This is a genomic window from Glycomyces harbinensis (assembly GCF_900101745.1).
GTDB lineage: Bacteria > Actinomycetota > Actinomycetes > Mycobacteriales > Micromonosporaceae > Glycomyces > Glycomyces harbinensis.
In genome coordinates, this window is the sequence record NZ_FNAD01000014.1 from 56,604 (window position 1) to 112,276 (window position 55,673).

The 55,673-nt window shown below is 70.8% G+C and carries 54 protein-coding genes (2 of these 54 cut by a window edge); 39 read left to right on the forward strand and 15 right to left on the reverse strand.

Annotation, left to right across the window (positions count from 1 at the left end):
* On the forward strand, positions 1-956 hold the 3' portion of the coding sequence (rox, locus tag BLQ63_RS20170; RefSeq protein ID WP_091039327.1) for a rifampin monooxygenase. Its footprint begins 478 nt before the window's first position; only the last 956 of its 1,434 coding nucleotides appear in the window; the start codon falls outside the window, past its left edge; the stop codon is at positions 954-956.
* 93 nt (positions 957-1,049) lie between these two features.
* On the opposite strand, the gene BLQ63_RS20175 is transcribed toward rox, so the two are convergent.
* Together BLQ63_RS20175 and BLQ63_RS20180 are read right to left on the reverse strand one after the other, a co-directional pair.
* Entirely contained in the window at positions 1,050-2,462 is a 1,413-nt protein-coding gene (locus BLQ63_RS20175; RefSeq protein ID WP_091039328.1) for a cellulase family glycosylhydrolase, read from the reverse strand.
* A gap of 202 nt (positions 2,463-2,664) precedes the next feature.
* Positions 2,665-3,873 (reverse strand): ROK family transcriptional regulator, encoded by a 1,209-nt coding sequence (locus tag BLQ63_RS20180; RefSeq protein ID WP_091039329.1) that lies wholly within the window; start codon positions 3,871-3,873, stop codon positions 2,665-2,667.
* 180 nt (positions 3,874-4,053) lie between these two features.
* Between BLQ63_RS20180 and BLQ63_RS20185 the strand changes: the two genes are divergently transcribed.
* The 3 genes from BLQ63_RS20185 (at position 4,054) to BLQ63_RS20195 (ending at position 7,474) form a co-directional block, all read left to right on the forward strand.
* A complete protein-coding gene (locus tag BLQ63_RS20185) occupies positions 4,054-6,090 on the forward strand; it encodes a glycoside hydrolase family 30 protein (protein ID WP_091039330.1) in 2,037 nt (678 codons plus the stop codon).
* 121 nt (positions 6,091-6,211) lie between these two features.
* Positions 6,212-6,658, forward strand: coding sequence for a DUF1801 domain-containing protein (locus tag BLQ63_RS20190; RefSeq protein ID WP_091039331.1), 447 nt, complete (start codon positions 6,212-6,214; stop codon positions 6,656-6,658).
* Positions 6,659-6,766: 108 nt separating this feature from the next.
* Positions 6,767-7,474 (forward strand): hypothetical protein, encoded by a 708-nt coding sequence (locus tag BLQ63_RS20195; protein ID WP_091039332.1) that lies wholly within the window; start codon positions 6,767-6,769, stop codon positions 7,472-7,474.
* Positions 7,475-7,571: 97 nt separating this feature from the next.
* On the opposite strand, the gene BLQ63_RS20200 is transcribed toward BLQ63_RS20195, so the two are convergent.
* Positions 7,572-8,081, reverse strand: a complete 510-nt coding sequence (locus BLQ63_RS20200) for an Lrp/AsnC family transcriptional regulator (protein ID WP_091039333.1) — start codon at positions 8,079-8,081, stop codon at positions 7,572-7,574.
* Between the two features lie 89 nt (positions 8,082-8,170).
* Here BLQ63_RS20200 and BLQ63_RS20205 point away from each other — a divergent pair, with 89 nt between their 5' ends.
* The 12 genes from BLQ63_RS20205 to BLQ63_RS20260 all read left to right on the forward strand — a co-directional run bounded on the left by BLQ63_RS20205 (position 8,171) and on the right by BLQ63_RS20260 (position 22,527).
* Positions 8,171-9,388: an MFS transporter gene (locus BLQ63_RS20205; RefSeq protein ID WP_143015007.1), complete on the forward strand. Its 1,218-nt coding sequence runs from the start codon at positions 8,171-8,173 to the stop codon at positions 9,386-9,388.
* Positions 9,389-9,747: 359 nt separating this feature from the next.
* Positions 9,748-10,416, forward strand: a complete 669-nt coding sequence (locus BLQ63_RS20210; protein WP_177155028.1) for a DUF624 domain-containing protein — start codon at positions 9,748-9,750, stop codon at positions 10,414-10,416.
* A 69-nt stretch (positions 10,417-10,485) separates the two neighbouring features.
* On the forward strand, positions 10,486-12,021 hold the full coding sequence (locus tag BLQ63_RS20215) for an extracellular solute-binding protein (protein WP_091039336.1): 1,536 nt from the start codon (positions 10,486-10,488) through the stop codon (positions 12,019-12,021).
* Between the two features lie 79 nt (positions 12,022-12,100).
* Positions 12,101-13,072 (forward strand): ABC transporter permease, encoded by a 972-nt coding sequence (locus tag BLQ63_RS20220; RefSeq protein WP_091039337.1) that lies wholly within the window; start codon positions 12,101-12,103, stop codon positions 13,070-13,072.
* Positions 13,072-13,971, forward strand: a complete 900-nt coding sequence (locus BLQ63_RS20225; RefSeq protein WP_091039338.1) for a carbohydrate ABC transporter permease — start codon at positions 13,072-13,074, stop codon at positions 13,969-13,971. The genes BLQ63_RS20220 and BLQ63_RS20225 overlap by 1 nt, the downstream gene beginning before the upstream one ends.
* Positions 13,971-14,675: a rhamnogalacturonan acetylesterase gene (locus BLQ63_RS20230; RefSeq protein WP_091039339.1), complete on the forward strand. Its 705-nt coding sequence runs from the start codon at positions 13,971-13,973 to the stop codon at positions 14,673-14,675. Before BLQ63_RS20225 ends, BLQ63_RS20230 begins: the two co-directional genes overlap by 1 nt.
* Positions 14,657-15,331, forward strand: a complete 675-nt coding sequence (locus tag BLQ63_RS20235) for a DUF1961 family protein (protein ID WP_091039340.1) — start codon at positions 14,657-14,659, stop codon at positions 15,329-15,331. The genes BLQ63_RS20230 and BLQ63_RS20235 overlap by 19 nt, the downstream gene beginning before the upstream one ends.
* A complete protein-coding gene (locus tag BLQ63_RS20240) occupies positions 15,328-17,967 on the forward strand; it encodes an exo-rhamnogalacturonan lyase family protein (RefSeq protein ID WP_218125376.1) in 2,640 nt (879 codons plus the stop codon). The genes BLQ63_RS20235 and BLQ63_RS20240 overlap by 4 nt, the downstream gene beginning before the upstream one ends.
* Before the next feature lie 75 nt (positions 17,968-18,042).
* On the forward strand, positions 18,043-19,884 hold the full coding sequence (locus BLQ63_RS20245; protein ID WP_143015008.1) for an RICIN domain-containing protein: 1,842 nt from the start codon (positions 18,043-18,045) through the stop codon (positions 19,882-19,884).
* A gap of 204 nt (positions 19,885-20,088) precedes the next feature.
* Positions 20,089-20,523, forward strand: a complete 435-nt coding sequence (locus BLQ63_RS20250) for a CBS domain-containing protein (RefSeq protein ID WP_091039342.1) — start codon at positions 20,089-20,091, stop codon at positions 20,521-20,523.
* A 387-nt stretch (positions 20,524-20,910) separates the two neighbouring features.
* Entirely contained in the window at positions 20,911-21,561 is a 651-nt protein-coding gene (locus BLQ63_RS20255; RefSeq protein ID WP_091039343.1) for a DUF4360 domain-containing protein, read from the forward strand.
* A 315-nt stretch (positions 21,562-21,876) separates the two neighbouring features.
* Positions 21,877-22,527: a DUF4360 domain-containing protein gene (locus tag BLQ63_RS20260; RefSeq protein WP_177155029.1), complete on the forward strand. Its 651-nt coding sequence runs from the start codon at positions 21,877-21,879 to the stop codon at positions 22,525-22,527.
* A 64-nt stretch (positions 22,528-22,591) separates the two neighbouring features.
* Here the strand turns inward: BLQ63_RS20260 and BLQ63_RS20265 are convergent, their stop codons facing one another.
* Both BLQ63_RS20265 and BLQ63_RS20270 read right to left on the reverse strand, forming a co-directional pair.
* Positions 22,592-23,242, reverse strand: coding sequence for a response regulator (locus BLQ63_RS20265; protein ID WP_091039344.1), 651 nt, complete (start codon positions 23,240-23,242; stop codon positions 22,592-22,594).
* Entirely contained in the window at positions 23,239-24,357 is a 1,119-nt protein-coding gene (locus BLQ63_RS20270; protein WP_091039345.1) for a sensor histidine kinase, read from the reverse strand. Before BLQ63_RS20270 ends, BLQ63_RS20265 begins: the two co-directional genes overlap by 4 nt.
* A 137-nt stretch (positions 24,358-24,494) precedes the next feature.
* On the opposite strand from BLQ63_RS20270, the gene BLQ63_RS20275 reads away from it, so the two are divergent.
* The 6 genes from BLQ63_RS20275 (at position 24,495) to BLQ63_RS20300 (ending at position 28,807) form a co-directional block, all read left to right on the forward strand.
* On the forward strand, positions 24,495-25,409 hold the full coding sequence (locus BLQ63_RS20275) for an ABC transporter ATP-binding protein (protein WP_091039346.1): 915 nt from the start codon (positions 24,495-24,497) through the stop codon (positions 25,407-25,409).
* 2 nt (positions 25,410-25,411) lie between these two features.
* A complete protein-coding gene (locus BLQ63_RS20280) occupies positions 25,412-26,185 on the forward strand; it encodes an ABC transporter permease (protein WP_091039347.1) in 774 nt (257 codons plus the stop codon).
* 91 nt (positions 26,186-26,276) lie between these two features.
* Positions 26,277-27,194 (forward strand): DMT family transporter, encoded by a 918-nt coding sequence (locus BLQ63_RS20285; protein WP_091039348.1) that lies wholly within the window; start codon positions 26,277-26,279, stop codon positions 27,192-27,194.
* 30 nt (positions 27,195-27,224) lie between these two features.
* Positions 27,225-27,761 (forward strand): hemerythrin domain-containing protein, encoded by a 537-nt coding sequence (locus tag BLQ63_RS20290; protein WP_281188050.1) that lies wholly within the window; start codon positions 27,225-27,227, stop codon positions 27,759-27,761.
* A 237-nt stretch (positions 27,762-27,998) separates the two neighbouring features.
* Positions 27,999-28,409, forward strand: coding sequence for a YbaB/EbfC family nucleoid-associated protein (locus tag BLQ63_RS20295; protein WP_091039350.1), 411 nt, complete (start codon positions 27,999-28,001; stop codon positions 28,407-28,409).
* Positions 28,409-28,807: a hypothetical protein gene (locus tag BLQ63_RS20300; protein WP_091039351.1), complete on the forward strand. Its 399-nt coding sequence runs from the start codon at positions 28,409-28,411 to the stop codon at positions 28,805-28,807. Before BLQ63_RS20295 ends, BLQ63_RS20300 begins: the two co-directional genes overlap by 1 nt.
* A 36-nt stretch (positions 28,808-28,843) precedes the next feature.
* Here the strand turns inward: BLQ63_RS20300 and BLQ63_RS20305 are convergent, their stop codons facing one another.
* The gene (locus tag BLQ63_RS20305) at positions 28,844-29,179 is read right to left on the reverse strand and encodes an ArsR/SmtB family transcription factor (RefSeq protein ID WP_091039352.1); all 336 of its coding nucleotides are present in this window, start codon (positions 29,177-29,179) and stop codon (positions 28,844-28,846) included.
* Between the two features lie 57 nt (positions 29,180-29,236).
* On the opposite strand from BLQ63_RS20305, the gene BLQ63_RS20310 reads away from it, so the two are divergent.
* Entirely contained in the window at positions 29,237-31,111 is a 1,875-nt protein-coding gene (locus tag BLQ63_RS20310) for a heavy metal translocating P-type ATPase (protein ID WP_091039353.1), read from the forward strand.
* On the opposite strand, the gene BLQ63_RS20315 is transcribed toward BLQ63_RS20310, so the two are convergent.
* The 3 genes from BLQ63_RS20315 to BLQ63_RS20325 all read right to left on the reverse strand — a co-directional run bounded on the left by BLQ63_RS20315 (position 31,112) and on the right by BLQ63_RS20325 (position 33,649).
* Positions 31,112-32,509: an MFS transporter gene (locus tag BLQ63_RS20315; RefSeq protein ID WP_091039354.1), complete on the reverse strand. Its 1,398-nt coding sequence runs from the start codon at positions 32,507-32,509 to the stop codon at positions 31,112-31,114.
* 83 nt (positions 32,510-32,592) lie between these two features.
* Positions 32,593-32,952, reverse strand: coding sequence for an ArsR/SmtB family transcription factor (locus tag BLQ63_RS20320; protein WP_091039355.1), 360 nt, complete (start codon positions 32,950-32,952; stop codon positions 32,593-32,595).
* Positions 32,953-33,007: 55 nt separating this feature from the next.
* Positions 33,008-33,649: an arsenate reductase ArsC gene (locus BLQ63_RS20325; protein ID WP_091039356.1), complete on the reverse strand. Its 642-nt coding sequence runs from the start codon at positions 33,647-33,649 to the stop codon at positions 33,008-33,010.
* Positions 33,650-33,869: 220 nt separating this feature from the next.
* Between BLQ63_RS20325 and BLQ63_RS20330 the strand changes: the two genes are divergently transcribed.
* Genes BLQ63_RS20330 through BLQ63_RS20340 form a run of 3 tightly spaced genes read left to right on the forward strand, consistent with a single transcriptional unit; the run spans position 33,870 to position 35,753 of the window.
* Positions 33,870-34,241 (forward strand): ArsR/SmtB family transcription factor, encoded by a 372-nt coding sequence (locus BLQ63_RS20330; RefSeq protein WP_091039357.1) that lies wholly within the window; start codon positions 33,870-33,872, stop codon positions 34,239-34,241.
* Entirely contained in the window at positions 34,238-35,344 is a 1,107-nt protein-coding gene (gene arsB, locus BLQ63_RS20335) for an ACR3 family arsenite efflux transporter (protein WP_091039358.1), read from the forward strand. Before BLQ63_RS20330 ends, arsB begins: the two co-directional genes overlap by 4 nt.
* A complete protein-coding gene (locus BLQ63_RS20340) occupies positions 35,337-35,753 on the forward strand; it encodes an arsenate reductase ArsC (RefSeq protein WP_091039359.1) in 417 nt (138 codons plus the stop codon). Before arsB ends, BLQ63_RS20340 begins: the two co-directional genes overlap by 8 nt.
* A 19-nt stretch (positions 35,754-35,772) precedes the next feature.
* Here the strand turns inward: BLQ63_RS20340 and BLQ63_RS20345 are convergent, their stop codons facing one another.
* Positions 35,773-36,201 carry a DUF6223 family protein gene (locus tag BLQ63_RS20345; protein WP_143015009.1) on the reverse strand — a complete coding sequence of 143 codons (429 nt, stop codon included), beginning with the start codon at positions 36,199-36,201 and terminating at the stop codon, positions 35,773-35,775.
* A 232-nt stretch (positions 36,202-36,433) separates the two neighbouring features.
* Here BLQ63_RS20345 and BLQ63_RS20350 point away from each other — a divergent pair, with 232 nt between their 5' ends.
* From BLQ63_RS20350 to BLQ63_RS20360, 3 genes are all read left to right on the forward strand, one after another.
* Positions 36,434-37,561: a sensor histidine kinase gene (locus BLQ63_RS20350; RefSeq protein ID WP_091039361.1), complete on the forward strand. Its 1,128-nt coding sequence runs from the start codon at positions 36,434-36,436 to the stop codon at positions 37,559-37,561.
* Positions 37,558-38,217 (forward strand): response regulator, encoded by a 660-nt coding sequence (locus tag BLQ63_RS20355; protein ID WP_091039362.1) that lies wholly within the window; start codon positions 37,558-37,560, stop codon positions 38,215-38,217. The genes BLQ63_RS20350 and BLQ63_RS20355 overlap by 4 nt, the downstream gene beginning before the upstream one ends.
* A 162-nt stretch (positions 38,218-38,379) precedes the next feature.
* Positions 38,380-40,065, forward strand: a complete 1,686-nt coding sequence (locus BLQ63_RS20360; RefSeq protein WP_091039363.1) for an AAA family ATPase — start codon at positions 38,380-38,382, stop codon at positions 40,063-40,065.
* 24 nt (positions 40,066-40,089) lie between these two features.
* Here BLQ63_RS20360 and BLQ63_RS20365 read toward each other — a convergent pair whose 3' ends face one another.
* Complete coding sequence (locus BLQ63_RS20365; RefSeq protein WP_091039364.1) at positions 40,090-40,845, reverse strand: SDR family NAD(P)-dependent oxidoreductase; 756 nt, start codon at positions 40,843-40,845, stop codon at positions 40,090-40,092.
* 85 nt (positions 40,846-40,930) lie between these two features.
* Between BLQ63_RS20365 and BLQ63_RS20370 the strand changes: the two genes are divergently transcribed.
* Positions 40,931-41,524, forward strand: a complete 594-nt coding sequence (locus BLQ63_RS20370) for a TetR/AcrR family transcriptional regulator (RefSeq protein WP_245681028.1) — start codon at positions 40,931-40,933, stop codon at positions 41,522-41,524.
* Positions 41,525-41,667: 143 nt separating this feature from the next.
* On the opposite strand, the gene BLQ63_RS20375 is transcribed toward BLQ63_RS20370, so the two are convergent.
* Together BLQ63_RS20375 and BLQ63_RS20380 are read right to left on the reverse strand one after the other, a co-directional pair.
* Positions 41,668-42,081 carry a VOC family protein gene (locus BLQ63_RS20375; protein WP_091039366.1) on the reverse strand — a complete coding sequence of 138 codons (414 nt, stop codon included), beginning with the start codon at positions 42,079-42,081 and terminating at the stop codon, positions 41,668-41,670.
* Positions 42,078-43,169: an isocitrate/isopropylmalate dehydrogenase family protein gene (locus tag BLQ63_RS20380; protein ID WP_091039367.1), complete on the reverse strand. Its 1,092-nt coding sequence runs from the start codon at positions 43,167-43,169 to the stop codon at positions 42,078-42,080. The genes BLQ63_RS20375 and BLQ63_RS20380 overlap by 4 nt, the downstream gene beginning before the upstream one ends.
* A 153-nt stretch (positions 43,170-43,322) precedes the next feature.
* Between BLQ63_RS20380 and BLQ63_RS20385 the strand changes: the two genes are divergently transcribed.
* From BLQ63_RS20385 to BLQ63_RS20400, 4 genes are all read left to right on the forward strand, one after another.
* The gene (locus tag BLQ63_RS20385) at positions 43,323-44,918 is read left to right on the forward strand and encodes an SLC13 family permease (RefSeq protein ID WP_091039368.1); all 1,596 of its coding nucleotides are present in this window, start codon (positions 43,323-43,325) and stop codon (positions 44,916-44,918) included.
* A gap of 50 nt (positions 44,919-44,968) precedes the next feature.
* The gene (locus BLQ63_RS20390) at positions 44,969-45,667 is read left to right on the forward strand and encodes a FadR/GntR family transcriptional regulator (protein WP_091039369.1); all 699 of its coding nucleotides are present in this window, start codon (positions 44,969-44,971) and stop codon (positions 45,665-45,667) included.
* Between the two features lie 61 nt (positions 45,668-45,728).
* The gene (locus tag BLQ63_RS20395; protein WP_091039370.1) at positions 45,729-47,090 is read left to right on the forward strand and encodes a hypothetical protein; all 1,362 of its coding nucleotides are present in this window, start codon (positions 45,729-45,731) and stop codon (positions 47,088-47,090) included.
* Entirely contained in the window at positions 47,080-47,769 is a 690-nt protein-coding gene (locus BLQ63_RS20400; RefSeq protein ID WP_091039371.1) for an NUDIX hydrolase, read from the forward strand. The genes BLQ63_RS20395 and BLQ63_RS20400 overlap by 11 nt, the downstream gene beginning before the upstream one ends.
* Before the next feature lie 4 nt (positions 47,770-47,773).
* Here the strand turns inward: BLQ63_RS20400 and BLQ63_RS20405 are convergent, their stop codons facing one another.
* Positions 47,774-49,093 (reverse strand): hypothetical protein, encoded by a 1,320-nt coding sequence (locus BLQ63_RS20405; RefSeq protein ID WP_091039372.1) that lies wholly within the window; start codon positions 49,091-49,093, stop codon positions 47,774-47,776.
* A 90-nt stretch (positions 49,094-49,183) separates the two neighbouring features.
* Positions 49,184-50,182: a LacI family DNA-binding transcriptional regulator gene (locus BLQ63_RS20410; RefSeq protein WP_091039373.1), complete on the reverse strand. Its 999-nt coding sequence runs from the start codon at positions 50,180-50,182 to the stop codon at positions 49,184-49,186.
* Between the two features lie 101 nt (positions 50,183-50,283).
* Between BLQ63_RS20410 and BLQ63_RS20415 the strand changes: the two genes are divergently transcribed.
* The 5 genes from BLQ63_RS20415 to BLQ63_RS20435 form a co-directional block, all read left to right on the forward strand.
* On the forward strand, positions 50,284-52,152 hold the full coding sequence (locus tag BLQ63_RS20415; RefSeq protein WP_091039374.1) for a glycoside hydrolase family 2 protein: 1,869 nt from the start codon (positions 50,284-50,286) through the stop codon (positions 52,150-52,152).
* 129 nt (positions 52,153-52,281) lie between these two features.
* Positions 52,282-53,574, forward strand: a complete 1,293-nt coding sequence (locus tag BLQ63_RS20420; protein WP_091039375.1) for an ABC transporter substrate-binding protein — start codon at positions 52,282-52,284, stop codon at positions 53,572-53,574.
* A 68-nt stretch (positions 53,575-53,642) separates the two neighbouring features.
* Entirely contained in the window at positions 53,643-54,590 is a 948-nt protein-coding gene (locus tag BLQ63_RS20425; RefSeq protein WP_091039376.1) for a carbohydrate ABC transporter permease, read from the forward strand.
* Entirely contained in the window at positions 54,587-55,495 is a 909-nt protein-coding gene (locus tag BLQ63_RS20430; protein WP_091039377.1) for a carbohydrate ABC transporter permease, read from the forward strand. Before BLQ63_RS20425 ends, BLQ63_RS20430 begins: the two co-directional genes overlap by 4 nt.
* Positions 55,492-55,673 carry the 5' end (the start) of a hypothetical protein gene (locus tag BLQ63_RS20435; RefSeq protein WP_091039378.1) on the forward strand. 454 nt of this gene lie beyond the right edge of the window, so only the first 182 of its 636 coding nucleotides appear in the window; its start codon is at positions 55,492-55,494; its stop codon lies off the right edge, out of view. Before BLQ63_RS20430 ends, BLQ63_RS20435 begins: the two co-directional genes overlap by 4 nt.

Consider the following 55,673-nt stretch of genomic DNA (forward strand, 5'->3'; position numbering starts at 1 on the left):
TGCGCAAACGGCTCGGCGTCGGCTTCCCCGGCGAACCCTCGCGGACCGAGACCCTGATGGGGGAGTTGGAGGTCGCCGCGCCGCAGGAGGAGATCGCCGCCAAGGTCGCCGAGGTCCAGGAGACCGACAGGAGTTTCAGCCTCACGCCCTTCGGCGGAGGGGCCTACCGCGTCGTCGTCTCCGCCGCGGGCGTCGGCGACCGCGCGCAGCCGCCCACCCTCGAGGACTTCAAGCGGCGGCTCCGCGCCGTCGCCGGAACCGATTTCGGCGTGCACTCCCCGCGCTGGCTGTCGCGCTTCGGGGACGCGACCAGGCTGGCCGAACGCTACCGGGTCGGGCGGGTGCTGCTGGCCGGCGATGCGGCGCACCTCCATCCGCCCATCGGCGGGCAGGGCCTGAACCTGGGCGTTCAGGACGCCTTCAACCTCGGCTGGAAGCTGGCCGCGCAGATCCGCGGCTGGGCGCCCGACACGCTGCTGGACTCCTATGAGTCCGAACGCCATCCGGTTGCCGAGGAGGTGCTGGACAACACCCGCGCGCAGATGGAGCTGCTGTCCGCCGGGCCGGGTCCGCGGGCGGTGCGCCGGCTGCTCACCGAGTTGATCGCCTTCGAGGAGGTGAACCGGCGCCTGATCGAGAAGATCACCGCGATCGGCATCCGCTACGACTTCGGGGAGGGCCCCGACCTGCTCGGCCGCCGCATGCGCGACATCGACGTGGACGAGGGCCGCCTCTACGACCGCATGTACCGCGGCCGCGGTCTGCTGCTGGACCGCACCGGGCGCCTGACCGTCGGCGGCTGGTCGGACCGGGTCGATCTCCTCGCGGATGCCGCTGCGGCACTGGAGGTCCCGTGCGTCCTGCTGCGCCCCGACGGCCACGTCGCCTGGATCGGCGACGATCAGCGGGACCTGGACGAGCACCTCTCCCGATGGTTCGGCGAGCCCGCCCGCTGATTCGGCCCGGCTCCCACCGGCGGAAGCCGACCGCCGCCGGTCCTCTTTGGGAGCGGCGGCGGACGGTCCGGCTCGGACCGTCCGCCGCCTCGATCACGGCCGGTCGGCCAGGAGTTCCCTGATGCCTTCGCCGTAGCCCGAAGGCGTGCCGTCCCAGTCGGTGATCAGGCCCGGCATGTCGCAGCTGGGGTACCAGCTCCAGGCCGTCCAGCCGATCCCCCGGGAGTCGGCCCAGGTCGCGAGGGCGTCGCTGAAGTCGTGATCGCAGTCGTCCTCGCCGAACTCGGCGAACATCGTCGGCACCTGCGCGGCGATCGGCGCGACGTCGGCGTCCCAGCAGGCCTGCGTGTTGCAGCCGGTGGTCTCGTAGACGTGGACGCTGGCGACGATGTTCCCCTCGGGGTCGGTCGGCATGTGGTCGAGGTAGCCCCCGCAGCCGTTGCCCCACCCGTTGCAGGTGACGACCACCGGCTGGGTCGCGCCGGTCGAGCGGACGGCGTCGACGAGGTCCTGCATGCCGGCGGCCTCCCAGCCGTCCACCGTGCAGCCGTCCCTCCAGCATTCGTCGGTGATGTCGTGCGGTTCGTTGTACAGGTCGTACAGGACCGCCGGGTTGTCCTTGAACTGCCCGGCCACCGACTCCCAGAAGTCGACGGAGTGGTCCATGTTGGCCATCTTCTGCTGGCCTTCGGCCTGCTCGGTGCCGTGCGCGCTCCAGTGCAGGTCGAGGATGACGTAGACCCCGGCCTCGGTCAGGCGCGTGACCCAGTCGCCGATGAAGTCGCGGTAGGCCTGCCCGCCCCACTCCTCGGAGACCCCGTTGATGCCGAGCCAGCACTGCTCGTTCATCGGCACTCGGACCGTGTTGGGGTTCCAGGAGACGATGGCCTCGATCGCGGCGTCGTCGACCGGACCGTCCACGAAGCCCCAGCCGTGGATGCACGGCCACTCGGTGCCGGTGCGGTTGAAGCCGTTGAGCACCACCGTCTCGCCTTCGGCGTTGACGAGCGTGTCGCCGTCGACGCTGAGGGCGCTCGGCGTGCCGCCGGGCGGTTCGGGGTCGGTGGGCGTCTCGGTGGGTTCACCCTGCTCGCCGCAGGCGACGCCGTTGACGGTGACCGCGGTCGGGCTTTCGGTGGGGCCCGAGCCGATGAAGCCGAAGACCTCGCGGGTCTGCCCGGCGGCGATGGAGCCGTTCCAGCCGACGTCGGTGCCGGAGAAGGCGCCGCCGGTCTGGCTCCAGTCGACGTTCCAGGCGCTGGTGACGGTGGTGCCTTCGGGGAAGGTCCACTCGACGTCCCAGCCCTCGATCGCCTCGTCCGAGGTGATGGCCACGCTCGCTTGGAATCCCGAGCCCCAGGAGCCGACCACGCGGTAGTCGACCTCGCAGCCTTCCGCGGCCGCGGCCTGATTCGCCGTGGCGACGCCGAGCGCCGCGGCGACCATGGCGGTCGTCGCGGCCGCCGTGAACGCCAGGCGTCTTCGATTGCTTCTCGTGATCGGCATGTTTCGCGTCCTTTCTAACCTCGAAAAGGAAGCGCTCCCAACGCGTTTCGGTCACGGTGCCCACCTGCGTCCCACCGAACTGCGGAAGCGATCCTATGGCTAACTTTACTGGATAAATTTACTACTGCAATCGACACATGTCGATAGATCTACAACGACGATCTTCCAAGCCGCCTCCGGCGACCTGCGGCTTGCGCGCGGTTCAGATCGCGGCCCAGTCGCCCACGGTGGGGGACTCGAGCCGGTTGCGGAGCACGACCACGGCGCCGCCGATGGCGGCCGCCTCGGTGAGGTTGTCGGCCAGCTCCACCCGCGTGCCGTGGACGTGGCGCATGAACACCGATTCGTCCAGCACCTGCTGGACCGCGTCCCGGTAGACCGCCCCGGTCTCGGCGAAGGCGCTCCCGGCGAGGACGACCCGCCCGATGTCGAACAGGTTCACCAGCGAGACCGTCGCGATCGACAGTCGCTGCGCCGAAAGGAGGATGAGCGCGGCGGCGTCGGGGTCGCCGGCGATCGCGGCCCGCCCGACGCTCGAGAAGTCGCTGAGCGGATCCCTGCCGAGCCCGAGCCGCGCGACCAGCTCCGGGTTCGCCGCCGCCTGCCGCGCGATGGCGGTCGGACTGGCGACGTTGTCGACGCATCCCCTGTTGCCGCAGTCGCATCGGGGCCCGGTCGCGTCGACGGAGATGTGCCCCAGTTCGAGGCCGTTCGAGGTCGATCCGCGGTACGGATGTCCGTCGATGATGAGTCCGGAACCGATGCCGCCCGACATGAAGACGACGGCGAAGCTCGACGCCGAGTCCCCCCGCGCCTGCAGCCCGATGCCCGCGGCGGTGGCGTCGTTCTCGATGACGACGGGCAGGCCCGTCAGGTCAGCCAGCGTCGCCGCGACCGGAAACCGGAGCCACTCCGGCGTCGGCTGCGGCGTGAGCAGGACGCCCGCTTCGCGATCCTGCGGTCCGTGCGTGGCCAGGCCGATGCCGAGCACGTTCGAGCGGTCGATGGACGCGGCGTCCAGCATGGACCGCACCGTCTCGGCGAACTCGGCGAGCACCTCGCGGGGCCGCCGCTCGCCCGGTCCCGGCATCTCCCGCCGCGCCACGATGCGCCCGGCCAGGTCGACCACGACCCCCACCGAGGCGAACCGGTCGAACTGGATGCCGACCTGGTAGTGGGCCTCGGGCTGCAGTTCGAGGAGCCGCCGCGGCTTGCCGCCGTTGGAGCGCGCGGTCCCGACCTCGTGCACGAATCCCATCGCCAGCAGCTTGCGGACCGCGCGCGTCATGGTGGCCTGCGTCAGCCCCGTCGCCTCGGCCAGCTCCACACGGCTGACCGTCGTGCGCTCCCGGATGATGTCGAGCACCGCGGCCAGCGTCGGTACGCGAGTGCCCGAACCGAACGATCGCAATGCGGCCTCCTTGCGGGACGCCCCCGTCGGGCGGCGGTGGTTGCGGATCACAGTACTTGAGGCGCTCGAGATGATCGAGCGCGATCATCTCCGGGCCCACCGACCTGAGACGCCGCTTGCGATCCATTACTTACTTAGCTAAATTTAGTACGTTAAGAATTTAGCGTCGAAGGGGAAGACATGGATGCGTTCGCGTCGGTTCGGGTCATCGAGCTGCGGTCGGGGTCGCGTGACGCGCGGTTCGACGGCATCGGGGCGGTGAACGGCGGCGGGGCGACCTCGGTGCTGTTCAAGGACTATCCCGAGCCGCAGCGCGGCCAGATCCTCGATCTGGTGTTCGCGCCGAAGTTCGGCGCGTCGGTGAGCGCCATGCTCGTCGAGGTCCCCGGCGACGGCAACGCGACCCAGGGGTCCATGCCCAGCCACATGCACGCCCGCGACGACCTCGAGTCCCACCGCGGCTACACCTGGTGGATCATGCGGGAGGCCAAGCGCCGCAACCCGGACCTCAGCCTCGACGCCGTGGCGTGGAGCGCGCCGGGCTGGATCGGCGACGGCGAGTTCTGGTCGCAGGACATGGCCGACTACTACGTCTCCTGGCTTCGCCTCCTGCGCGACGTCCACGGCCTCGAACTCGACGCCATCGGCTGCCGCAACGAGAAGGGCGTGAGCATCGAGTTCGCCAAGCGGCTCAAGGCGACCCTCGACCAGGCCGGGTTCGGATCGGTGGCCCTGCACGCCTTCGACAACTGGCCCGACGACAAGTTCGACTTCATCGAGGACCTCAAGCGGGACCCGGAGGCGGCCGAGGCGATCGACGTCGTCGGCGTCCACGTCATGTACGGCGGCGAAGGCTCGGGCTCCACGCCCGAGGCGCGCGCCTGGGCCGCCGAGGCCGGCAAGCCCATCTGGAACACCGAGGACCACGTCTACCGCCCCGGCTTCGACTGCCTCATCGGCATCGTCGAGTGCTTCAACGAGAACTACCTGGTCCACGGCGCCACGAAGGTCGTGCTCTGGTACGACGTCGCCGGCGTCTACCCGGTCGAGCCCTATTCGGAAGAGCCGGCGATGGTCCTCGCCCGCGAACCCTGGAGCGGCCACTACGCGATCCGCGAGGCGCTGTGGGGCTACGCCCACTACGGACAGTTCACCGAACTCGGCTGGACCTACCTCCACGACGCCTCGACGCTCCTGGACGGCGGCGGCAGCGTCGTCGCGCTCCGCTCGCCCGAAGGCGACTTCAGCCTCATCGCCGAGACCAAGGACGCCGCGGGGCCGCAGCGGGTGCGCCTGCGCATCGGCGACGGCCTCTCCTCGGCGCCGCTGACCGTGTGGCGCAGCGACGCGACCGAGCAGTTCGTCCACGACGGCCACCTCGAAGCGGTCGGCGGCGAGATCGAGATCGAACTCGCCCCCGACTCGGTCTACTCGCTGTCGACCACGACCGGCCAGCGCAAGGGCGGCTTCGACGACGTGCCCGCCAGCGAGCCGTTCCCCTTCCCATACAGGGACACCTTCGCCGGCTACGCCGATCCCGCGTCGCGCGGCTTCCTGCCCCGCTACACCGCCGACATCGCCGGCGCCTTCGAACTCGTCCCCGCGCCCGACGGCGACGGCGCCTGCCTCCGGCAGGTCGTCCCGGCCCCGACCCTGTCCTGGGCCCCCGATTGGCGGCCCTACACGATCCTCGGCGACGAGGATTGGACCGACTACGAGGTCGGCGTCCGGGTCCGGCTCGAGGCGGGGGAGCGCGCCGCGGTCATGGGCCGCGTCAACCACGTCGGCACCGGCTACGGGTTCATCCCCAAGTGCTACCTGTTCGAACTCGGCGGGGACGGCTCCTGCCGGCTGGTGAGCGTCAACGGCAAGGAGGACAAGGCCGAACCGGTCGGCGACGCCGAGCAGCAGGCCATCATCGCCGCCGCGAACGAGCGGGACCCGGGCGGCGAGCACATCCTCGCCCAGGCCGTCGTCGCGCCGTCCCGGCAGTGGCGCCGCATCGCCCTCCGCTTCGAGGGCACCCGCATCACCGCCCTCGTGGACGGCGAGGCGGTCCTGACCGCCGACGATCCCACCCATGCGAACGGCATGGCGGGCCTGCTGGCCGCCACCGAACCCTCCTACAGCACACCCCACTTCGCGGATCTGATCGTCAAGGCCGTCGGCACCGAGGACCCCGAGCCCATCACCGACACGGCGGTCCCCTTGTACTGATGCGGCCGGACCGCTCGCAACGAGCTCCCAGCCCGGATCGATCAGGAATCGAGAAGTCCCCGCGCCGTGCCGCCGATATCGTGAATCCGGTATCACCGCAGACAGCGACCGAGGAGGACGCATGAGCGACACGGCGACCGGGGGGTTCTCGCCCGAAGAGCGCGCCGCGATGAAGGCGCGCGCCAAGGAGGTCAAGGCCGAGGCGAAGGGGGGCCGGGGCGCCGAGAAGGCCGCCGCCGACGAGGCCGCGGTCCTGACGGCCATCGCCGAGATGGCCGCGCCGGACGACGCCCTCGCGGCGCGCGTGCACGAGCTCGTCACGACCGCGGCCCCGTCCCTGTCCCCGAAGCTGTGGTACGGCCAGCCCGCCTACGCCAAGGACGGGAAGGTCGTCTGCTTCTTCCGCTCGGGCCTGAAGGACAAGGAACGCTACTCGTCGCTCGGGTTCAGCGCCGAGGCGCGGCTGGACGACGACAGCGGCCTGTGGCCGACGGCCTATGCCGTGACCGAGCTGACCGCGAAGGCCGAGGCGCAGATCAGCGCCCTGGTCAAGAAGGCCGCGGGCTGAAGCGGTCTCGAGAGGCCCCGGACGGACGGTACCGTCCGTCCGCGACCCGGAACCGGCTCTGAGGCGATAATCGGAGTCCCCGACCGCCTATCGCCTGGAGGGCCGCCCATGACGCCCGTCTCCGACGCCGGCGAGGTCGCCGTGATCGAGCGCGTGCGGCCGCGCGACGTGGTCCTGTTCGCGATCACCGCGGCGGCGCTCGCGGCCGCGCCGTGGATGCTGATCAGCGCGGGATCCGATCCGGTCGCCTACCGCAATGCGACCGGAGGCGACAGCGAGGCGCCGATCTGGTTGGGAGTGGTGGTCCCGCTCGTCCCGCTGCTGGTCTGGTCGGGGATCAAGGCCTACCACCTGACGCGGCGTCCGGTCGCGGCGATCGCGGGCCCGGGCGGTATTCGCCTGTTCTCCGAGGACTCGGGCGGGATGTACGCGCGGTTCCGCGAGCCCGACGTCGACCTCCCCTGGGAGGAGGTCGAGCGGGTGGTGGTGTGGCGGCTGCGAACCAGGCCGGCGTGGCTGTTCCCGGCCTGGGAGTCCCGTGTGGGCGTGGAGAAGACGACCGACCGGTACGGTGTCACGCAGCGAGGGCCCACTGAGGCTCAGCGCCGGAGCAGGGAGGCCCGGCCGGACGGCTCTCCGGTGCGTCTGGGGTCCATGCTCAACTCGCGCAGCGTCCGCCTCTCGCCGCGCGGGGCGGTTCGGATCGCCGAGGCCGCCGCGCGTTTCGCGCCGGGCGTCGAGGTCGCCGACGAGCGCTTCCACGGCAGGTCGGAGACCCTCGGCCCGAAGCCCTCCCGCGACCGCAGGACGTACTGAGACCCGCCGAAGCCATCGAGGCCCGTGCGGATCGAGCAGGTCGTTCATCGCAGCGGAGGAGGCGTCGTCGATGAACCGGGCGAACGCCGCATCCGCGTCACCGGCCGGTGCCCGTCCAGCCGTCCGCGCCGCTCACGTCCCGGTCGGCGGTGACGGGGGTGAGCGGCCGGTCCTCGTACGGCGTGGACAGCACGATGTGGGTGCGCATCTCGCCGTGCTCGCCGAGCTGCTCGATGAGCCCTTCGAGATGGACCAGGGACGCGGCGCGGACCTTGAGCATCGTGCAGTGCTCGCCGCTGAGCTTGTGAACCTCGGTGATCTCGGGAAAGTCGTCGGCGGCGGCGGTCTTGAGCAGGCACCGGCTGAGCTTGCAGCGCAACTGGATGAACGCCATCATCGGCTGGCCGGCCTTGGCGGGGGCGACGCGCGCCGCGTACCCGGCGATGACCCCGGACTCCTCGAGCCGCCGCACCCGCTCGGCGACCGCCGGCGCCGAGAGGTGGATCCGGCGGCTCAGCTCGTTGAACGACAAGCGGGCGTCGGCCTGGAGTTCGGCGAGGATCTTCCAGTCCACATCGTCGAGTTCCGGTGATCGAGAGGTGTTCATCGAAAATGCCTTTCGCTCGCTAAGCGGATGGGCCGCATACCGTGCCATCGCCCATTCAAATCGGCGCTCCAGGCTTCTAACCTCGGCCTATGCAAAAATACGGTACCGCTGCGACGCTGGACGAGTCCGATCGCGCGGACATGCGGAGCCCCGCGATGCGGACGCTGCGGGCGGCGTGCGCGGTGGGCGGCCTCGCACAGTCGCTGACCGGCGCGGCCGGGGCGCTGCTCGCCCTCGAGATGACCGGATCCGCGTCCTCCGCCGGACTGCCGCAGACCGTACTGGTCGCGGGATCGGCCCTGGCGGCGGCGATCGCGTCGCGCCTGGCGGTGCCGTTCGGGCGACGGCGGACGCTCGCGTCCGGTGCGGCGGCCGCGACGGCGGGCTCGGCCGTCGTCGCAACCGGCGCCCTGGTCTCGTCGCTCGCGCTCGTCCTCGGCGGCTGCGCGCTGCTCGGCGCGGGGACCGCGGTCGTGATGCTGATCCGGTACGCGGCCGCGGAGCAGGTACCGGAGTCCCTGCGACCCAAGGCCATGGCCTCGGTGCTGACCGCGACCACGATCGGGGCGGTCGCGGGGCCGAACCTGCTCGCCCCCGCGAGCCGCGCCGCCGAGCACTTCGACCTGCCGGGCCTCGCCGGGCCGTTCCTGCTCGGCGGGTCGGCCTTCGCGCTCACGGTCGCCATGCTGCTCGCCGGCCTGCGTTCCGCGCCGCCGCCGGTCCTCGAACCGGCGCCGAAGACCGAGCCGGGCCGCTTTCATTCGGCCACAACGGGACTGGCCGTCCTCACGCTCTCCAATCTGGTCATGGTCGGCGTGATGACGATGGCGCCGGTGCAGATGAGCGGGCACGGCGGCGGACTCGGACTGATCGGCCTCGTCATCAGCGTCCACATCATCGGCATGTTCGCGCCGTCGGCGCTGAGCGCGCTGCTCGTGCAGCGCATCGGGGCGGCCCCGACCGCGGCGCTGGCCGGCTGCGCGATGGCCGCGGCCTGCGCGTTCGCGGCGGCCGCCGCGTCCTCGCACTGGGCGCTCGGGATCGCGATGGCGGCCTTGGGCGTCGGCTGGAATCTCGGACTGGTCTCCGGCAGCGCGATGCTGACCGCGTCGGTGCCGCGGGAGGTGCGCGTCAAACGGGAGGGGCTCGGCGAAGTGGGCATGGGCGCGGCCGCGGCGGCGGGAGGCCTGGCGTGCGGCCCCCTGGTGGCCTCCGGCGGATACGTCGCGCTCGCCATGGCCGGCGCCGTCGCGGCGGCCCTCATCCCGACCCTGGCCGTCTCGGCGACGCCGAAGCGGCCCGATTGAACCGATTCAACTCGGGCGGCTCCTCCGCACACCGCATCCCGACCCTCCATCCGGTGTCTTGACGAGAGAATCCCCTTGTCGCACAGCAATAGTCACCCGGATCGATGGTCGGTCGACAGTGGAGGCCCTCCGGGTGCCGATCACGAGCCCAGATCGGTCGGTGACAGCCCGTTCGATGGTTTTTCACGTGGCACCGGGCCCACCGTTGACGAACGGGTGATCGTTAACTATTGTGTCAATCACATTTGAATCCTTTCAAATACTTGGATCCTTCGTGCCGTCCCTCAACGGCACCGCAACCGACCGCCGGTCGACCTGTTGTCGACCCGAACGCATCGACGAAGATGTGGGGAGCACGCATGACGACGCTGGACACCCCTCGCGGCCCGGCGGCACCCGACCGCCCCGTCCGCGACGGCTCACGAGTGGAGCGCTGGTACGGCCGACTCGACGCGATCGCGTACGTCGGCCTGCTGAACCTGCTGGTGATCGCCTTCTCCCTGGCGGGCGGGATCGTCCTCGGCTGGGCCCCCGCGCTGTCCGCCGCGACCTCGTGCAGCCGCGCCCGCCTGCGGGGCGAGGCCCAGAAACCGCTGCGCGCCTTCGCGACGCAGTGGCGCCGCCGCTTCCTCCACGCCAACCTCCTCGCCGCGCCGTCCGCCGCCGCGCTCGCCTGCCTCGGGGTGAGCCTCGCGGCCCTGTCAGGGCGGCCCGGCACGGGCGGCCTCCAGATCGCGCTCGCGGCCGCGGCCGCCGTCTGCCTCGCGCACCTCGTGCTCGCGTTGACGATGGACGCCCACTACGACCTGCGGCGCGCGCAGTGCATCCGCCTGGCCTGGGCGTTCCTCGTCAGGTTCCCCGGAGCGCCGCTCCTGCTCATCGCGACCACCGCGCTCGTCGCCGCGATCACCGGATTCGTGCCCGGGCTGCTGCCCGTGCTCTCCATCGGCGTGTGGGTGCACCTGTGCACCGCGCTCTGCCTCTCCTTCTACGCCGCGAACGACCGGAACCTCCCGGGCGCGGACTGACCGCGCCGGCGGCGACGCCGACGCGAACACACCGGTAACCGAGAAAATCCCCTTCCGAAAGGACCCCCGATGCCAGTACTCCCCACGACGGTGAGCAAGCGCATACCACTTGCCGTCCTCGCCGCCGGCAGCCTCGTGCTCGGCGCCTGCTCCGACGGCGGCGCCAGCCAAGAGCCGCTGGAATCGCTGACCATCATGGCCCCGTTCTTCTCCCCGACGCCGCCCGGCGAGGACGACCCGATCGACGAGGCGCTCAGCGAGATCGCCGGCCTCGACCTCAGCGTCCAATGGGTGCCCAACAGCGACTACGGCGCCAAGACCAACACCGTCCTCGCCGGCGACGACATCCCCGACGTCATGGTCATCCAGGGCAAGGACCAGGCCTTCGTCCAGACCGCCGAGGCCGGCGGGTTCTGGGACCTCACCGAGCACCTCGCCTCCGGCGACTACCCGAACCTCGTCACCGAGAACCCCGAGGTCCAGGAGGCCTCCAGCGTCAACGGCAAGGTCTACGGCGTCTACCGCGCCCGCGACGTCATCCGCGCCAGCGTGATCGTCCGCCAGGACTGGCTCGACAACCTGGGCCTGGCGCTGCCGGAGACCACCGACGACCTCTACGAGCTCGCGCGCGCCTTCACCGAGGACGACCCCGACGGCAACGGCGAGGACGACACCTACGGCATGATCAACCCCGCCTGGGGCGGGCTCGGCAACGGCAGCCCCTACGACGCCATGGAGGTCTGGCACGGCTCGGGCAACCTGTGGCGCGACGAGGGCGGCGAACTCGTCCCCTCCTTCACCACCCCCGAGTGGAACCAGGCCCTCCAGTACGAGCGGGACCTCGTCCAGAACGGCTACGTCAACCCCGACTACGCCACGATGGACCCCGCCACCTGGAACGAGCCGTTCCTCAACGGCGAGGGCGGCATCATCCTCGACGTCCAGTCCCGGGCCATCGAACTGGTCAAGCTCTTCAAGGAGCAGGACCCCGAGAACTTCGACCAGTACGTCGCGCTCGGCGGCCAGCTCGACGGACCCAACGGCACCTTCGCGATGCCCACCGCCGGATACTCCGGCTTCCTCGCCGTACCCCGCTCCGGAGTGCAGAACGAGGACCAGCTCAAGCAGGTCCTCACGGCCCTCAACGAGCTGAACACCACCGAGGCGCAGAACCTCATGAACCACGGCATCGAAGGCGACAACTACACCCTCGAGGAGGGCGGCGTCGTCTTCGACCCCGCGAAGCAGGACTTCACCGACCAGGTGACCGGGGCCTGGGCCCAGCTCGGCACGAACGTCGCCGGTTACAACGCCCACCCGTTCCAGCGGGAGACCGAGTTCGAGACGGCGCTGGACCAGCTCCGCCTCGACCTCATGGCCGAGGACGTGGCGAACGCCGTCTACAACCCCGCCGCCGGGTTCGTCTCCCCGACGTACACGACCAGCGGCGCGCAACTCGACACGATCATCGTGGACGCCCGGATTCAGTACATCGCCGGGCAGATCGACGACGCCGGACTCCAGGCGGCCATCGAGACGTGGCGGTCCAGCGGCGGCGACGACGTGATCCAAGAGGTCAACGACCTCTACGCCGAACTGAACTGACCCGACGACGCGGGGCCGGCCTCGGTGAAGTCTGCGAGCCGTGGCCGGCCCCGCACCCCGACCCCCCAAGGAGACTGCGATGACGACCGCCCTCGAGGTCGACCGCGAACCACCGGGCGCGCGGACCCCGCGCACGCCCGCCCGCCGGCGGCGCTTCCGGGCCGACGCCGTCCGTTACCGGTGGCTGTTCTTCCTGATGCTGCCGGGCATCCTCTACTTCGTCCTGTTCCGGTTCTGGCCCATGTACGGGGCCCGGATCGCGTTCAAGAACTACATCCCGTTCCTGGGCATCGAAGGCAGCGAGTGGGTCGGCCTGACCCACTTCCAGGAGTTCCTGTCCAACCCCGACTTCCCGCGGCTGCTCCAGAACACGCTGATCGTCGCCGGACTCAGCCTCTTCATCGCCTTCCCCCTCACCATCGTGCTGGCCCTGCTGCTCAACGAGCTGCGCCTCAACATCCTCAAGCGCACGGTGCAGACCCTCGTGTACATCCCGCACTTCCTGTCGTGGACCGTCGTCGTCTCGATCACCGCGCTGCTGTTCGCCATCGGCAACGGACCCTTGTGGACGTTCTTCGGCTGGCTGCTCGGCACGGACGCCAACATGCTCGCCGACCCCGACTGGTTCAGGCCGCTCATCCTCATGCAGGAGGTCTGGAAGAACACCGGCTGGGGCACGATCATCTTCCTCGCGGCGCTCGCCGGCGTCGACCAGGAGCAGTACGAGGCGGCCGTCATCGACGGCGCCGGGCGCTGGCAGCGCGTCTGGCACATCACGATCCCCTCGATCCTCCCCACGATCGTGGTGCTGCTCATCCTCCAGACGGGCCAGATCCTCAACACCGGGTTCGAGCAGATCTACCTGATGTCGAACTCGCTGAACCGCACCGTCGCCGACGTCTTCGACACCTACGTCTACTTCGCGGGCATCGAGCAGGGCGCCTACAGCTACGCCACGGCGGTGGGCCTGTTCAAGGCGATCGTCGGGCTCGTCCTCATCTTCGGCACCAACTGGCTCGCCAAGCGCTTCAACCAGCAGGGGATCTTCTGATGACACTGTTGAAAAAGGCCCAGTCGACCCACAAGCGGTTCAACACCCGCGCCGGACGCGCGTTCGACGTCCTCAACATCGTGCTGCTGACCGGGGTGGGACTGCTCGCCATCCTGCCGTTCGTGTACGTGCTCGCCGGCTCCTTCGCGACCGAACTCGAGATCACCACCCGGCCGTTCTTCGTGTGGCCCAACGAGTTCACCACCGCCTCGTACGAGTCGATCCTGTCCTCGGACGTGATCGTGCGGGCGTTCGCCACCACCGTGGCCGTCACCTTCGTCGGCACGGCCGTCCAGCTGGCGCTCACGGTGCTCATGGCCTACCCGCTGGCGAAGCCGGACCTCCCCGGCCGCCGCACCATCCTCAGCCTCGTCGTCTTCACCATGGTCTTCAGCGCCGGCATGATCCCGACGTTCCTCGTGGTCAAGGACCTCGGCCTGCTCGACTCCTACTGGTCGCTGATCCTGCCCATGGCGATCAACCCGTTCAGCCTCATCATCATCAAGAACTTCTTCCAGCAGCTCCCGCACGAGCTGGAGGAGTCCGCCAAGATCGACGGCGCGAACGAGCTCCAAGTACTGCGGCACGTGGTCATCCCGCTGTCCAAACCCGTCCTTGCCACGTTCGCCCTGTTCTACGCCGTCGGCATCTGGAACGACTACCTCTCGCCCCTGCTGTACCTCAGCGACACCTCCAAATGGACGCTCCAGATGATCCTGCGCCAGGTCACGGCCGCCGCCTCGCTCTCGGCGGACGAGCTGAACTCCGACGTGCCGCCCCCGGCCCAGGGCATCAAGTTCGCCGTGGTCATCATCGCGACGATCCCGGTGCTCCTGGCCTACCCGTTCCTCCAGAAACACTTCGCGAAAGGCATGCTCATCGGGAGCGTGAAGGGCTGATGACGATCCACCTCGCCGGCGACTCCACCGTCGCCCCCACCGACAACGGCGCCACCTCCGGCCGCCCCGACCTGCCCCTCCTCGGATGGGGCGACGAACTCGCCCGGTTCACCGACGAGCCCGTGCACAACCGCGCCGTCGGCGGCGCCACCACGAAGTCCTTCCGCGACGAAGGGCACTGGGAGAAGGTCACCGCACGGCTCCGCCCCGGCGACACCGTCGTGATCCAGTTCGGCCACAACGACCAGAAGGAACCCGAGACACTGGCCGCCGACGACGGCTACCGCCTGCGGCTCACCGGGTTCGTCACCGAGGTCCGGCGGGCCGCGGCGCGGCCCGTCCTTGCCACGAGCGTCGAACGGCGCATGTTCGACGAGACCGGGAAGCTGCAGTACTCCCACGGCCCCTACCCGGCCGCCGTCCGCGCCCTCGGCCGCGAGCTCGACGTGCCGGTCGTCGACCTCAACGTGTTCACCCGCTGGCTCTACACCTGGCTCGGCGAATCGGCGTCGGCCGAGCTGTTCGTCCACGGCGCGGCCGCCGCACGCGGCATCGAAGTCGACGCGGCCCTTGCCAAGGACAACACCCACTTCACGACCGCGGGAGCCGCCGCCGTCGCGCGGTTCGTCGCCGAAGCGCTGCACGCCGTCGACGGCGTCGGCGACGACCAAGAGCCCCTCGGCAAATGGCTGGTCCGGCCTTGAACGTCTACCGCAACCCGCTCGCCGCACCCGCGGACCTCGACGGCTGGACGGCCGAGGGCCCCGTCGCGATCGAGCACTCCGACGGCGGCACGGTGCTGTCCAGCGCCGCGGACGAGGCCGCCCTCATCGCCGCCGGGCGCGGCGACCGAGCCCACTTCACCCTCTGGTGCCCCGAGGAGTTCGGCCCCGACATCGCGATCTCCTGGGACTTCCGGCCGCTGTCCGGCGACGGCCTCGCGATGCTCTTCTTCGCCGCGACCGGCACCGCCGGACGCGACCTGTTCGACCCCGCGCTCGCGCCGCGCACCGGCCGCTACCCGCAGTACCACTCGGGCGACGTGTCCGCGCTGCACGTCTCCTACCTGCGCCGCAAATGGCCCGACGAGCGCCGCTTCCACACCTGCAACCTGCGCAAGAGCCCCGGATTCCATCTGGTCGCGCAGGGCGCCGACCCGCTGCCCGGCCCCGAGGACGCCGACCGCCACTACCGCGTGAGCGTCGTCAAGCGCGGCCGCGAGGTGTCCTTCGCGATCGACGGCCTGCGGCTGTTCACGTTCCACGACCCAGAACCGCTGGGGGAGGGACGCATCGGCCTGCGCCAGATGTCCCCCCTCGTCGCCCTCTACCGCAACCTCGAGGTGACCGCACTCCCATGACGACCACGCGAACCGACACCGCTCCCATTGACGTCCCCCTGCGCTGGCTCGACGACACCGACCCCGACCTGTCGATCGGCGGTGTCACCTGCGGCGTCCCGCTCGCACCGGGCGCCGTCGCCGATGCGGCCGGCCTGGCCGTCGTCGACGCCTCCGGCACCCCTGTGCCCGCCCAGACCTGGCCGCTCGCCACCTGGCCCGACGGCACCGTCAAATGGGCCGGCGTCGCCCTCGGCGCGGGCGAACCCGCGGACGGCTACCGGGTCGTGACCGGCCCACCGACCTCTCCTGCGGTCCGTGTCACCGTGACCACAGTGGACGGCGGCATCGCGATCGACACCGGCGCATGCCGAGTGATCCTGTCCGACCACGGACCCGACCTCATCCGCTCCCTGCGCATCGGCGACACCGAGGCGGCCTCCTCGGGCCGCCTGATCTCCAGCCGCCAGGACCACCCTGAGTCCGACGTGCGCGGCCGCACCCACGCGGTCGGCCACGTCACCGGCTGCGTCGTCGAACAGGACGGACCGCTGCGCGCCGTCGTGCGCGTCACCGGCGTCCACCGCGACGAGGCCGGCGACCGCGCATGGCTGCCGTTCACGGTGCGGCTGGTGTTCGCCGCCGGAGCGGCGACGTTCCGGCTCGTCCACTCCTTCGTCTGGGACGGCGACCCCGAGCGCGACTTCCTCAGCTCGCTCGGCCTGCGCTTCACGGTGCCGCTGCGCGCCGCATGGCACGACCGGCACGTGCGCCTCGCGGGCGCCGACGGCGGGTTCCTGCGCGAGGCCGTGCGCGGGCTGACCGGCATGCGCCGCGACCCCGGCCCCGAGGTCCGCGCCGCGCAACTCGACGGGCGGGCCACGCCCCCGCCCGCCGAATGGGAGAACGACGTCGAGCGGCTCTCGCGCTGGATCCCGGGCTGGGCCGACTACTCGCTGCGCCAGCTCACCGCCAACGGCTTCACCGTCCACAAGCGCACCGCCGCCCCACGGCCGTGGATCGACGTCGCCCAGGGCACGCGCGCGGACGGCCTCGCCTACATCGGCGACGTCTCCGGCGGACTCGCCGTCGGGCTCACCGGGTTCTGGCAGTCACACCCCACGGGCCTCGACGTGCGCTCCGCCGACACCGACGCGGCGACGCTGACCGCCTGGCTGTGGTCGCCCGACGCCGCCCCGATGGACCTGCGGTTCTACCACGACGGCCTCGGCCAGGAGGACTACACCGACCAGCTCGACGCCCTCGAGATCACCTACGAGGACTACGAGCCCGGCTTCGGTACGGCCCACGGCATCGGCCGCACCCACGAGCTCACGATCACGCCGTTCGCGTCCACGCCACCCGTCACCGAGCTGGCGCGCCTCGCCCGCGGGACCGCCCTGCGCCCGCAGCTCGCGCCCACCCCACAGGCCCTCCACAGCGCCCGCGTCCTCGGGGACTGGGACCTCCCCGACCGCACCGATCCGCGGCGCGCCCCGCTCGAGGACCGGCTCGACTTCCTGCTCGACTTCTACGTCGGCCAGGTCGACCAGCGGTCCTGGTACGGATTCTGGAACTTCGGCGACGTCATGCACGCCTACGACACCGACCGGCACACCTGGCGCTACGACGTCGGCGGGTACGCGTGGGACAACTCCGAGCTGTCGCCCGACCTGTGGCTGTGGACCTCGTTCCTGCGCACGGGACGCGCCGACGTGTTCCGCCTCGCCGAGCGCATGACCCGCCACACCGGGGACGTGGACGTCTACCACGCCGGCCCCTGGCAGGGACTCGGCACCAGGCACAACGTCCAGCACTGGGGTTGCAGCGCAAAGCAGCTGCGCATCTCCACGCCCGCCTACCGCAGGATCCACCACTTCCTCACCGGCGACGAGCACACCCGCGACCTCATGCTGGAGCTGCGCGACTCCGACACGACCTTCCTCGCGATCGACCCCACCCGCAAGGTGCGGGCGGACGCCGCCACCTACCGGCCGGAGCGCCGGGCGCTCGCCGTCGGGCTCGGGACCGACTGGAGCGCGCTCGCGGCGACCTGGCTGGCGGACTGGGAGATCACCGGGAACGAGCGCTCGCGCGACCGCCTCCTCGGCACGATGCGCGACATCGGCGCGCTGCCGCACGGCTTCTTCACTGGTGAAGCCCTGTACGACCTGGACGCGGGCCGGTTCGACACCGCGCGCGAGCGCGTCTCCGTCTCGCACCTGTCGGCCGTGTTCGGCCTGGTCGAAGTGTGCAGCGAACTCGTGGCCCTGATCGACGCCGGGCTGGCCGAGGCCCCCGGCTTCAAGGAGGCCTGGCTCCAGTACTGCCGGCTCTACCTGGCCGCGCCCGACGACCAGCGCGCCGAACTGGGGGTCGCGCCGTCGGGCATCCACCTGGAGCAGGCGCACTCCCGACTGGCGGCGTTCGCGGCGAACCGCCTGGGCGACGACGCGCTCGCCGACCGCGCCTGGCGGGCGTACTTCGACGGCGGTGAGTTCATGGGGGAGGAGGCGTTCCAGGCGGTGCGCATCCTGCCTCCGGAGGTCCTGTCCCCAGTGGACGAGGCGCGCACGTTGTCCACCAACGACGCCGCGCAGTGCGGCCTCGCCACGATCCAGAACCTGGCGCTCATCGGAGGTCGACTCCCGCAGTAGCCCTCCTGAGCGAGTTTCGTTGCGTGACGCTATGAGTGGGTTTACACGGGCTCAGTAATATGTTACATATTACCAATGAACCCTCGAACCACAACGCTCAGAACGAGAGCGGGCGGCACGGCGGCCGCGACGCTCGTGCTCGCCTCCATGTTCATGGGCGCGAGTCCGGCCCTCGCGCAATCCCAAGCCCCGGTGGCGATCCCGGTCGACGAAGACGGGATCGTCGCCACCGACCCCGCGTTCGACGGACCGCAGGTCACCGAGGTCCGCGTCATCAACGAAGGCGAGTTCCTGGAGGTCTACTGGGACCGCTACGTCGACGAGGAGGCGGTCGTCAGCCCGGACAACCTCACGCTGACCAACGGCGACACGGAGATCGACCTTCAAGTGAAGCCGCCCACGGGCGCCACCGACACGATCTTCTTCGACAAGGACAACAAGCAGATCGCGGGCACCGAGGCGAACAGCATGGCCCGCCTGCCCGAAGACCTCCACCTGGCGAGCGTCGCCTACACGGGCGCCATCGACCTCGACGAGCCCCTGACGCTGACCGTCGACGGCTCGAACATCGCGGACGCGGAGGGCCGAGAGGCCAAGGACGCCACGTACACCGGCGTGCCGCTGCTCGACTACTACACCCAGTCGGTCACGACCGCGACCGGCATCGAGGTGAAGGCGAATCCGAACGTCGACCCCGCAACGCTCGACCTCGCCGCCGCCCAGATCGACGTACAGCTCGCCAAGGGCGACAACGGCATCGCCGATACCATGACCGACTACGGCTGCTCGCTCGCGGTGTACGCCGCGCGCGAGAACGCCTATCTCGTCCCCGAGCACCGGGGCGGGTACAACCCGGAGTCGTACGACGTCGAAGGCTTCGGCGGCAGCACCTGGAACGACTGCGTCTCCTCGATCTCCGAGCGGAACGTGCTCCGGACCCGCGACAACGAGAACCCGTTCCTCAACACCGCCTACCGCAACGAGAACATCCTGATCCACGAGTTCGGGCACGCGGTGCGCCTCGTCGGCATCGAGACGCACGACGACGCGTCCCTGTCCGACGAGCTCTACGCCGTCTACGAGAACGCCTACAACACCGGCCTGTGGCCCAACACGTACGCGATCTCCAACATCGACGAGTACTTCGCGACGCTCTCCTCGGTCTGGTTCGACGTCATGGCGGAGAAGCCCGACTGGTCCGACGGCGTGCGCAGCCCCATCAACACCAGGGCGGAACTCCAGGCGTACGACCCCGTGGCCTACGCGTTCTTCGCGAAGGTCTACCCCGCGGACCTGATCCTGCCGGCCCCATGGGACGAACCCGCCCCGGACGAGCACCACGGCGACTACACCGAGGAACCGCAGCTGCCGCCGCGCGAGACCGCCGAGGACGTCGACTTCGACGGCGACGTCTTCCGCATCCTCACCGACAGCATCGGCACCGAGTACCAGATCGACCGGTACGCGGGCGATGCCGAGCACCCCGACCGCGACATGGTCGTCTGGGCCAAGTGGGGCGACGGCGCGTGGAACCTCGCCTACGAGGACGGGCAGTACACGATCAGCGCCGCGGACGGCAGCGGCGCCCTCGCGGCCGTGTCCCGCACTGAGGTCGCCTATCTCGGCGTCGAACCGGACGCCGACGACCGGCGCCAGCGCTGGACCTTCGTCCCCGCCACCGAGACGGCGGCGAACCCGTACGACGGGACGCTCGTCAACGCGGCGAACAGAAGGGCGCTGACCGTAGACGGTCGCACGGAGTCGGGCACCTCGATGACCCTGACCGGCCCCGAGCACGGCACGAGATGGCTGCTCGAGGACACCACCCGGACCGAAGCCCAAGGGGTGGGCGCGTTCCTCCCGCCCGGCGAGGCGGTAGAGGACTGCGAGGCACCCGAACGCCCCGCCCACCTCTAGACCGCGGATTCGCTCGCGGCGGCACGGCGTCTTCGCGACGCCGCCGTGTCGCCGCGAGCGCTCGCGCCACCGAACCGTCCACGGCTGAGAGACAGGCTGAGCACGGCCGAGGCGACCTGACTTCGTAGCGGCGATGGACCTGTTCCGGGAGGCCTGTCTGGGGTATCCTTGAAAGCTACTCGTTGCCTCATTTAGGAGGTCTCTGTGCGGATTAGTGATGTTCTGCGATCCAAAGGGTCGGCCGTGGTCACCATCCGGCCAGAGGACCCGGTCCGCACCCTGCTGGCCATGCTGTCCGAGCACAATGTGGGCGCCCTGGTCGTGAGCGCGGACGGCTCCAACGTCGCCGGCATCGTCTCGGAACGCGACGTCGCCAGGGGGTTGCACGCGGACCCCGGCCTGCTCGACGCGCCCGTCTCGCAGATCATGACCGCGAACGTGCACACCCGCATGCCGGACGACTCGATCGAGGACCTGATGGTGCTGATGACCGAGCGGCGCATCCGGCACGTCCCCGTCGTCGCCGACAGCGGCGTCCTCGTGGGCATCGTCAGCATCGGCGACGTCGTGAAAGGCCGCATCGGCCAGCTCGAGTTCGAGAAGCAGCAGCTCGAGGGCTACATCACCGGCTCGGCCTGATCCCGGAGACCGGTCGGCGCGGGGCCTCGGCATCGCCCCGCCCGCCCTTCCGCGCGTCCCTCGCAGCGCCGGCAGGCTCTGACCGCTCTGGTCGCGCGTGTCCGTCGAATCGCTGATTGAACAACGCCCTCGCTCCGACCACTATGCACACTCTTGCCTCCCTTGCCAATCTAATATGACATTCCAATATGTCTTGACTAGTTCGTCCTTTATCTATATATCTAAATACACGGATTGGGCAGTCTCGACAAAATCGGTTCCCCCGATCTCTCCCTGTCGCTGATTGGAAGCGCTCCCGTAACTCTGGTTACGCGACGCGCCGGCTCCTTTCGCCACCCGCAGTGGAGCAGTCGACGTTGATTTCCCTTATCCCAGAAAGTATTCCAAATGAGAGCTCTCCGAAAGTTCCCGCTGCTCGCAGGAGTGGTCAGTCTCGCCGCCGTCATGCTGGCCGGGCCCGCGCAGGCCGACGCCGTTCCCGCCGACGCTCCCGGCGGCAAGGTCACCGTCGAGGTCGCCACCGTCAACGGCTCCGGCTGCCCGCAAGGGACCGCCTCCGTCGCGGTCGGCCCGGGCAACACCTCCTTCACCGTGGTCTACAGCAGGTTCCTGGCCGAGGCCGGCGGCGGCGCCGACGCGGTCGACTCCCGCAAGAACTGCCAGATCAATCTGGAGGTGAACATCCCCTCGGGCTACACCTACGCGATCGCGAAGGCCGAGTACCGCGGCTTCGGCCACCTCGAACGCGGCGCCACCGGCCTGCAGCAGGCCAGCTACTACTTCACCGGCAGCTCGCAGACCACCAGCTCCGCCCACGAGCTGGAGGGTCCCTACAACGGCACCTGGCGGTTCGCCGATCAGGCCGCCGTGGACGAACTGGTCTACAAGCCGTGCGGCGAGCAGCGCAACTTCAACATCAACGCCGAGCTCCGGGTCGGCGCGGGCGACGACGCCGCGTTGACGAGCTTCATGGCGATGGACTCGACGAAGGCGAGCATCGAGACCGTCTACCACTTCGCCTGGAAGCGCTGCACCTGAGCGCGGCGCCGACCGGCGCCGACCACGAGCCGCATCCGTGCCTCTGTGTCCAGAGGCACGGATGTTCACTTTTAGCTCCAACCTCATTGGACAGACCCCTTTCAATTTGCGTGAAATCCTTGACTCATTACATATAGATGGATATAAATATGTATGGGCTAAAGGAGACGGAAAAACCCACTCCGCTCATTCGCCCTCAGGTGCTCCTCAGGAGTCCTGCCCGCCCGCTCACCTGCGGTGCAATCTCATCCGATCCCAATGCCGTCGGCCACAGGCGGGCATCGATATTCGTTCACCTCTTGAAAGGGATCCATCATGAAGTTCATCCGCAAGGCGTCGCTGCTCGTCGGGGCCATGGCCCTGGCGACAGTGGTGCTGGCGAGCCCCGCGCGGGCCGCGCACTTCACCGACGCACCTCCCGGCCAGATCGTCATCGACATCGCCACGGTCAACGGCTCGGGCTGCCCCCAGGACACGACGGCCGTCGCCGTCAACGAGGGCAACACCTCGTTCACCGTCACCTACAGCGACTACCTGGTGCAGGCCGGCGGCAACTCCGACCCCACCGACTTCCGCAAGAACTGCCAGCTCAACCTGATCGTGCACGTCCCGTCGGGCTTCACCTACGCGATCGCGAAGACCGACTACCGCGGGTTCGGGCACCTCGAGCCGGGTGCGAGCGGCATGCAGAAGGCGAGTTACTACTTCTCGGGCATGTCGCAGACCACCAGCTCGACCCACCGGCTGGCGGCGCCGCTCAGCGACAACTGGCAGTTCACCGACGAGGTCGAGGTGGACCAGGTCGTCTACAAGCCGTGCGGTGAAGAGCGCAACTTCAACATCAACACCGAACTGCGCGTGGCCGCCGGCACCGACCGCACCCTGAAGAGCTTCCTCGCGATGGACTCGACCGATGGCGACATCGAGACCGTGTTCCACTTCGCCTGGAAGCAGTGCGACCAGTAAGAACACCCCCTGAACCGCAACAGGTTCGCGCGGCCGGACGGCGCACGCCGTCCGGCCGTCGCGGTCAGTCGAGCAGGCCGTGGTGGAGCGCGCGCAGCACGGCTCGGGTGCGGTCGCGAGTGCCCAGCTTCGCCAGGATGCTGGAGACGTGGTTCTTGACCGTGCCCTCGGCGAGGAACAGCGCCTCGGCGATCTCGCGGTTGCTGAAGCCCGCGGCGAGAAGCCGCAGCACGTCGCGCTCGCGGTCGGTCGGCGGCTGGATCAGCGCCTCGCCGACGCCCAGCGCCGGATCGTCGATCCGCTGCAGCGAACGCAGGAGCCGGTCGGTGATCGCCGGCCGCAGGAGCGTCCCGCCTTCGGCCAGCGTCGACACCGCGGCCACGAGCCGCTGGAGCGTGACGTCCTTGAGCAGGTAGCCGCGCGCGCCCGCCTGGATCGCGCCCAGCACCAGCTCATCGTCGTCGAACGTGGTCAACACCAGCACGGGCACGTCGATGCCGCTGTCGCGCAAGGCGTTGAGCGTCCAAATGCCGTCGTGGCGGGGCATGCGCAGATCCAGGAGCACCACGTCGGGCCGGGTCTCGGCGATGACCGACAGCGCGGCCATGCCGTCGTCCGCCTCGGCCACCACCTCGACGTCCTCGCAGAGGTCGAGCAGCCGCCGGATGCCGTGGCGGACCAGATGCTGGTCGTCGACGAGGCACACGCGGATCATGCGGCCGGCACCTCCGCCCGCACCGAGAACCCGTCCGCCCCCGAGAACCGCACCGTTCCGCCCAGCGACTCGAGCCGCTCGGCCATGCCGCGCAGGCCGTTGCCGACCACCACCTCGCGGGCCCCGACCCCGTCGTCGCGCGCCTCGAACGCGAGACGCCCGTCCTCCGAGACGATGTCGATCCACAGGTTCTCCGCCCGGGCGTGCCGGATCGCGTTCGTCACGACCTCCTGCACGCAGCGCACCAGCAGCCGCGTGCGCTCGGCGTCCGCCGCCACCGACGCACCGATGCGCAAGTGCACCACGGGCTCGGGCAGATCCGACACCACGGCCTCGAGCACCTCCCGAAGCCGCGCGTCGTCCTCGCGCATCTCCCCGACGGTCGCCCGGACGTCCCCGAGCAGCTCCCGCGCCAGCTCCTTCGCCCGGTCGACCGACTCGCCCCGCTCGGACCCGCGCCGATGCGAAGCGATCTCCAACTCCAGGGACAGCACCGTCAACTGGTGTCCGAGCAGGTCGTGCAGCTCCCGGGCGATGCGCAGCCGCTCCTCGGCACGACTCGACTCCGCCAGCAGCGCCCCCGCCGCCCGCAACCGGACGTGCGCCTCGGCGATGCTCCGACGCAGACGGGTCTCGCGCTGCATCGCCTTCACGCTCAGGACGCTCGCGGCCTGAAGCGCCAGGTACAGCAGCGCGACCATGCCGATCTCGTACGCCTCCCCGTACCCGCTCGCGGCGATCCCCACGACCGCGGTGTTGACCGCGACGAGCACCGCCGAGACCCATTCCGGGACGCTGTAGGCGCTCACGGCCACGGCGAACACCAGCAGGATCGGCGTCCATCCCGCCGACGGCGCGGTCAGCACCAGCACCGGAGCGAGCACCGACTGGGCGGCGAGCGCGGCGACCGTCACCCGGCGCGGCGCCACCTCCATCAGCCACATGCTCGTGAGGAACGCCGCGGCGAACGCCGCGTACAGCAGCAGCCACCAGCCGTTCGGGATCAGCGGCAGCCGCCCGCCCCGGACCCCGACGACGACCACCGGCGCGCTGATGGCCAGGCAGACGATCGTCACGACCACCCCGCCCCAGCCGTCGGCCCCCAGTCGTCTCATCGGCCCCAGCTTAAGCGCCGCCGCGCGCCGCCGCCCGTGCCGGAAGTCACGGGTCCGATCCATGACCTCTCGCACGCGCGGCCGGGGCCCCGCGGCCCATAGCTTCGAGTCGCGAGGAAAACCCGAGAGGAGACCCGATGCCCGTCATCGAAGTGCGCGGTCTGCGCAAGACATACGGCGACAAGGTCGCGGTGGACGACGTCAGCCTGACCGTCGAGCCGGGGGAGGTCTACGGCGTGCTCGGCCGCAACGGCGCCGGCAAGACCACGACCGTCGAGGCCGTCGCCGGACTCCGCAACCCCGACGCCGGCACCCTGAGCGTCCTCGGACTCGACCCCCGCCGCGACCGCGCCCGGGTCCGCCAGATACTCGGCGTACAGCTCCAGGACGCCGAGCTCCACAGCGCGCTCACCGTGCACGAGCTGGTGCGCCTCCACCGCTCCTTCTACCGCGGCGGCGCCGACCCCGAAGAGCTGATCGACCGCGTCGGCCTGACCGATCGGCGCCGCACCCGCTTCGAGAACCTCTCGGGCGGCCAGCAGCAGCGGCTCAACATCGCGCTCGCCCTCGTCGGCCGGCCCCGCGTGGTCATCCTCGACGAACTCACCACGGGCCTCGATCCCGAAGCGCGCCGCGGCATGTGGGCCATGGTCGAGCGCCTCCGCGACGGCGGCGTGACCGTGATGCTCGTCAGCCACCACATGGAAGAGGTCGAACGGCTCTGCGACCGCGTCGCGCTCATCGACAAAGGACGGGTCGCCGCCGTCGACACCCCCGCCGGACTCATCGCCCGCTCCGGCCTGGACCAGCAGGTGCGCTTTCGCACCGCCGAACCGTTCGACACCGCCGTCCTCGACCGGCTCGACGAGGTCGACGCGGTGCGACTCGACGGCGACCAGGTCGTCGCCACCGGATCGGGGAACCTCCTCCACGCCGTCAGCACCGCCCTCGTCGGCGCCGGCGTGACCGCACTGGACACCCGGTTCGAGCGGGCGACGCTCGAAGACGCCTTCCTGACCCTGACCGGCAGCCGCTTCGACGGAGAGGCCTGACCATGTCCGCCACCGAATCCATCACCGCCCGCCGCCCCGGCGCGCGCGCCTGGGCCGTCCTCATCGCCGCCGAGGCCCGCATGGTCTCCCGCGACACCGCCGGCCTGCTCATCCCGTTCGGCCTGCCGCTGCTCATCCTCGTCATGAACGGCCTCGGATCGGCCGGCCAGACCACCGCCGACGGCGTCGGCGTCTTCGAGCGCTACGTGATGCCGGTGGTCCTGACCATCGTCATCGCCGTGGTCGGCGTGGTGAACATGCCCAGCTTCCTCGCCTTCTACCGCCGCACCGGCGTACTGCGCCGACTGGCGGTCACCCCGGCGAACCCCGCCATGATCCTCGCCGCCCAACTGATCGTCGCCCTCGTCCAGTCCATGATCGGCGTCGCCGTCGGCGTGGCCGCCGCGATGCTCTTCTTCGACGTCGGCCTCCCCGAACGGCCGGGCACCGCGCTGGCGGTCTTCGGCCTCGCGTCGCTCACGATGTACGCCATCGGCATGCTGGTCGCCGCCATCGCCCCGACCGGCAACGCCGCCGTGGCGATCGGCCTGACGCTGTTCTTCGCCCTGGGCGCGACGGGCGGCATGTTCGGACCCACCGAGAACCTGCCGGAGCCGCTGGCCGCGGTCGGCGAAGCCCTCCCGTTCGGCGCCGCCGTCCAAGCCGTCGGCGACGCCTGGACCGGTGCCGCGCTGAACCCGTCGCACCTCATCGCCCTGGCCGCCGCCACCGCGATCAGCGCCGCCGTCGCGGTCAAGTGCTTCCGCTGGGAATGACCCGCCGGAAACGGCGACGGTTCGGCCCGGCCCGCCGCGGCTACCCTTGCGGCCGGCGCCGCGCCCGGCGGCGGCCGCGGAAGGAGACCGCGTGCGTCCACTCGACAGGCTCTACGCCGCGGGTTTCGTGGTGGCCTGGAGCTCCGGGTTCATCGGCGTGGAACTGGGCACCCGCGACGCCTCCGCCGTCACCTTGCTGACCTGGCGATTCCTGGTCCTCGCTCTGCCCGCGGCCGCCTGGATCGCCCACCGCCGCTCCAGGTTCGCCGGCCGCGACCTGCGCCTCCACCTCGTCATCGGGGCCTTCGCGCAGGTCGGCTACCTGAGCGGGGTGGCCTTCGCCGCGCAGCTCGGCGTCGCACCGGGCGTCGTCTCGCTCATCGCGGGCCTCCAACCGCTGATCATGGCGGTGGCCGCTGCCGCGTTCCTCAGCGAGCGGACCAGCCGCCTCCAAGTGCTCGGGCTGCTCATCGGCCTCGCGGGCGTGGCCCTGGTGGTCTCCGTCGACGGCGGCGGGCCCGTCCCGCTGTGGGCGTACGCGCTGCCGCTGGGATCGGTCCTGAGCCTGGTCGCCGCCACCGTCGTCGAACGCCGCACCCGACCCGACAGCCTCGGCCCGATCGACGCCCTCGCCGTGCAGTTCCTGTTCGCCGCGATCGCCTTCACCATGATCGCGGCCGCGGGGGGATACCTGCGACCCGCGGCCACCCCGGACTTCTGGGCGGGCGTGATCCTCACGGTGGTCCTGGCCGGCATCGGCGGATACGGCCTGTACTGGGCCGTGGTCCACCGCAGCGGCGCCACCGTCGCCTCGAGCCTGCTCTACCTGACGCCGCCCACCACACTGCTGTGGGCCTGGGCGATGTTCGGCGACCAGGTGACCGGCCGGGCGTGGGCCGGCCTGGCCGTCACCGCGCTCGGCGTCGCGCTGGCGCTGCGGCGCGGTCCCGGCCCGCCCCCGCATGAATCGAGCACGGCCGGGTATCCGGGCGTCACCGAACGTCGATGAGAGAGGGGCAGCGCCGTGTCCGGTGATGTGGTGGATCTGATCATGGCCGACCATCGTGAGGTGGAGCGGTTGTTCGACGAGCTCAAGCAGCATCCGCAGAAGCGCCCGCTGCTGGTGCCGGTGGTGTCGGCGCTGCTGGTGGCGCACAGTCGGGCGGAGGAGGCCGAGGTGTACCCGGCCGCGAAGTCGGAGGCGGGTGAGATCGAGGAGGTCGCGCACAGCCAGCACGAGCACGAGGAGGCCGAGGAGCTGCTGGTGCGGCTGACGGAGGCCGATCCGGAGTCGCCGGGGTTCGATGTGGCGCTGGAGAAGCTGGTCGAGGCGGTTACGCATCATGTCGAGGAGGAGGAGTCCACGGTGCTGCCGGGGATGAGGACACGCCTCGACGACGCCCGCCGCAGGGAGCTGGGGGAGGCGTTCGCCGCCAGCCGCGCCGAGCATCTGGGCGACCGGCCGGGTGAGGCCAGGAAGGCCGAGCTGGAGCGCCAGGCCGCCAACGCGGGCATCACCGGCGCCTCGTCGATGGACAAGGCCCGACTCGCCGAGGAACTCAAGCACTCCTCCTGAGCCGCGCAATCCGCGCTGGTGACCGGCTCGGTCCCCGGCTGTCCATGTGGTCGGAAGTCTCCGTGCCCGTCCGGGGGCCGCTGCCGGTGCGATGAGCGCAAGGCCGCCGAACCGCCCGCGGGATCGATGGCCCCGGTGCGGAGGACGGTCTCGACGCGATCGAGGAAGCGCTCGACGCCTGACAGGGTGAGATAGGGTGACTTTGCTTCGTATTGCGACCAAGGAACGGGAGTCTCGGTGCCTGAGGGAGAAGAGGCCGCGCAGCGCCTCGCGCAGTCGCGGGCGGCTCTGGCGCAGGCGGGCGCCGCGCCCGAGGAGAACCAGGCCCGGCCGGTGACCGCCGAATCGGCGAACGGTCTCGTGTCGGTGACCCTCGGCGTCGAAGGACGGGTCGAACTCATCAACGTGGAGCCCAAGGCGTTCAAGGAGGGTTCCGACTTCATCGCCGAGCACGTGCTGCTCGCGGTGAACGACGCGCTCGACCAGCGGGCCGCGATGGTCGGCACCGAGGAGCCGGTCCTCGACCTCGAGGCGGTCGACCAGTCGATCGCCGAGATCCAGGACGCCTCACTGGCCCGGTTCGGGGCCATGAGCGCCTCGATCACCCAGGTCATGGGCAAACTCGGCAGCGCGGGACGGGGAGTCTGATGTTCGGAGAAGACCTGGTCGGCCAGCAGCTCGCGGAGGTGCGCGACCTGCTAGCGAAGGCGCCCGGCACGCCGGGGGAGCAGGCCGAGCCGATCCTGACCGAGGCCGCCGACGGCCGCATCAAGATCACCCTCGGGACCGACGGCCGCTTCGAGCGGATCAAGATGACCCTCAGCGCGCTCAAGGACGGCCCGGACGCCCTTGTCGAGCAGCTCAAGCTGGGGCTGAACGACGCCCTCGACCAGCGTGCCGCCGCGACCGCGGTCGCGGCGCCCGAGCTCGACATGGAGACCGTCAACGAGAAGGTGGCCGAGCTCCAGGACGCGTCGCTGCGCCAGTTCCAGGTCATGACGGCCTCGATCCGCGAAGTGATGGCCAAGCTCGACGCGCGTCGATGACCGGGCGTCGCCTCCCCGAGGGCCGGTAGCAAGGCCCTATTCGACGGCGGTGCGGCGCCGGGCCACGGCGGCGTGCCCCAGGGCCTGTTCGATGAGCGGTTCGAGGTGGCCGTCGGCGACGGAGTAGTAGACGAACGTGCCTTCGCGCCTGGTGTTGACCAGTCCGGCGAGGCGGAGTTTCGCGAGGTGCTGGCTCACGGCGGTGGGGCGGGCGCCCGACAGCTCGGCGAGGCAGGCGACGTTCTCCTCGCCCTGGAGCAGCGCCCACATGAGCTTGAGGCGAGTGGGGTCGGCGAGCATCCGGAGCGCGTCGGCGGCGGCCTGGACCTGGTCGTCGTCCGGCATGGTGAAGTCCGGGATGCCCTCGTGCATGGCACTGAGCCTACCGTACCTTGCTATCTTCGTACTTGCGAAGATACGATCATGCGCATGTTCGAGAAGATGTTCCGGCTGCCCGACGTGCGCTGGGCCGCGACCGCCCTCGCCCTGTTCGCCGCGGGCGCCGCGGCCCAGTTCTCCGGCGCCCCCTCGTGGGTGTGGATCGGCGCGTACGCGGCCTGCTACGTCGCGGGCGGCTGGGGCCCGGCATGGGAGGGCGTCAGCGCACTCGCCCAGCCGCGCTTCGAGGTCGACCTGCTCATGGTCCTCGCGGCGGTGGCCGCCGCGCTGATCGGGCAGTGGTTCGACGGTGCGCTGCTGATCGTCATCTTCGCGACCTCCGGTGCGCTGGAGGCGGTCCTGACCGAGCGGACCGCCGAATCCGTGCGGAGCCTGCTCGAACACGCCCCCGAACGCGCGGTGCGCGTCGCCGACGGGCGCGAGGAGACCGTGGACGCGGCGGTGCTGGTCCCGGGCGACGCGGTCCTGATCCGGCCGGGCGAACGCGTCCCCGCCGACGGGACCGTCACCGCCGGCGAGTCCGAAGTAGACGAGTCGACGCTCACCGGCGAGGCCCTGCCGGGCCGCAAGGCCCCGGGGTCGGCGGTACTGGCCGGGACGCTCAACGGCACCGGCGCCCTGGAGGTGCGGGTCGGGCGCGCCAGCGAGGACACGGTGCTGGCGCGGATCGCCCGGCAGGTCGAGGAGGCCGCCGAGGCGAAGTCGAAGACCCAGCTGACCATCGAGCGCATCGAGCAGCCGTACTCCCTGGCGGTGGTCGGGGCGACGCTCGCGCTGGTCGGCATCCCGCTGCTGGCCGGGGCGGCCTTCGAGCCGACGCTGCTGCGCGCCATGACCTTCATGATCGTCGCCAGCCCGTGCGCGATCGTCCTGGCGACCATGCCGCCCCTGCTGGCCGCCGTCGCCCTGGCCGGACGCCAGGGCGTGCTCGTCAAGAGCGGCCTCATGATGGAGCGCCTGGCCGAGGTCGACGCCGTGGCGTTCGACAAGACCGGGACGCTGACCAACGGCGAACCCCGCGTCGAGCGCCTCACCGTGCTCGAAGGCGACGAGGCCCGCCTGCGGACGCTCGTCGCCTCGGCCGAGGCGCGCAGCGAACACCCGCTCGGACGGGTGCTCGCGGAGATCGGTCCGGTGTCCGCGGCCGAGGCGTTCGAGGCGCTGCCGGGCCGCGGCGTCCGCGCCCGCGTCGACGGCGTCGACCTCCGGATCGGGCATCCGGTCCTTTTCGACGACACGGAAGCCGAAGCGGCCCGAGACATCGTGGCCGAATTCGAACGCCAAGGCCTGACCGTGGCCGTGGTGGTCGCCGACAAGCGCCCGATCGGCGTCATCGGCCTGTCCGACACCGTCCGGCCCGAAGCCGCCACCGCGGTGGCCGACCTCAAGGCGCAGTTGGGAACCGAACCCAGCCTCCTGACCGGCGACCACCCGGCCGCGGCCCGCCGCGTCGGCGCGGTGGTCGGCATCGACGCGGTCGAGGCCTCGATGCTGCCCGGGGACAAGGCCGACCGCCTCGCCGGTACCCGGACGCTCTACTGCGGCGACGGGGTCAACGACGCCCCCGCGCTTGCGGCCTCCCATGTCGGCGCGGCCATGGGAGGCACGGCCTCGGACCTGGCGCTCCAGTCCGCCGACGTCGTCCTGGTCGGTCGGCGGCTCACCGCGCTGCCCGCCGCTGTCGACCTGGCGCGCAAGGCCGGACGCGTCGCCCGGGCCAACCTGGTCTTCGCTGCGGCCGTGATCGCGGTGCTGGCGACCTGGGACCTCGTCGGCGAGCTGCCGCTCGTCGTCGGCGTCGCCGGCCACGAGCTGTCCACGGTCATCGTGGGACTCAACGGCCTGCGACTGCTGTCCAAGCGCCACTGGCGCGAGCGGCGCGCCGAACCGGCCCGGCTGCCGTGATCACTTCGCGCTCGACGCGGCCGCAGTCCGCCGGTCCTGTCGCCGCTCGTCGCACGGGCGACCCGATCGGTTCTCCGGCCAATGCCGGTGCAGCGCATCGATGACGTAGTCGTGCGAGTGGCTCCAGCCCTCCGGGGCGGCGCGGGCGCCGGTCAAGTGCGGATCGTCCGGGCCGAGCCGCGCGTGGACGTGCGCGAGCGCCTGTGTCTCGCGCCGAGGCCAGACGACGGGCCCCGCAATCGCCGCCGCCGCGGCGACGACGGCCAGCGCGGCGGCCGCCGCGCTCATGCCCGCCTGGGCGGCGAGCCATCCGGCGAGGGGATAGGTCACGAGGAACCATCCGTGGGAGAGGGAGAACTGCGCGGCGAAGGCGGCGGGCCGGTCGCCGGCCGTCGCCGAGGCGGTGACCAGGCGCCCGGTCGGCGTCAGGATCGCACCCGTCGCGGCCCCGAGGACCGCCCAGATCGCGAGCAGCGCGGCCCATCCGAGCAGGTCGCCCGAGAGTGCCGCCGCGAGGACGATCAGCCCCGCGGCGAGCGTGCACGCGGCGGGGATCATGACCTGCCGGTCGGTGCGGCGCTTGAGGAGCCCCGGCAGCAGCAGCGCGGCGGCCATCGAACCGGTCCCGTACGCGCCCAGGGCGATCGCGACGTCACCGCCGCCGCGTCCGAGGCCGTCCCGGACCAGCACGACGGTGTTGACCACGACCATCGCGGTCGAGGCGGCCACGGCCAGGTGCATCAGCAGCAGGCCCCGCAGCCGCGGCGTGGCGAGGTAGAGGCGGAATCCGCGAGTGGTCGTCGCCCAGCGCCCGCCGCCGGTCGGCCCGGGTTTCGGCAGTACCACTGAGCCGACCAGGACCGCCGAGGCGAGGAAGCCGACCGTGGTCCCGGTGAACAGCCACTGGTAGCCGACCAGAGCCAGCAGCCCGGCGGCCAGCACGGGGCTGACCAGGCTCTCCAGGTCGTAGGCGAGGCGCGAGAGCGAGAGCGCCTTCGTGTAGTCGGCTTCGCGGGGGAGGACGTCGGGGAGGGTCGCCTGGAAGGTCGGGGTGAAGGCCGCCGAGGCCGCCTGCAGCACCAGGACGAGGACGTAGACCTGCCAGATCTCGGTGACGAACGGCAGCGCCAGCGCCACGGCGGCGCGCGCGATGTCCATGGCGGCCATGAGGGTCCGGCGGGACACCCGTTCGGCGAGCGCGGTGGCGACCGGGCCGATGAGCAGGTAGGCGAGCATCTTGATCGCCAGGGCCGTGCCGAGCACCGCGCCGGCCCGTGCCCCGGCGAGGTCGTAGGCGAGCAGGCTCAGTGCCACGGTCGCCAGGCCGGTGCCGGCGAGGGCGATGGCCTGGGCGGCGAACAGGCGGCGGTAGGCGCGGTGGCGCAGCACGGAGAGCACGGTGCGGTCCTCGGCTCGGGGACGGTGACGCCCCGACCGTAACATACATGTGCGCACGTGCGCACATATCGATCACATGACCGTCAGGCGTGCCAGGGCTTGCCGCTGACCTGGTGGTCGGCGCGGCTGAGCGCTTCGAGCACGAGGCGGCGCAGGTGCCCGTCGGTCAGCGAGTAGACCGCGCGCCGGCCTTCGCGGCGGGGCTGCACGAGTCCGGCGAGGCGCAGTTTCGCCAGGTGCTGGCTTACCGCGGTGCGGGCGGCCCCGGTGGTCGCCGACAGTGCGGTGACGTCGGCTTCGCCCTCGGCCAGCACCCACAGGAGGTGGAGGCGGGTCTGGTCGGCCAGGAGCGCGAACACGCTCGCGGCGGCGGCGAACTGCTCGCCGGAGGGCGAGACGTGGTGCAAACCGTTTGCAGGAGCCGGTCGTTCGCGTTCGGGCATGGGCCCATCCTACGTGCGGCGCGACTCCCGCCGGCGCTGCCGCGATCGGCCCGGTTCAGGCGAGGAGTTCTTTCAGGAGCGTCCGGACGCGCGCGTCGACGTCGTCGCGCAGGCGCCGGGCGAAGGCGAGGTCGCCGCCCGCGGGGTCGTCCAGTTCCCAGTTCAGGTACCGCTTTCCGGGGTAGATCGGGCAGGCGTCGCCGCAGCCCATGGTGATCACGACGTCGGAGGCGCGCACGGCCTCGTCGGTCAGCGGCTTGGGGAACTCCCGGGCGATGTCGACCCCGACCTCGGCGAGCGCTTCGACCACCGCGGGGTTCACCGCCTCGGCGGGCGCCGACCCCGCCGAGCGGACCGTCACCCGGCCGGCGGCGTGGTGATGGAGGAGGGCGGCGGCCATCTGGGAGCGCCCGGCGTTGTGCACGCACACGAACAGCACCTCCGGCTCCTGCGAGACCGCCAGGCCCGCGGCCTTCGCGGTCGCGGACAGCCGCTCGGCGGCGAACCGCTCGGCCAGGACGTAGACGTGGGTCTGCACGCGCGCGGTCGCGGCCAGCACGATGTAGGAGTCGTCCAGGCACTCCCGGACCGTCTCGGGCGAGAACGTCGCGGCGAACCGCTCGGCCAGCCGCGCGGCGGAGGTGTCGAGCAGCATCGCCGCCGAAGGCGGGACGGCGAACTCGTCGGCATGGGGCATGAGGGGATCCCTTCGATCCAGGGCACCATAAACTCGATGAACATCTAATTAGATAATCATCTAATATGACGCCGCGGTGAACTTCCACCGGTGCCCACGCGTACGCCGAGTGAACCCCCGGCACCCACGCCCTGCTCGGTGTCCGAGTCGCCCGCGCATGAGGCGGACGTGCCGCGATGCCCGACTGGCAGGCTGCTTAGACATCAGTCAAACTAGACGCATGTCGAAGCAAACCGTTCGCGCGCCGCTGCCGCTCGCCCTGGCCGACTGCCACACGCCGTTGACGGCCGAACCGCTGAGCGCCGACCAGGCCGAGCGGCTCGCCCCCTCCTTCAAGGCCCTCGGCGACCCGATCCGGCTGCGGCTGCTCTCCCTCATCGCCTCCTTCGAAGGCGGCGAGGCGTGCGTGTGCGACCTGACCGACGCCTTCGACGTCTCCGCGCCGACGATCTCCCACCACCTCAAGGTCCTCCGCGAGACCGGACTCGTCGCCTCCGAGCGCCGCGGCACCTGGGTCTACTACCGCGCCGAGCAGACCGCCCTCGACCTGCTCTCCACCGTGCTCTCGGTCCCGCAGGGAGCGACCGCATGACCGCGGCCGACCGGGTCGAGACCCCCATGGGCGGGCGCCTCTCGACCCTCGACAAGTACCTGCCGGTCTGGATCGGCGCCGCCATGCTCGCCGGCATCGCGCTCGGCCAGTGGATCCCCGCGGTCGGCAAGGCGCTCAACGCGATCCAGATCGGCGGCATCTCACTGCCGATCGCGGCCGGGCTGCTCCTCATGATGTACCCGGTCCTGGCGAAGGTCCGCTACGACCGGCTCGAGACCGTCACCGCCGACAAGCGCCTGCTCCTCTCGTCCCTGGTCCTGAACTGGCTCATCGGCCCCGCGCTCATGTTCGCCCTCGCCTGGATCTTCCTGCCCGACCTGCCCGCGTTCCGCACCGGACTGATCATCGTCGGCCTCGCCCGCTGCATCGCCATGGTCGTCATCTGGAACGACCTCGCCTGCGGCGACCGCGAAGCCGCCGCCGTCCTCGTCGCGCTCAACTCGGTCTTCCAGGTGATCGCCTTCGGCGCCCTCGGCTGGCTCTACCTCGACGCCCTCCCGCGCTGGCTCGGCCTCGACTCGACCGGCCTGGAGGTCTCCGGCTGGGAGATCGCCCTCAACGTCGCCGTCTTCCTCGGCGTCCCCCTCGCCGCCGGGTACCTCACCCGCCGCATCGGCGAACGCCGCAGGGGCCGCGACTGGTACGAAGCCCGGTTCCTCCCGAAGATCGGCCCGTTCGCCCTCTACGGCCTCCTGTTCACCATCGTCGTCCTCTTCGCCCTCCAAGGCGAGGCGATCCTCGACCGGCCCATGGACGTCGTCCGCATCGCGCTGCCGCTCCTGGCCTACTTCGCGCTCATGTGGGCCGGCTCGTTCGCCCTCGGCAAGGGCATCGGCCTGAGCTACGAGCGGACCGCGACGCTCGCGTTCACCGCCGCGGGCAACAACTTCGAGCTCGCCATCGCCGTCGCCATCGCGACCTTCGGCGCCGCCTCCGGCCAAGCCCTCGCCGGCGTCGTCGGCCCCCTCATCGAAGTCCCGGTCCTCGTCGGCCTCGTCTACGTGAGCCTGTGGGCCCGCCGCCTCTTCCGCGCACCCGAACCCGTGACCACCACTGCAGCAAAGGAACACGACCATGTCTGACAAGCCTTCGGTGCTCTTCGTCTGCGTCCACAACGCCGGGCGCTCCCAGATGGCCGCCGGCTGGCTCACCCATCTCGCCGGGGACCGCGTCGAGGTCCGCTCCGCCGGGTCCACCCCGGCCGAGAGCGTCAACCCGGCCGCGGTCGAAGCGATGAAGGAGGTCGGCATCGACATCTCCGACCAGAAGCCGAAGATCCTCACCACCGACGCCGTCCAGGCCTCCGACGTGTGCATCACCATGGGCTGCGGCGACGCCTGCCCGATCTTCCCGGGCAAGCGCTACCTCGACTGGAAGCTCGACGACCCCGCCGGTCAGGGCGTCGAGGCCGTCCGCCCCATCCGCGACGAGATCAAGACCCGCATCGAAGGCCTCCTCGCCGAACTCTTCCCCGACGACGCGAGGGCCTGAGCCCCGAAACCGCTGCGGCTCAAGCGCTCGCGTCGGCGGCCCGCGAACGAGTCCGGGCCCTCCAGCCGAGGACGAGACCGACCGCGCCGAGCACGACGGCGAGGCCGGACCCGACCACGCCGTTGCCCGTCCCCGGACCCCCGTCGGCGACGGCCAGCGCGACCGCCGCAATGCCGATGCCGACCACGGCCGCCGCCATCGCGATGAGCGCACTGGTCCGGCCGCCGCCGCGCCTGGCGCGCACCAGCGCCAGCGCACCGGCGCCGACACTGCCGATCGCCACCAGGTCGGCCGCGATGGAAGGCCCCCGGTCCTGGATGTCGTAGCCGGCGGCCACGACCTCCGCGGCGGCCGCCGGTGAAGCGAGCACGACCGACCCGACGGCGATCGCGGCGGCGGCGGCGATCACCAGTTCGGATGCGGCCCTGGCATTGCGGGAAGTACTCATGGGGATGTCCCCTTTCAGGAGCTCCGGCTCCGGGTTCGGAGCACTGCTCGATCGTCGCCCCCGGGCGGCCCTGTGGGCGTCGCCCCGGCGGCGGCTTTTCGCGCTGCCGCGCCGAGCGCCCCCGCCTGCCGCGGCAGTGGCAGGAGCCGCGGAATGTACGGCGTTCGCGGTAGGCGCCCGCTCGACCCTCAGGCGGTTTCGCCCACGCGATCGCCCGACTAAGGTTCGCGACATGAACATTGGACGGTCCACGGTCTGGGCCAGCGTGCGGCATTGGGCGATCCCCGTCGCGGTGGCGGCGCTGCTGGTGGTCACCGCAGCGGCGGGGGACCACCCCGCCACCGGGATCGGCGCCGCCGCCTACGCGCTGCTGGCCGTCAGCGGCCTGGTCCTGGCCGTCGCCCGCCGGGCTCCCGTGCTCGCCTTGATCGTCACGGGCCTGTGCGCCGTGGGCTATCAGGCGGCGGGCTTCGACATCGCCGCCGTCGCCTACCTGTTCGCGGTCTACGCCGCCGTGCGGGCGGGCCGCCGCGTCATCGCCGCGGCGGCCTCACTGGCCATGATCGCGGCGCTGCCGCTCGCCGCCCTGGCGTCCGGCGTGCAGGACACGGGCGACGCGTTCACACAGGGCCGCAACGCTTTGGAACTCGCCTGGCTCATTGCGGCCGCCGCCGCCGGCGAGGCCCTGCGGCAGGCCGAGCGGCGGGCCGACGAGGCCGAGCGCTCGCGCGAGGCGGCCGCCCGGCGCCGCGCCGACGAGGAGCGGCTCCACATCGCCCGGGAACTGCACGACTCGCTCACCCACCAGATCTCGGTCATCAAGGTGCAGGCCGAAGTCGCCGTCCACCTGTCCCGCAAGGCGGGCGCCCCCGTTCCCGAAGCGCTGCTGGCGATCCAGTCGGCCAGCCGCGAGGCGAGCCGGGAACTGCGGGCGACACTCGAGGCCCTGCGCGACGACGACACGCGGCCGCCCCGCGGGATCGGCGACATCCCCGAACTGGTCGAACGCGCCCGCGCGCTCGGCCTGGACGCGACGCTGTCCATCGACGGCGAGCCGTACACCGTCCCGGAGGCGTTGGGCCGCACCGCCTATCGCATCGTCCAAGAGGCGCTGACCAACACCGCCCGACACGGGGCCGCGACCTCGGCGACCGTCGGCATCGGATACCGCCCCGACCTGGTCGCCGTCACGGTCGACGACGACGGCGAGGCCGCCCCCGGCGGCCCGCCGGTTCCCGGGATCGGGCTGCTCGGCATGCGCGAGCGGGTCACCGCGCTGGGCGGAAGCCTGCACGCGCGGCCCCGCGACGACGGCGGCTTCCGCGTCGAAGCGGACCTGCCGGTGGACCGGGCCGCATGATCCGCGTCCTGCTCATCGATGATCAGCCGCTGCTGCGCAGCGGATTCCGGGCCCTGCTCAACCTGGAGGACGACATCGAGGTCGTCGCCGAGGCGGGCGACGGCGAACAGGGCGTGCGCCTGGTGCGGGAGCACCTGCCCGACGTCGTGCTCGTCGACATCCGCATGCCGGTGGTCGACGGCATCGAGGCGACCCGGCGCATCGCCGCCGACCCGGCCCTGAGCGCGGTGCACGTCGTGGTCTTGACCAACTACGGCTTCGACGAGCACGTCCTGGAGGCGCTGCGCGCCGGAGCGGCGGGCTTCCTGGTCAAGGACATCGAGCGCGAAGACCTCCTGCACGCGGTGCGCGTGGCCGCCCGCGGGGACGCGCTGCTCGCCCCCTCGATCACCCGCAGGCTCATCGACCGGTACGTCGCCCAGCCGACCCTCGGGAACACCGGCGGCGTCGAGGGGCTGACCGGCCGCGAGCGCGAGGCCGTGGTCCTGGTGGCCCGGGGCCTGTCGAACGACGAGATCGCCGAACGGATGGCGATCAGGCCCATGACCGCGAAGACCCACGTCAACCGGGCGATGTCCAAACTCGGCGCCCGCGACCGCGCGCAACTGGTCGTCCTCGCCTACGAGACCGGCCTCCTGGTGCCCCGCAACCGGTGAAGCGCGAACGCACGCCCGGTGAACCTGCCGGTTTCCCGCCGGTTCTCCTCCTCGCACATCGTGTCTCCCACTGGGAGAATGGCATTCGCGCAATCGCCTCCGCCGCGAATGCCGTCCCCAGCGCCCGGACTCGCCGGAGTCCTACGATCCACCGGAGCGGACATGTCCTTCTCTACCGCAACTGAATCGGCCTCGGCAGTCTGGTCCCGCGGGGTCGGGCTCCTCGACGACGGCGACCTCGTGCGCGCGTCCGACTGCTTCGAGCACGTCCTGGAGTACGACCCCCGCGCCGCGGACGCCTGGCTGGGCCTGCACGCCTGCGGGGAGCGGCAGGACGAGGCGCTGCTCCGGATGCTCGAGCACCGCGACCAGCTCGGCAGGCTGCGCAAGACCACCGGACTCGCGCTCAAGTCGAAGTACTTCATCGGGCAGTTCGTCGACTACACCCTCAGCGACGTCTACGACGCCTGGCTCGCCCACGTGGCCGGGCTGCTCGACGCCGGGCAGGGCGACCGCGCCGCCAAGGCGCTGGCCACGGCCGACGACCAGGACCACGACGAGGACGACCGGATCAGGTTCCTGCGGGCCCGCCTCCCCTTCGTCCGGGGCGAGTGGAGCGAGGTGCTCGACGCGGCGCAGAACATCGCGACCCCCTCCCTCCACGACGAGGCCCAGTTCTACGTCGCCGCCTCCCTGATGCGCATGAACGCCCACGGCGAGGCCTTCAAGGTCATCGAGGGCCTGCCGACCGGCAAGAGCGCCCCGCACTTCGACGCGCACCTCTCCTTCCTGCGGGGCACGGCCCTGGAGTCGCTGGGGGAGGGCGCGACGGCGGCGCAGGCGTTCCAGCGCGCCTACCGCCTCGCCCCCGACGTCGAGGAGTTCGCCGAGCGCGCCGACGCCGTCCACCTGCCCAGGACGATGGAGACGACCGATGTCCGGCCGTCGCGCCCGACCGACTCCGGCGACGCGCGCGGCACCGGCGGCCGGGCGGGCCTGCTCGCCGTGGCCGCACGGGAACTGGACGCCATGATCGGGCTCAAACCGGTCAAGGACCAGATCAACACCCTGAAGGCCCAGTTCAGAATGGCGGCACTGAAGGAGGAGCGCGGGATCAAGACCGCCTCTCGGCCCCAGCACTTCGTGTTCGCCGGACCGCCCGGGACCGGCAAGACCACCGTCGCCCGGATCATGGGCGAGATCCTCGCGGGCCTCGGCCTGCTCGAGCACGGCAAGGTCGTCGAGACCCAGCGCGGCGACCTCGTGGCCGGGTACCTGGGGCAGACCGCCACCAAGACCCGCGAGAAGATCGAGGAGGCGACCGGCGGCATCCTGTTCATCGACGAGGCGTACTCGCTGGCCAATGAGGGCTACGACGGCTACGCGGACGTGTTCGGCGACGAGGCGATGCAGGAGATCCTGACGGCCGCCGAGAACCGGCGGGACCGGCTCGTCATCGTCCTGGCCGGCTACACCGACGAGATGCAGCAACTCTTGTCCACCAACCCGGGCCTGAAGTCGCGCTTCTCCACGGTGATCGAGTTCCCGTCGTACTCGGCCGAGGAACTGGTCGCCATCGCCGTCTCGTTCCTTTCTGCCGCAGGCGAATCCCTCTCGGCCGAAGCCGAGCGCTCGCTCCGGGCCGGCTGCGAGATCGTCGTCGACTCGGGCCAGATCGACGCGCTCGGCAACGGCCGGTTCGTCCGCCAGCTCTGCGGCAAGGCCGCCGGCCAGCGCGATCTGCGACTGCTCCGCCACTACGGCGACAGCGGGATGCCGACGACCGCGGAGATGACCACGATCGAGGCCGTCGACATCGCGAACGCCCACGAAGAGCTCGCCGCCTGACCCGCCCCGGCCAGCCGGGACGCCCTAGAGGTTGGAGCCGCCCGTGGCGTCGATGACCTGCCCGGTGGTCCACCGGCCCGCGTCCGCGGCCAGGAACAGGACCGGCCCGGTGATGTCCTGCGGCAGGCCGACGCGGCCGAGGGCCGCCCGGGCCGCGGACGCCGCCTGGGCTTCGGGGTTGCCGCGCAGCCAGGAGGCGTTGACGTCGGTGTCGGTGATGCCCGGCGCGACCGCGTTCACGGTGATGCCGCGCGGCCCCAGTTCCGCGGCGAGGGCGAGCGTGAAGGCGTCCACCGCGCCCTTGGCCATGGCGTACGCGATGCCTTCGGGGAAGGCGATGCGGGTGACGCCCGAGCCGATGTTGATGATGCGGCCCCCGTCGGGGATGAGCTGCAGGGCCCTGCGGGTGAGGAAGAACAGCGACTTGGTGTTGACGGCGAAGACGCGGTCGTAGTCGTCCTCGCCGACCGTGCCGATGCCGCCGTACGCGCCGACGCCGGCGTTGTTGACGAGGATGTCGAGCGCGTCCCCGCCCAGCTCGACGGCGAGGGCGTCGACGAGCGCATCCGCCCCGCCGGCCGTCGCGAGGTCGGCCCTGACGGTGAACGCGATGCCGCCTTCGGCTTCGATCGCCGCGACGGTCTCCTTGGCGGCCTGGGCGTTCGCGTTGAAGTGCACGACGACGCGGGCACCGGCCCTCGCCAGCTCGACGGCGATGGCGCGGCCGATGCCCCGGCTCGCACCGGTGACGAGCGCGGTCTTTCCCGAGAGGCTGAACATGGCGGCTCCTTTATTGAGCGATCGATCAAGAATATGTCCGGCACGACGGTACCAGATTCTTGAACGGTCGCTATACAATGGGGCGGTGACCCGAGGAAGACCCAGGTCGTTCGACCGAGACGCAGCGCTCGAGCAGGCCCTGCGCGTGTTCTGGAAGCACGGCTACGAGCCCGCCTCGATCGCCGCGCTCACCGAGGCGATGGGCATCCGGCCGGCCAGCCTCTACGCCGCCTTCGGCGACAAGCGCCGCCTCTTCGGCGAGGCCGTCGCCCGCTACCAGGCCACCTACGGCGCCTTCCCGGGCGCGGCGCTCGCCGAGGAGCCGACCGCGCGCGGCGCGATCGAGCGGATGCTCCGCGAGATCGCCGTCAACTACACCGATCCGGCCCATCCGCCCGGATGCCTGGTCATCTCCGGCGCGGTCAACCACGGCCCCGACGCCGCCGACGTCGAGGACGAGCTGCGGGAGATCCGCCGGCGTTCGCGCGCGGCCGTCGCCGAGCGCCTCCGCGACGGCGTCGCCGACGGCGAGCTTCCCGAGGACGCCGACGTCGACGCGCTCGCCGAGTTCATCGCTGCCGTGGTCCGGGGCATGTCGCGCTCCGCCCAGGACGGCGCGACCGCCGCGGACCTGCGCGACGTCGCCGACCTCGCCATGAACGCCTGGCCGCGACCGTGACCGCATCCCCCGCGTCCCGCGTGGCGGTAACCGAGAAGACCACCCGGCAAAGCACCCCGGACCGGACGGGTGCGGTCCGCATCGGCGCCTAGGTGGTGTTTCCCAACTCCGGATAGCGGCCAGCCGGGGCTGGTAAACACCACCTAGTCCTGCTCCACGATCTCGACCACGACGCCCGGCGGCGCGGTCTCGAGGAACGCGCACGGCAATCCGTACCCGCCGGTGAAGACCTGGTCCGCGCTCTCGCCGCGCGTCCGCAAGAACTCCGCGGCGTTGTCGACGGCGAAGCAGACATGATGCAGCCCTTCGCCTTTCGCCGCCAGGTGATCGGCCACCGGCCCGGGCCGCAGCGGCTGGACGATCTGGAAGCCCGCCCCGGTCAGGTCCTCCTCGGCCGCGAGCCACACGAGCCGGACGCCCGCGTCCTCGACCACCTCGTCGTGGACGCGGCGCAACCCCAGCGACTCCTCGTACCACCGCGCGGCCCGATCCGCGTCGTGCGCCGCCACGGCCACGTGATCGATGCGCCGCACCGCGTCGGGGCTGTTCGCGCTCATGCCCCGATGGCCCCGACGATCGCCTCGCCCATCGCCGAGCAGCTCGCGGTGCCGCCCAGGTCCGCGGTGACCGTGCCACCGTCCGCCAAGACCGACAGCACCGCGCCGTCGATGAGCTCGGCGGCGCGCAGCGCCCGGTCGTCGCCGTGCCGGCGCCCGAGCCAGTCGAGCATCATCGCGGCGGACAGGACCATCGCGGTGGGGTTCGCCCGGTCCCGGCCGGCGATGTCCGGCGCCGACCCGTGCGCGGGCTGGAACATGCCGTGCTCGTCGCCCACGTCACCGGACGCGGCGAGGCCCAGGCCCCCCACCGTGGCCGCCGCCAGGTCGGAGATGATGTCGCCGAACATGTTCTCGGCGACCACGACGTCGAAGTGCGAAGGACGCTGGACCTGGAACGCGGTCATGGCGTCCACGTACACGTGGTCGGTGCCGATCTCCCCGTGCTCCTTCGCGACGTCGTCGAACACCGAGCGGAAGAACGCGTAGGAGCTGAGCACGTTCGCCTTGTCCACGCAGGTGACCATGCGGCGCCCGTCCAGCGGCCGGCCCCGGCGCCCCTCGGCCAGCTTGAAGGCGACCTGCGAGACCTTGCGCGTCCCGGTGTCGGTGATGACGATCGTGTCCGTCGCGACCTCGTTGCGCACATTGGTGCCGCCCGTGCGCGACGCGTACAGGCCCTCGACGTTCTCGCGCACCACGATGTAGTCGATCGGGTCGCTCGCCGCCAGCGTCGGGCGCACGCCCGGCAGCGAGCGGACCGGCCGGATGCCCGCGTACAGGTCCAGGGCGAAGCGGAGGCGGAAGATCACGTCGCCGTTGACCTCACGGCCGTCGGGGTGGCGCGCCTCGGGCAGTCCGATGGCGCCCATCAGGATCGCGTCGGCGTCCCAGCACGCCTCGAAGGTCTCCTCGGACATCGCCGCCCCCGTGCGCTGCCAGCGCGTCGCGCTCGCGTCGTGCGCGTCGACGTTCACCGTCAGACCGCCAACGACCGAGGCCGCCCGGTCCAGCGCGGCCACGGCCACCTCGGTGATCTCCGGGCCGATCCCGTCCCCGGGCAGGGACACCACTGTGTAAGCGCTCATGACACTCCCTCGTGCAGAAATTGGTATTACCACTTTCACGATACCAGACGACGGAACTCAACGTTATTTGGCGATTGCCTGCGTGTCGGGGGTTGACAATCACAATGCGGTATGACCAATATGGGGATGCCGTCTACTCAAGGAAGAGTTCACATGAGCGACCAGCCATCGATCCGCACCGGCGGATCCCCAGCCGACGCCCCCGACGAGGGCCTGGAGCAGTTCCGCGCCTACCGGACGATCGACGAGTCCGGGATGACCCCGGGCGAAGCCCGGTTCGAGCGCCGCCGCCAGACGATCGGCCTGTTCGCGGGCCCCCTCGTCGCCGCCGTCATCCTCCTGCTCCCACTGGACCTGCCGTGGAACCAGCAGGCGCTGGCCGCCGTATTCGCCCTGACCGTGGTCTTCTGGCTCACCGAGGCGATCCCGATCCCAGCATCGTCGCTCCTCGGCGTCGCCCTGATGATCGTGCTCGGCGTGGCGCCCGCGAACGAGGTCCTCAGCTCCTTCGGCAACACGATCGTCCTGCTCTACCTCGGCGCGTTCTTCCTGTCCCAGGCGCTGCTCAAACACGGTCTCGCGCAACGCGTCGCGTTCTCGATCCTCGCGACCCGCTGGGTCGGCAACTCCATCACGCGGCTCATCATCGCGATCGGCGTCGTCACGTGCCTGTTCTCGGCGTTCGTCAGCAACACCGTCACGGTCGCCATGCTGCTCCCCACGGTGCTGGGCATCATCGTCGCCGTCAGCAAGCAGCTCGGCCAGGGCGACCCGACCCGCCTGAGGATCGGCACGGGACTCCTGCTGATGCTCGCCTTCTCCGCCAGCATCGGCGGCGCCATCACTCCGGTGGGCGCCCCGCACCAGCTCATCGGGCGCGACCTGCTCGAACAGGCGACCGGGATCGAGGTCTCGTTCTTCGACTGGACGGCGATCGCCCTGACGTTCGCCGTCCCGCTGTTCATCGCGCTCGTACTGCTGCTGCTCAAGCTGAACCGCCCCGAGACCACGCGCGTCGCGGGACTGGCCCAGGACATGGCCGCCCGGCGCGACCGCAGCGGGCGCATGGGCCGCGGCGAGGTCAACACGCTGATCGTCTTCAGCTTCGTCCTGATCGGATGGCTGCTGCCGGGCCTGTCCGGCGTCGTGCTCGGCGCCGACTCGCCGGCATACGCCGCGATCTCCGACGCCCTGGACGAAGGGGTCGTCGCGATCCTCGGCGCGGTCCTGCTGTTCGTGCTGCCCGTGAACTGGAAGCAGCGCACGTACACGATCACGTGGCAGGACGCCGCGAAGACCGACTGGGGCACCCTGCTCTTCATCATCTGCGGGGCGGCCTTCGGCACCCAGCTCACCGCCACCGGCCTCGCCGAGCGCGTCGGCACCGCACTGGGGACGACGTTCGGCAGCGCCAACCTGATCCTGCTCACGTTCGTCGCGGTGCTCCTGGCGATCCTCATCTCGGAGATCGGCTCCAACCTGGCCGCGGTGGGCATCGTGGTCCCGATCGTGATCCCGATCTGCATGGCCGCGGGCATCGACCCGCTGCTGCCGGGCCTCGCGGCGACCTTCGGGTCCTCTTTCGGGTTCATGATGCCGATCTCGACCCCGCAGAACGCGCTGGTCTATGCGACGGGCGCCGTCCCGATCACCAAGATGGTCCGCACCGGGCTCGTCTTCGACCTGATCGGCGCCGTCCTCATCACCCTGGGCGTCCTGGGCATGGGCCGCCTGCTCGGGCTCGGCTGACGCGGTGATCGACTAGCCTTGGCAGGCCCGCGTCGACGAGAAGGGGTGGCATGGCGAACCAGGACAAGGCGCCGGTCGAGGGCCGGCGGAGCGACGACGTCGCCCGCCGGATCCTCGACCGCATCCGAAACGGCGAGCTGCGTCCCGGCGACCGACTGCCGAACGAGCGCGAACTCGCCGTCGACCTCGGCGTCTCGCGGCCGGTCGTGCGCGAGGCGATCAGCAACCTCATCGGACGGGGCGTCGTCACCCCCCGCGGCGGCAGCGGCTCCACGGTGACCGCCATCGGGCCCGACCACGTCCAGGAGTCGCTCGCGCTCTACCTCAGCGGCAACGCCCTGGACTACCGCTCGATCCACGAGGTCCGGGAGCTCGTCGAGACCTACGCCGCCGGGATCGCGGCCCGGCGGGCGCAGCCGGGCGACGTCGCCCACCTGACCGAGCTGGTCGACCGCCTCGAGGACGAGGAGCTCGACATCGCCGAGCACACCCGGGCCGACGTCGAGTTCCACGCCGCGATCACCCGCCTCACCGGCAACGAGATCTTCGGCCTCATCCTCGCCTCGCTGCACCACGGGCTCGTGGAGGTCCGCGAGCACAACCTCGAACTGCCCGCGGCGCATCACGAGGCGGTGCGGTCCCACCGCGCGATCCTCGAGGCGATCGCCGGAGGCGAGGAGATCGCGGCCCGGACCGCCATGGCCGCACACCTGCACGCGGTCTTCATGTTCTGGCAGGAGCGCGGCTAGCGGGTGCCCTTGGCCCCGAATCGAAACGAGCGTTCCTCTCGTGTTCCGGTACGCTATCGTGATGACGAGCAGGAAGACCGCCTACTTCGGCGTACTCGACTCGGTCAACTTCAGCGCGGACCTGCCCGACGACGATCTGGCGCACCGGACGTTACACGCGACCGGCGCGGTCATGCTCCAGATGATCCTCGGCGGCGTCAATCCCGTGCTGAGCCAGACGCAGGCCTTCGACTGCGCGATGTTCACCGGCGGTCTCGCCAGAATGGACCGGGGCTCCATCGCCATGATGGAACTCGTCCGCAGCGGGCAGATCCAAGTGCGGATCCTCGACAGCGCCGCGCTCTTGGACGACCCGGCTGACGGGCGCAGGTTCACCCTGATCAACGCCTTCCGATCGGCCCTCCTGCAGCGGGACTTCCGCTTCTCCTCATGGCCGGAGCTCGGCGGCGACATGACCCTGCGGGCGGCGATCGCCGAGCAGCTCGACCGGGACCCGTTCGGTGTGGACGCGGTCGCCGACGGCCCGCTGCTGCACCGCCTGCTCGGCCTCATCGAGTTCGACCGCGCGCTCCGCGACAGCCCCGTCTCCGAGCGCGCCTCGGTCACCTCCGGCGCCAGCCTCGCCGACAGGGTGCTGGGCGCCCTCGCGAACATCCGCCGCAACACGGCCGGCGGCGACACCGAGGTGCTGACGCGCCTGGAGACCAGGGCGGCGGCCGGCGGCGACGGCCGGCCGTTCACGCGGCGGTCGTCCTGGTACGCGCTGCTCGACGAGTACGAGGAGGTCGCCTCGGACGCGGGGGACCCGTCGCGCCTGGCCCAACTGGGCATGGTGCGCGGCCTGGTGAACGCGAAGTACAACGGGATCGTGGCCGAGTCGCTGAACGCCGACGGCCTGGACGTCGAGTTCGCCGACTTCAAGACGGCCGGCATCGTGGCCCAGGCGGGGGTCGAGAACCTCGTGGGCGCCAGGGCGACCCAGGTGCTGGAGGAGTCGGAGATCGAAGCCTGGCTGACCTGGAGCGAACTGCCGGGGATCCTCTCGGACATGCGGAACCTCACGGCGCCGCAGAACCGGTTCCGGCATCTGGTCAGCAGATACCGCGAGCACGACATCCGGCGCCGCGCGGACGCGATCGCGAAGAACCAGATCTGGGCGCATGTCGGCGCCGTGACGGTCAACGCCACCGGCACGGTCGTCGGCGGCATCGTCGGCCTCGCGCTCGGCGGCGACCTGGTGGGGACCTCGATCGGGAGCGTGGTCGGCACTCTCGGTGGCGTGTACGCTAACCACATGCTGGACACGCAGAAGCAACGCGGTCTGCGAAAGGCCGAACTCCGGGCGCAGAAGGAGTTCGACCAGCTCTTCACCCCCGTGCTCGGCCGCGGCAGCATCGCGTACCGCATCGACCATGACGCCTGACCGGCGGCGATACGACGAGCTCCGGGAGACCCGACCGGAACTGTTCGCCAATCCGGCGGGGTCGATCTTCACGGTCCTGCACGACCCGGAGTCCGTCTCCCGTGCCGAGAGCGAAGCGGCCGAACGGCTCCGATCCGAAGGCCGCCCGGAGGACTGGGCGAAGACCGGGGTCGTGTACGAGGACGTCTACGGCCTGCGGCTGCGGGACGCCGTCCGATTCCCCGACGGCAGCCTCGGCACCTACATCCGCGACGTCAGCCCGCAGCCGGTCGGCGGTGTCGTGGTCCTGCCGGTCCTCAACGGCGACATCGTCCTCCTCGACCACTTCCGGCACGCCACCCGGACCTGGCATCTGGAGCTGCCGCGCGGCGGCGGCGAGCCCGGTGCCTCCCCGGCCGAGGACGCGCGCCGCGAGCTCGAAGAGGAGATCGGCGCGAAGGCGACGACGCTCGTCGCCCTCGGCGAACTCCACCCCGACACGGGCATGGCCGCCGCCGCCGTCGCGCTGTTCTACGCCGAGATCGACGGCATCGGCGAACCCGAAGCGGCCGAAGGGATCGACTCGATCCGCCTGGTCCCGCCGCAGTCCCTGCGGGACATGATCCGGTCCGGCGAGGTCACCGACGGGTTCACCATGGCCGCCTATCTGCGAGCCACCCTGCATCAGCTGCTGCCCTAGAGCGTTACTCCCCGGATCCGGCGGTCGCCTTGCGGCGGCGGGTCAGGACGGACATCGACACGCCGGCGGCCAGGACCGCCGCGGCACCGCCGACGACCCGCCCCAGGGAGGCGCCGGTCGCCGGGAGCCGGCCGGAGCCGTTCCCGTCGAGCGTGATGTCGGCGGTGTTGTTCCCCAGGCCGGCGTCGAGCTCACCAGGATAGTCGGCGTCGCCGAGCGCCAGGATCTCCAAGCGCCCCACGTCGTTCCAGTCCGGGTTCTCGAGGTCCACGGTGAACGTGAAGGGCAGTTCGTCGCCCATGGCGAGGAACTGGAAGAAGCAGGCGAAGTCGAGGTCGCCGGTCTCGACGTCCTCCGGAAGATGGACCGCCCAGTCCTCCTCGTCGAGGCAGAACAGCTCGCCGACGTTCCCGGTGTCGCTGTCGAGCCGGTAGAGCTCCACACCCTCGGGCAGGTCGCCGATCAGCGCGTAGGAGCCGGGGCCGTCGAAGAACGGGATCGCCGAGCCCGAACCCACGTTCGCCGGCAGGGTGGCCACGGTGACCCGGTCGCCTTCGGCGCCCGCGATCGCCACATCCTCGACCCTCAGGTCGTACGGGTTCTCGGTGGTCCGGATGTCGATGCGGCCGAACGCGTCCGTGAACACCAGGTCGTCCGGGGCGTCCTCGACCTCGAGGGCGAACAGGTTCTCCGAGCCGGGGTCCCAGGCGAGGTCGCCGTATCGGGCTTCGAGCTGCGCCGCGTCCAGCGCCTCGACGGTGAAGCCGCAGGTGCAGATGGAGACCGGTCCTGGAGCCAGGTCGTCGATCCCGAAGTTGACCGGGTCGGCGAACCTGAACACGGTGCCCGGAAGGTCCGCGAAGTCGGTGACGACGCAGGCGACCTCGGGGTAGGTGTTGACGCAGTTGTCGTAGAAGGCGTGCGGTGCGGCGTATCCGACGCGGCCGCCGCCGGTGACCGCCACGACGAGCGCCTTGGTGCCGGCGGGCAGCGGCTCGCTCTGGAGGTAGTCGGGGCGGGCCCCGACGATGTCCCCGTGCTCGGCCTCGTAGGTCGCCTCGTTGTACAGGAACGGCCCCTCCGGGACGTCCGCGTCGAGTCCGGTGCCGCCCGTGGAGGGATCGTCGGGCGTCTGGACTTCGGTGTCGTCCGCGGGACTCTGGGCGGCGGCCGGGAGCGCGAACGCCCCCAGGCCCAGCGCGGCCGCGCCGAGGGCGGCGGCCAGGCGCCGCGCCGCGCGGCGGGTCTTCGGACGGGTCGTTGCGGGCGTCCTCGGCGAAAGCCCGGGGTCACCGGCTCGAAAGGGCCTCGGGGAGCGGTTCATAAGACCTCAACGCACGCCGAAGGCGGCGCGTTGCGCTCCCCGGTGTTCTTTCGTGAACGGAAGGTGTCGCGCGGTGGGTTCGGGTCGTCCTCACCTGAGCACCAGTGAGAACGGCACCTCGTGGTGGCCGGGCGCGGTGGCGTCGGGGGCGGCGATTATGTCGAGCACGCGGTTGGCGAGCGCCTCGCGTCCCGGTGCGACGGTGGAGAACGGCGGCATCGAGTAGCGGCCGTCGGCGATGTCGTCGAACCCCATGACGCGCACCTGTTCCGGAACGCTCAGTCCCCGCACCCCGAGCGCGTAGAGCGCTCCCAGCGCGAGCGAGTCGTTGAAGCACAGCAGTCCGTCGAACTCGGCTCCCGACTCGACCAGGCGCTGCACGGCGACGGCCCCCTCCGCGCGGTTGAACTCGTGGACGTGGCCGGTCAGCGCCTCGTCCAGCGGCAGGCCCGCCTGCCGCAGTGCCAGCGCGTAGCCGTCGAAGCGGTCGCGGGAGGTCTCGGTCGGACCCTCGTCCTGGACGCCGATCGTGGCGATTCGCCTGCAGCCCTGGGCGATCAGCTCGGCGGTGGCCGCGGCCGCCGCGGCGACGTTGTCGATCCCCACGTGGTGCTCGCCGTCGCCGGCGACGCGCTCGCCGTGCTCGCCGACGAGGACGAGCGAGATGTCGCGCCGGCGCTCCTGGACGTCGACGGCCTCCAGGCCGAGCGGGCTCATGATGAGCCCGTCGATGGCGGGGAGGCGGACGCCGTCGAGCGCCTCGACTTCGCGGGCGCGGTCGCCTCCGGTCTGCGAGACGAGCACGGTGAGGTTCCGGTCGTGCGCGACGTCGACGAAGACGCTGGCGAGTTCGGCGAAGTAGGGCTCGGCGAGCGTCGGCAGCGCCAGCGCCAGCACCCCGCTCGAACCGCGGCGGAGCTGGCGCGCGGCCAGGTTCGGCCGGTAGCCGAGCTCCTCGATCGCGACCAGCACCTTCTCGCGGACCTCCGCGCCCACCCAGCCGGAGTCGTTCACGACGTTGGAGACGGTCTTGGGGCTGACACCCACTCGCGCCGCGATGTCGGCGAGGGTGACACGAGCTCGGGCCATGGGACTCCGTCGGTGCAGAAGGGCGGGATCAACGGACTCGATGATAGCCGACCGGACTGCTACATTCAACGTTGAATTAAGCCGATCAGGGAGTTTCATCGATGAACAGCCAGTCGCCGACATTCGACATTCGAGCGAGCCGTCAGGAGGTCGCCCGGTCGCGCCCGCAGATGCTGCGGGAGTCGTTCCTCGACCTGAGCGGGCGGTGGGGCTTCGCCCACGACGACGGCGACCGCGGCCTCGCCGAGCGGTGGTTCGACGGGCGCGCGCTGCCCGGGACGATCATCGTGCCGTTCCCGCCGGAGTCCCCGGCGTCCGGGGTCGGCGCGACCGGGTTCCACCCCGTCGTCTGGTACCGGCGCGAACTCGCCGCCGCAGACCTGGCCGAGGTCGGACACGGCCCCGGAAGACGCCTGCTGGTCCACTTCGGAGCGGTCGACTACCGGGCGCGCGTCTGGCTCGACGGCCGGGAGGTCGGCGGCCACGAGGGCGGGCACACCCCGTTCACGATCGACCTCACCGACGAGCTGGACTCCGGTGGGGGAGCGGAGGACCGGCCGCTCGTGCTGGTGGTCCGCGCCGAGGACGACCCGCACGACACCGCGCAGCCCCGAGGCAAGCAGGACTGGCACGAGACGCCGCACAGCATCTGGTACCACCGCACGACCGGCATCTGGCAGCCCGTGTGGCTGGAGTCCGTGGCGGCGCTGCACGTGGAGGGCCTGCGCTGGACCTGCGACCTGACCCGCGGCACCGCGACCGCGCAGGTGACCCTCAACCGCCGGGCCGACGCCGAGGTCCGGGTGCGCATCGCGCACGAGGGGACCGCGCTCGGCGAGGCGGCGGTGATCGCCGCGGGCACCCGGGTGAGCGTGACCGTGCCGCTCGCGGGCCAGGACAACGGCCAGGGATACGAACGGCTGCTGTGGAAGCCGGGATCGCCGACGCTCCTGGACGCGTGGGTGAGCGTCGGGGCCGAGGGCCGGACCGAGGACGTCGTGGCGAGCTACCTCGGGCTCCGGTCGGTTCGCGTGGGCGACGGCCAGTTCCTGCTCAACGACCGACCCGTGGTGCTGCGCTCGGTGCTGAACCAGGGCTACTGGCCGCAGTCGCACCTCGCCGCCCCCTCGGAGCGCGCGCTGCGGCGCGAGGCCGAACTCATCGGGGAGCTCGGCTTCAACGCCGTTCGCCTGCACCAGAAGGTCGAGGACCCGCGCTTCCTCTACCACGCCGACCGGCTCGGCCTGCTGGTGTGGGGCGAGATGGCGGCGACCTACAGCTTCTCGGACACCGCGGTGGGCCGCACCGTGACCGAGTGGACCGAGGCGGTGCGGCGCGACGCGAGCCACCCCTCGATCGTGACCTGGGTGCCGCTCAACGAGAGCTGGGGCGTGCAGCACCTCGCCACCCGGGAGGACCAGCGCGCCTTCGCCGAGGCGCTCTACCACCTGACGAAGGCGCTCGACCCCACGCGCCCGGTCGTCTCCAACGACGGCTGGGAGCTGGGCACCTCCGACCTGTGGACCGTGCACGACTACGAGTCCGACACGGCCACGCTGGCCGACCGCTACGACGTGCCGGCCGAGCGGCTGCGGGCGTACATCGACGGCACCGGCCCGGTGGGCCGCCGCATCCGGCTGGCCGGGACGACCGACGGCGGCGAGCCGATCATGCTCACCGAGTTCGGCGGCGTGAAGTGGTCCAAGGGACCCGAGGCCGACGGCGCGTGGGGCTACTCCGAGGCGAGCAGCGCCGAGGACTTCGCGCGCCGCGTCGGCGACATCCTCGAACCGGTCCAGCGCGGGACCATCGGCAGCGGCGGCCGCCGGCACGGGCTCGCCGGCTGGTGCTGGACGCAGCTGACCGACACCCGCCAGGAGACCAACGGCCTCCTGACCGAGGACCGCGAGCCGAAACTGCCGATCGGCGAGCTGCGCGCGCTGGTGCTCGGGCACGGCGACCGGACCTGAGGCATTGCCCGTTTCGAGAGACGTGTGATAGCGTCTCGCCAAATAGTTCAGCGTTGAACTGGATTCGCCGTAGTTCAACGCTGAACTATCCCGGACGACTGAAGTTCGTCCAGGCTTTGAGGAGGATCCATGACGACAATGAAGATGGCGGCGGCACTGGGCACCGTGGCGGTGCTCGGGCTCGCCGCCTGCTCGAACGGCGGCACGCCCCACGAGGCCGCCACCGAGTTCGCCCCCGACACGGAAGCGGAGATCACCTTCACCTGGTGGGGGAACGACGAGCGCGCCGGCTGGTTCGAAGAGGCGCTCGACCTCTTCAACGAGGAGTACCCCAACGTCGAGGTCGTGCGGAACTTCAACCCCTGGGACGACTACTGGACCGCCCGCAACACCGAGGCCGCCGGCCAGGCCCTCCCCGACGTGCTCATGATGGACGCCGGATTCCTCGGCGAATACGCGGACAAGGGCCTGTTCCTCGACCTCGGCGCCTACCAGGGCGGACTGCTCGACACCGGGGGCTACGCCGACACGCTCCTGGAATCGGGCACCGTCAACGACCAGCTCGTCGGCGTCCCGATGGGCTACAACGCCTGGTCCATGATGTACAACAAGGACCTGCTCGACGAACTCGGCGTCCCCTACCCGACCGACGACATGACCCTCGACGACCTCGAGGCCTACGTGCTCCAGGTCAACCAGGCCGGCGCCGCGCACGACCCCAAGATCTACGGCGCCTCGGACTACACCGGCGGCTTCCCCGGATTCATCTACTCCCGCATGCAGGAGGGCGAGCCGGTCTTCACCGAGGACGGCGCACCCGCCTTCGACGAGGGCGACGTCGTCGACTACCTCGACTCGGTCGCCGACCTCCGCGACAACGGCGACTTCTACCCCGTCGAGCGGACCGTCGCACTCGACCCCCTCGGCGGCTTCCTCGGCGGCGAGGCCGCGCTCTGGTTCAACTTCTCCACCACCGTGGCCCAGGCGATGAGCGACATCGGGACCGAGAACATCGGCATGGTCCAGGCCCCCACCGAGAACGGCCGGCACGTGCTCGCCGACCACCCGAGCATGCTCCTGTCCGTCGCGGCCAACTCCGACGAACCCGACGCCTCCGCCGTCCTCGTGGACTTCCTCGCCAACTCGCCCGAGGTCAAGGCGATCTTCGGCGCCTCCCTCGGTGCGCCCCCGACCGACGAGGGCCGCGCGGCCGTCGAGCAGTCCACATCAGACTCCGTCGACTTCGCCTACCTCGACGCGATCGAATCCGAGATCACCGAGAGCTACCCGCTCCTGCCCTCCGGATACGGCTCCATCGAAGCCAAATGGGGCGAGCTGCACGAACAGCTCCTCTACGGCGACATCGACACCGAACAGCTCGCCGAGGAGCTGTTCTCCGAGATGGACATGCTGCTCGGATGACCACCCAGCGCGGCCCGGGCCCCCGCCCGGGCCGCTCCGAACCCCTTCGCCTCAAAGGAGGTCGGCCCATGGCCGGAACGACGATCGCGCGAGACCCCGTCCGCGACCGGGCGCGCAGGCGCGCCCGCGACCGCTCGACCCGCGCCGGATACGCGTTCCTGTCCCCCTGGCTCCTCGGATTCTTCGGCCTGACCGCCGGACCGATGATCGCCTCGCTCTACCTGTCGTTCACCGACTACAACCTCTTCACGGCCCCGACCTTCATCGGGTTCGAAAACTACCAGCGGCTCCTGACCGACACGAACTTCGCCCAGGCCGCCAAGGTCACCGCGCTCTACGTGGTCTTCGGGACCCCCGTCAAACTCGCGGCGGCGCTGGCGGTCGCCATGCTGCTGCACAACTCCCGCCGCGGCCAGGGCTTCTACCGGTCGGCCTACTACCTGCCCTCGCTCATCGGCGGCAGCGTGTCGATCGCGATCGTCTGGAAGGCGATGTTCATCGACGACGGGATCGTCGCCCAGATCGGCCAGGTGTTCGGCGGCTCGCCCGCCGCCGACGGCGGCTGGGTCGGCGACCCCGGACGCACCCTGCCCATGCTCATCCTGCTCACCGTGTGGCAGTTCGGCGCCCCGATGGTCATCTTCCTGGCCGGCCTCAAGCAGGTCCCCACGGAGATGTACGAAGCGGCCGAGGTCGACGGCGCGGGACCGGTCCGGCGGTTCTGGAACATCACCATCCCGCTGCTCTCGCCGGTGCTGTTCTTCAACCTCCTGCTGGAGACGATCCACGCGTTCCAGATCTTCAACTCCGCGTTCATCATCTCCAACGGCTCGGGCGGACCCGCCCAGTCGACCCTGTTCTACACGCTCTACCTGTACTTCCGCGGCTTCCGGGACTTCCAGATGGGATACGCGTCCGCGATGGCCTGGGTGCTGGTGATCGTGGTCGGGCTCATCAGCCTCCTGCTGTTCCGCAGTTCGAAATCGTGGGTGCACTACTCGGGAGACGACAAATGAGCCTTGCGACCGCGACCCCGCAGACCGAACGGCGGCAGCAGTCCGCCCGGCTCCGGCGCCGGGCCCGGACCGCCCGCGGCGGCAGGTCGATCCTGTTCCACCTCTTCGCACTCGCGGTGCTCGTGGTCATCCTCTACCCCGCGGTGTGGATGTTCATGAGCTCCTTCAAGCCCAGCAACGACATCATCGGCTCGGTGAGCCTCGTCCCGACCGACGGCGGGTTCCAGAACTACGCGAAGGCCCTCGAGGGCATCGGCGGCGTCTCGTTCTGGACCTTCGTGGTCAACTCGCTGATCCTGGCCGTCGGCTCGGTGGTCGGCATCCTGCTGTCGTGCTCGTTCGCGGCCTACGCGTTCGCGAGGGTCAAGTTCCGCGGGCGCAGCGTGTTCTTCGTGTGCATGATCGCCACGATGCTGCTGCCGTTCCACGTCGTGATCATCCCGCAGTACATCGTGTTCAACAACCTCGGCATGATCAACACCTACTGGCCGCTGCTGCTGGGCAAGTTCCTGGCGACGGAGTCCTTCTTCGTGTTCCTCATGATCCAGTTCATCCGCGGCCTGCCGCGCGAACTCGACGAGGCGGCGGTCATCGACGGCGCCGGGCACCCGCGGATCTTCTTCTCGATCATCCTCCCGCTCATGAAGCCCGCCCTGGTCACCAGCGCGATCTTCGCCTTCATCTGGTCGTGGAACGACTTCTTCGGACCGCTGCTCTACCTCAAGGAGCCCAGCATGTACACCATGCCGCTCGCCTTGCGGCTGTACGTGGACCAGACGTCGACGAGCGACTACGGCGCGCAGATGGCGATGGCGATCCTGGCCCTGCTGCCGGTGCTGCTGTTCTTCTTCGCGTTCCAGCGCCAGCTCGTCGGCGGCGTCGCGACCCAGGGGCTGAAGGGATGAGCGCGCACGCGGACACCGCTCCCGACGAGGCGGAGCCGCGCCGGGCCCGAGGTCCCGAGCACCTGGTCCGGTTCGGCGGCGGGTCCCTCGCCCTGTTCGGCGAGATGATCGTGGTCGGACTGGTCGTCACCGCGGCGTCGCTGCCGCTGGTGACGGCCGTCCCCGCGATCGCGGCCGG

What these genes read in the sequence shown, in the direction of transcription:
- BLQ63_RS20350 (WP_091039361.1), top strand. Translation starts at nt 36,434, where the DNA reads ATGAACATTGGACGGTCCACGGTCTGGGCCAGCGTGCGGCATTGGGCG.
- BLQ63_RS20430 (WP_091039377.1), top strand. Translation starts at nt 54,587, where the DNA reads ATGAGCCTTGCGACCGCGACCCCGCAGACCGAACGGCGGCAGCAGTCC.
- BLQ63_RS20365 (WP_091039364.1), bottom strand. Translation starts at nt 40,845, where the DNA reads ATGTTCAGCCTCTCGGGAAAGACCGCGCTCGTCACCGGTGCGAGCCGG.
- BLQ63_RS20300 (WP_091039351.1), top strand. Translation starts at nt 28,409, where the DNA reads ATGTTCGGAGAAGACCTGGTCGGCCAGCAGCTCGCGGAGGTGCGCGAC.
- BLQ63_RS20355 (WP_091039362.1), top strand. Translation starts at nt 37,558, where the DNA reads ATGATCCGCGTCCTGCTCATCGATGATCAGCCGCTGCTGCGCAGCGGA.
- BLQ63_RS20415 (WP_091039374.1), top strand. Translation starts at nt 50,284, where the DNA reads ATGAACAGCCAGTCGCCGACATTCGACATTCGAGCGAGCCGTCAGGAG.
- BLQ63_RS20245 (WP_143015008.1), top strand. Translation starts at nt 18,043, where the DNA reads ATGAACCCTCGAACCACAACGCTCAGAACGAGAGCGGGCGGCACGGCG.
- BLQ63_RS20390 (WP_091039369.1), top strand. Translation starts at nt 44,969, where the DNA reads ATGGCGAACCAGGACAAGGCGCCGGTCGAGGGCCGGCGGAGCGACGAC.
- BLQ63_RS20275 (WP_091039346.1), top strand. Translation starts at nt 24,495, where the DNA reads ATGCCCGTCATCGAAGTGCGCGGTCTGCGCAAGACATACGGCGACAAG.
- BLQ63_RS20360 (WP_091039363.1), top strand. Translation starts at nt 38,380, where the DNA reads ATGTCCTTCTCTACCGCAACTGAATCGGCCTCGGCAGTCTGGTCCCGC.
- BLQ63_RS20240 (WP_218125376.1), top strand. Translation starts at nt 15,328, where the DNA reads ATGACGACCACGCGAACCGACACCGCTCCCATTGACGTCCCCCTGCGC.
- BLQ63_RS20395 (WP_091039370.1), top strand. Translation starts at nt 45,729, where the DNA reads ATGACGAGCAGGAAGACCGCCTACTTCGGCGTACTCGACTCGGTCAAC.
- BLQ63_RS20325 (WP_091039356.1), bottom strand. Translation starts at nt 33,649, where the DNA reads ATGCCCCATGCCGACGAGTTCGCCGTCCCGCCTTCGGCGGCGATGCTG.
- BLQ63_RS20190 (WP_091039331.1), top strand. Translation starts at nt 6,212, where the DNA reads ATGAGCGACACGGCGACCGGGGGGTTCTCGCCCGAAGAGCGCGCCGCG.
- BLQ63_RS20405 (WP_091039372.1), bottom strand. Translation starts at nt 49,093, where the DNA reads ATGAACCGCTCCCCGAGGCCCTTTCGAGCCGGTGACCCCGGGCTTTCG.
- BLQ63_RS20345 (WP_143015009.1), bottom strand. Translation starts at nt 36,201, where the DNA reads ATGAGTACTTCCCGCAATGCCAGGGCCGCATCCGAACTGGTGATCGCC.
- BLQ63_RS20260 (WP_177155029.1), top strand. Translation starts at nt 21,877, where the DNA reads ATGAAGTTCATCCGCAAGGCGTCGCTGCTCGTCGGGGCCATGGCCCTG.
- BLQ63_RS20380 (WP_091039367.1), bottom strand. Translation starts at nt 43,169, where the DNA reads ATGAGCGCTTACACAGTGGTGTCCCTGCCCGGGGACGGGATCGGCCCG.
- BLQ63_RS20305 (WP_091039352.1), bottom strand. Translation starts at nt 29,179, where the DNA reads ATGCACGAGGGCATCCCGGACTTCACCATGCCGGACGACGACCAGGTC.
- BLQ63_RS20320 (WP_091039355.1), bottom strand. Translation starts at nt 32,952, where the DNA reads ATGCCCGAACGCGAACGACCGGCTCCTGCAAACGGTTTGCACCACGTC.
- BLQ63_RS20200 (WP_091039333.1), bottom strand. Translation starts at nt 8,081, where the DNA reads ATGAACACCTCTCGATCACCGGAACTCGACGATGTGGACTGGAAGATC.
- BLQ63_RS20225 (WP_091039338.1), top strand. Translation starts at nt 13,072, where the DNA reads ATGACACTGTTGAAAAAGGCCCAGTCGACCCACAAGCGGTTCAACACC.
- BLQ63_RS20330 (WP_091039357.1), top strand. Translation starts at nt 33,870, where the DNA reads ATGTCGAAGCAAACCGTTCGCGCGCCGCTGCCGCTCGCCCTGGCCGAC.
- BLQ63_RS20255 (WP_091039343.1), top strand. Translation starts at nt 20,911, where the DNA reads ATGAGAGCTCTCCGAAAGTTCCCGCTGCTCGCAGGAGTGGTCAGTCTC.
- BLQ63_RS20400 (WP_091039371.1), top strand. Translation starts at nt 47,080, where the DNA reads ATGACGCCTGACCGGCGGCGATACGACGAGCTCCGGGAGACCCGACCG.
- BLQ63_RS20420 (WP_091039375.1), top strand. Translation starts at nt 52,282, where the DNA reads ATGACGACAATGAAGATGGCGGCGGCACTGGGCACCGTGGCGGTGCTC.
- arsB (WP_091039358.1), top strand. Translation starts at nt 34,238, where the DNA reads ATGACCGCGGCCGACCGGGTCGAGACCCCCATGGGCGGGCGCCTCTCG.
- BLQ63_RS20220 (WP_091039337.1), top strand. Translation starts at nt 12,101, where the DNA reads ATGACGACCGCCCTCGAGGTCGACCGCGAACCACCGGGCGCGCGGACC.
- BLQ63_RS20385 (WP_091039368.1), top strand. Translation starts at nt 43,323, where the DNA reads ATGAGCGACCAGCCATCGATCCGCACCGGCGGATCCCCAGCCGACGCC.
- BLQ63_RS20185 (WP_091039330.1), top strand. Translation starts at nt 4,054, where the DNA reads ATGGATGCGTTCGCGTCGGTTCGGGTCATCGAGCTGCGGTCGGGGTCG.
- BLQ63_RS20175 (WP_091039328.1), bottom strand. Translation starts at nt 2,462, where the DNA reads ATGCCGATCACGAGAAGCAATCGAAGACGCCTGGCGTTCACGGCGGCC.
- BLQ63_RS20410 (WP_091039373.1), bottom strand. Translation starts at nt 50,182, where the DNA reads ATGGCCCGAGCTCGTGTCACCCTCGCCGACATCGCGGCGCGAGTGGGT.
- BLQ63_RS20375 (WP_091039366.1), bottom strand. Translation starts at nt 42,081, where the DNA reads ATGAGCGCGAACAGCCCCGACGCGGTGCGGCGCATCGATCACGTGGCC.
- BLQ63_RS20215 (WP_091039336.1), top strand. Translation starts at nt 10,486, where the DNA reads ATGCCAGTACTCCCCACGACGGTGAGCAAGCGCATACCACTTGCCGTC.
- BLQ63_RS20425 (WP_091039376.1), top strand. Translation starts at nt 53,643, where the DNA reads ATGGCCGGAACGACGATCGCGCGAGACCCCGTCCGCGACCGGGCGCGC.
- BLQ63_RS20270 (WP_091039345.1), bottom strand. Translation starts at nt 24,357, where the DNA reads ATGAGACGACTGGGGGCCGACGGCTGGGGCGGGGTGGTCGTGACGATC.
- BLQ63_RS20210 (WP_177155028.1), top strand. Translation starts at nt 9,748, where the DNA reads ATGACGACGCTGGACACCCCTCGCGGCCCGGCGGCACCCGACCGCCCC.
- BLQ63_RS20265 (WP_091039344.1), bottom strand. Translation starts at nt 23,242, where the DNA reads ATGATCCGCGTGTGCCTCGTCGACGACCAGCATCTGGTCCGCCACGGC.
- BLQ63_RS20310 (WP_091039353.1), top strand. Translation starts at nt 29,237, where the DNA reads ATGTTCGAGAAGATGTTCCGGCTGCCCGACGTGCGCTGGGCCGCGACC.
- BLQ63_RS20280 (WP_091039347.1), top strand. Translation starts at nt 25,412, where the DNA reads ATGTCCGCCACCGAATCCATCACCGCCCGCCGCCCCGGCGCGCGCGCC.
- BLQ63_RS20205 (WP_143015007.1), top strand. Translation starts at nt 8,171, where the DNA reads ATGCAAAAATACGGTACCGCTGCGACGCTGGACGAGTCCGATCGCGCG.
- BLQ63_RS20230 (WP_091039339.1), top strand. Translation starts at nt 13,971, where the DNA reads ATGACGATCCACCTCGCCGGCGACTCCACCGTCGCCCCCACCGACAAC.
- BLQ63_RS20340 (WP_091039359.1), top strand. Translation starts at nt 35,337, where the DNA reads ATGTCTGACAAGCCTTCGGTGCTCTTCGTCTGCGTCCACAACGCCGGG.
- BLQ63_RS20235 (WP_091039340.1), top strand. Translation starts at nt 14,657, where the DNA reads ATGGCTGGTCCGGCCTTGAACGTCTACCGCAACCCGCTCGCCGCACCC.
- BLQ63_RS20195 (WP_091039332.1), top strand. Translation starts at nt 6,767, where the DNA reads ATGACGCCCGTCTCCGACGCCGGCGAGGTCGCCGTGATCGAGCGCGTG.